The 57,671-nt window shown below is 69.0% G+C and carries 47 protein-coding genes and 1 tRNA gene (1 of these 48 cut by a window edge); 10 read left to right on the plus strand and 38 right to left on the minus strand.

The genetic code is table 11. The annotated features are described in order from the left end of the window. The 5 genes from ML342_RS09390 to pilG all read right to left on the minus strand — a co-directional run. On the minus strand, positions 1-2,621 hold a 2,621-nt coding region (locus ML342_RS09390; RefSeq protein WP_275672441.1), incomplete at its 3' end, for an Hpt domain-containing protein. A gap of 80 nt (positions 2,622-2,701) precedes the next feature. Continuing rightward, positions 2,702-4,717 (minus strand): methyl-accepting chemotaxis protein, encoded by a 2,016-nt coding sequence (locus ML342_RS09395; protein ID WP_240126790.1) that lies wholly within the window; start codon positions 4,715-4,717, stop codon positions 2,702-2,704. Positions 4,718-4,750: 33 nt separating this feature from the next. Then, a complete protein-coding gene (locus tag ML342_RS09400) occupies positions 4,751-5,281 on the minus strand; it encodes a chemotaxis protein CheW (protein WP_240126902.1) in 531 nt (176 codons plus the stop codon). Positions 5,282-5,601: 320 nt separating this feature from the next. Next, positions 5,602-5,967: a response regulator transcription factor gene (locus ML342_RS09405; protein WP_240126791.1), complete on the minus strand. Its 366-nt coding sequence runs from the start codon at positions 5,965-5,967 to the stop codon at positions 5,602-5,604. 18 nt (positions 5,968-5,985) lie between these two features. Then, a complete protein-coding gene (pilG, locus tag ML342_RS09410) occupies positions 5,986-6,387 on the minus strand; it encodes a twitching motility response regulator PilG (RefSeq protein WP_240126792.1) in 402 nt (133 codons plus the stop codon). A 166-nt stretch (positions 6,388-6,553) separates the two neighbouring features. On the opposite strand from pilG, the gene gshB reads away from it, so the two are divergent. Together gshB and ML342_RS09420 are read left to right on the plus strand one after the other, a co-directional pair. Next, positions 6,554-7,519 (plus strand): glutathione synthase, encoded by a 966-nt coding sequence (gshB, locus tag ML342_RS09415; RefSeq protein WP_240126793.1) that lies wholly within the window; start codon positions 6,554-6,556, stop codon positions 7,517-7,519. After that, a complete protein-coding gene (locus tag ML342_RS09420) occupies positions 7,516-8,409 on the plus strand; it encodes a TonB family protein (RefSeq protein ID WP_240126794.1) in 894 nt (297 codons plus the stop codon). Before gshB ends, ML342_RS09420 begins: the two co-directional genes overlap by 4 nt. Positions 8,410-8,445: 36 nt before the next feature. Here ML342_RS09420 and ML342_RS09425 read toward each other — a convergent pair whose 3' ends face one another. The 4 genes from ML342_RS09425 to mrcB all read right to left on the minus strand — a co-directional run bounded on the left by ML342_RS09425 (position 8,446) and on the right by mrcB (position 14,098). Beyond that, a complete protein-coding gene (locus ML342_RS09425) occupies positions 8,446-8,928 on the minus strand; it encodes a hypothetical protein (protein WP_240126795.1) in 483 nt (160 codons plus the stop codon). A 69-nt stretch (positions 8,929-8,997) separates the two neighbouring features. Further along, positions 8,998-9,684, minus strand: coding sequence for a tRNA (adenosine(37)-N6)-threonylcarbamoyltransferase complex dimerization subunit type 1 TsaB (tsaB, locus tag ML342_RS09430; protein WP_240126796.1), 687 nt, complete (start codon positions 9,682-9,684; stop codon positions 8,998-9,000). Next, positions 9,681-11,642: a DNA repair helicase YoaA gene (gene yoaA, locus ML342_RS09435; protein ID WP_240126797.1), complete on the minus strand. Its 1,962-nt coding sequence runs from the start codon at positions 11,640-11,642 to the stop codon at positions 9,681-9,683. The genes tsaB and yoaA overlap by 4 nt, the downstream gene beginning before the upstream one ends. Further along, a complete protein-coding gene (gene mrcB / locus ML342_RS09440) occupies positions 11,639-14,098 on the minus strand; it encodes a penicillin-binding protein 1B (protein WP_240126798.1) in 2,460 nt (819 codons plus the stop codon). Before mrcB ends, yoaA begins: the two co-directional genes overlap by 4 nt. 103 nt (positions 14,099-14,201) lie before the next feature. Between mrcB and ML342_RS09445 the strand changes: the two genes are divergently transcribed. Next, on the plus strand, positions 14,202-16,292 hold the full coding sequence (locus tag ML342_RS09445) for a glycosyltransferase (RefSeq protein WP_240126799.1): 2,091 nt from the start codon (positions 14,202-14,204) through the stop codon (positions 16,290-16,292). Positions 16,293-16,570: 278 nt separating this feature from the next. Here ML342_RS09445 and ML342_RS09450 read toward each other — a convergent pair whose 3' ends face one another. Further along, positions 16,571-18,067 (minus strand): hypothetical protein, encoded by a 1,497-nt coding sequence (locus ML342_RS09450; protein WP_240126800.1) that lies wholly within the window; start codon positions 18,065-18,067, stop codon positions 16,571-16,573. After that, the gene (locus tag ML342_RS09455) at positions 18,064-20,214 is read right to left on the minus strand and encodes a RelA/SpoT family protein (RefSeq protein ID WP_439655192.1); all 2,151 of its coding nucleotides are present in this window, start codon (positions 20,212-20,214) and stop codon (positions 18,064-18,066) included. Before ML342_RS09455 ends, ML342_RS09450 begins: the two co-directional genes overlap by 4 nt. Positions 20,215-20,394: 180 nt before the next feature. Between ML342_RS09455 and ML342_RS09460 the strand changes: the two genes are divergently transcribed. Next, complete coding sequence (locus tag ML342_RS09460) at positions 20,395-20,553, plus strand: hypothetical protein (RefSeq protein ID WP_439655189.1); 159 nt, start codon at positions 20,395-20,397, stop codon at positions 20,551-20,553. A 15-nt stretch (positions 20,554-20,568) separates the two neighbouring features. On the opposite strand, the gene hrpA is transcribed toward ML342_RS09460, so the two are convergent. Beyond that, positions 20,569-24,645, minus strand: a complete 4,077-nt coding sequence (gene hrpA / locus ML342_RS09465; protein WP_240126802.1) for an ATP-dependent RNA helicase HrpA — start codon at positions 24,643-24,645, stop codon at positions 20,569-20,571. 107 nt (positions 24,646-24,752) lie between these two features. Here hrpA and ML342_RS09470 point away from each other — a divergent pair, with 107 nt between their 5' ends. Beyond that, a complete protein-coding gene (locus tag ML342_RS09470) occupies positions 24,753-25,289 on the plus strand; it encodes a Dps family protein (RefSeq protein WP_240126803.1) in 537 nt (178 codons plus the stop codon). 504 nt (positions 25,290-25,793) lie between these two features. Here ML342_RS09470 and ML342_RS09475 read toward each other — a convergent pair. From ML342_RS09475 to ML342_RS09565, 19 genes are all read right to left on the minus strand, one after another. Next, a tRNA-Lys gene (locus tag ML342_RS09475) sits at positions 25,794-25,869 on the minus strand. A gap of 39 nt (positions 25,870-25,908) precedes the next feature. Continuing rightward, on the minus strand, positions 25,909-26,613 hold the full coding sequence (gene queC / locus ML342_RS09480; protein ID WP_240126903.1) for a 7-cyano-7-deazaguanine synthase QueC: 705 nt from the start codon (positions 26,611-26,613) through the stop codon (positions 25,909-25,911). Between the two features lie 27 nt (positions 26,614-26,640). Continuing rightward, on the minus strand, positions 26,641-27,327 hold the full coding sequence (gene queE, locus ML342_RS09485) for a 7-carboxy-7-deazaguanine synthase QueE (protein ID WP_240126804.1): 687 nt from the start codon (positions 27,325-27,327) through the stop codon (positions 26,641-26,643). 9 nt (positions 27,328-27,336) lie between these two features. Continuing rightward, positions 27,337-28,128 carry a tol-pal system protein YbgF gene (gene ybgF, locus ML342_RS09490; protein WP_240126805.1) on the minus strand — a complete coding sequence of 264 codons (792 nt, stop codon included), beginning with the start codon at positions 28,126-28,128 and terminating at the stop codon, positions 27,337-27,339. Further along, positions 28,128-28,652 carry a peptidoglycan-associated lipoprotein Pal gene (gene pal, locus ML342_RS09495; protein ID WP_240126904.1) on the minus strand — a complete coding sequence of 175 codons (525 nt, stop codon included), beginning with the start codon at positions 28,650-28,652 and terminating at the stop codon, positions 28,128-28,130. The genes ybgF and pal overlap by 1 nt, the downstream gene beginning before the upstream one ends. 84 nt (positions 28,653-28,736) lie before the next feature. After that, the gene (gene tolB / locus ML342_RS09500) at positions 28,737-30,056 is read right to left on the minus strand and encodes a Tol-Pal system beta propeller repeat protein TolB (RefSeq protein ID WP_240126806.1); all 1,320 of its coding nucleotides are present in this window, start codon (positions 30,054-30,056) and stop codon (positions 28,737-28,739) included. Positions 30,057-30,181: 125 nt separating this feature from the next. Next, a complete protein-coding gene (locus ML342_RS09505) occupies positions 30,182-31,066 on the minus strand; it encodes a cell envelope integrity TolA family protein (RefSeq protein ID WP_240126807.1) in 885 nt (294 codons plus the stop codon). Positions 31,067-31,076: 10 nt separating this feature from the next. After that, entirely contained in the window at positions 31,077-31,517 is a 441-nt protein-coding gene (gene tolR / locus ML342_RS09510) for a protein TolR (protein WP_240126808.1), read from the minus strand. A gap of 4 nt (positions 31,518-31,521) precedes the next feature. Then, the gene (gene tolQ, locus ML342_RS09515) at positions 31,522-32,307 is read right to left on the minus strand and encodes a protein TolQ (protein WP_240126809.1); all 786 of its coding nucleotides are present in this window, start codon (positions 32,305-32,307) and stop codon (positions 31,522-31,524) included. Then, the gene (gene ybgC, locus ML342_RS09520) at positions 32,307-32,723 is read right to left on the minus strand and encodes a tol-pal system-associated acyl-CoA thioesterase (RefSeq protein ID WP_240126810.1); all 417 of its coding nucleotides are present in this window, start codon (positions 32,721-32,723) and stop codon (positions 32,307-32,309) included. The genes tolQ and ybgC overlap by 1 nt, the downstream gene beginning before the upstream one ends. Further along, entirely contained in the window at positions 32,716-33,750 is a 1,035-nt protein-coding gene (ruvB, locus tag ML342_RS09525; RefSeq protein WP_240126811.1) for a Holliday junction branch migration DNA helicase RuvB, read from the minus strand. Before ruvB ends, ybgC begins: the two co-directional genes overlap by 8 nt. A 44-nt stretch (positions 33,751-33,794) precedes the next feature. Next, positions 33,795-35,723 carry a potassium transporter Kup gene (locus ML342_RS09530; RefSeq protein WP_240126812.1) on the minus strand — a complete coding sequence of 643 codons (1,929 nt, stop codon included), beginning with the start codon at positions 35,721-35,723 and terminating at the stop codon, positions 33,795-33,797. A 36-nt stretch (positions 35,724-35,759) separates the two neighbouring features. Then, the gene (gene ruvA, locus ML342_RS09535) at positions 35,760-36,347 is read right to left on the minus strand and encodes a Holliday junction branch migration protein RuvA (protein WP_240126813.1); all 588 of its coding nucleotides are present in this window, start codon (positions 36,345-36,347) and stop codon (positions 35,760-35,762) included. After that, complete coding sequence (gene ruvC, locus ML342_RS09540) at positions 36,344-36,922, minus strand: crossover junction endodeoxyribonuclease RuvC (protein ID WP_240126814.1); 579 nt, start codon at positions 36,920-36,922, stop codon at positions 36,344-36,346. The genes ruvA and ruvC overlap by 4 nt, the downstream gene beginning before the upstream one ends. A gap of 30 nt (positions 36,923-36,952) precedes the next feature. Beyond that, positions 36,953-37,672, minus strand: coding sequence for a YebC/PmpR family DNA-binding transcriptional regulator (locus ML342_RS09545; RefSeq protein ID WP_240126815.1), 720 nt, complete (start codon positions 37,670-37,672; stop codon positions 36,953-36,955). Between the two features lie 33 nt (positions 37,673-37,705). Then, complete coding sequence (locus tag ML342_RS09550; protein WP_240126816.1) at positions 37,706-38,236, minus strand: GNAT family N-acetyltransferase; 531 nt, start codon at positions 38,234-38,236, stop codon at positions 37,706-37,708. Next, on the minus strand, positions 38,233-39,993 hold the full coding sequence (gene aspS, locus ML342_RS09555) for an aspartate--tRNA ligase (protein ID WP_240126817.1): 1,761 nt from the start codon (positions 39,991-39,993) through the stop codon (positions 38,233-38,235). The genes ML342_RS09550 and aspS overlap by 4 nt, the downstream gene beginning before the upstream one ends. Before the next feature lie 128 nt (positions 39,994-40,121). Beyond that, on the minus strand, positions 40,122-40,424 hold the full coding sequence (locus tag ML342_RS09560) for an FmdB family zinc ribbon protein (RefSeq protein WP_240126818.1): 303 nt from the start codon (positions 40,422-40,424) through the stop codon (positions 40,122-40,124). Between the two features lie 456 nt (positions 40,425-40,880). Continuing rightward, positions 40,881-42,740: an ABC-F family ATP-binding cassette domain-containing protein gene (locus ML342_RS09565; protein WP_240126819.1), complete on the minus strand. Its 1,860-nt coding sequence runs from the start codon at positions 42,738-42,740 to the stop codon at positions 40,881-40,883. Positions 42,741-42,902: 162 nt separating this feature from the next. On the opposite strand from ML342_RS09565, the gene ML342_RS09570 reads away from it, so the two are divergent. After that, entirely contained in the window at positions 42,903-45,299 is a 2,397-nt protein-coding gene (locus tag ML342_RS09570; protein ID WP_240126820.1) for a TonB-dependent receptor plug domain-containing protein, read from the plus strand. A 143-nt stretch (positions 45,300-45,442) separates the two neighbouring features. Continuing rightward, positions 45,443-47,122, plus strand: coding sequence for a monovalent cation:proton antiporter-2 (CPA2) family protein (locus ML342_RS09575; protein ID WP_240126821.1), 1,680 nt, complete (start codon positions 45,443-45,445; stop codon positions 47,120-47,122). A 129-nt stretch (positions 47,123-47,251) separates the two neighbouring features. Here the strand turns inward: ML342_RS09575 and clpB are convergent, their stop codons facing one another. Continuing rightward, a complete protein-coding gene (gene clpB, locus ML342_RS09580) occupies positions 47,252-49,834 on the minus strand; it encodes an ATP-dependent chaperone ClpB (RefSeq protein WP_240126822.1) in 2,583 nt (860 codons plus the stop codon). A gap of 126 nt (positions 49,835-49,960) precedes the next feature. Between clpB and ML342_RS09585 the strand changes: the two genes are divergently transcribed. Further along, positions 49,961-50,218: a GIY-YIG nuclease family protein gene (locus ML342_RS09585; RefSeq protein WP_240126823.1), complete on the plus strand. Its 258-nt coding sequence runs from the start codon at positions 49,961-49,963 to the stop codon at positions 50,216-50,218. Here the strand turns inward: ML342_RS09585 and pgeF are convergent. Both pgeF and rluD read right to left on the minus strand, forming a co-directional pair. Next, on the minus strand, positions 50,210-50,956 hold the full coding sequence (gene pgeF, locus ML342_RS09590) for a peptidoglycan editing factor PgeF (protein WP_240126824.1): 747 nt from the start codon (positions 50,954-50,956) through the stop codon (positions 50,210-50,212). The two genes, ML342_RS09585 and pgeF, sit on opposite strands and share 9 nt — an antisense overlap. Further along, complete coding sequence (gene rluD / locus ML342_RS09595; protein WP_240126825.1) at positions 50,953-51,933, minus strand: 23S rRNA pseudouridine(1911/1915/1917) synthase RluD; 981 nt, start codon at positions 51,931-51,933, stop codon at positions 50,953-50,955. The genes pgeF and rluD overlap by 4 nt, the downstream gene beginning before the upstream one ends. A gap of 79 nt (positions 51,934-52,012) precedes the next feature. Between rluD and ML342_RS09600 the strand changes: the two genes are divergently transcribed. Next, complete coding sequence (locus ML342_RS09600) at positions 52,013-52,855, plus strand: outer membrane protein assembly factor BamD (protein ID WP_240126826.1); 843 nt, start codon at positions 52,013-52,015, stop codon at positions 52,853-52,855. Positions 52,856-52,923: 68 nt separating this feature from the next. Here ML342_RS09600 and ML342_RS09605 read toward each other — a convergent pair whose 3' ends face one another. Next, positions 52,924-54,558: an NAD+ synthase gene (locus tag ML342_RS09605; protein WP_240126827.1), complete on the minus strand. Its 1,635-nt coding sequence runs from the start codon at positions 54,556-54,558 to the stop codon at positions 52,924-52,926. A 163-nt stretch (positions 54,559-54,721) separates the two neighbouring features. On the opposite strand from ML342_RS09605, the gene ppa reads away from it, so the two are divergent. Further along, entirely contained in the window at positions 54,722-55,270 is a 549-nt protein-coding gene (gene ppa / locus ML342_RS09610) for an inorganic diphosphatase (RefSeq protein ID WP_240126828.1), read from the plus strand. Between the two features lie 45 nt (positions 55,271-55,315). Here the strand turns inward: ppa and ML342_RS09615 are convergent, their stop codons facing one another. The 3 genes from ML342_RS09615 to atpD form a co-directional block, all read right to left on the minus strand. Next, complete coding sequence (locus ML342_RS09615; protein ID WP_240126829.1) at positions 55,316-55,897, minus strand: DUF4136 domain-containing protein; 582 nt, start codon at positions 55,895-55,897, stop codon at positions 55,316-55,318. Positions 55,898-56,042: 145 nt separating this feature from the next. Then, positions 56,043-56,468: a F0F1 ATP synthase subunit epsilon gene (locus ML342_RS09620; RefSeq protein WP_240126830.1), complete on the minus strand. Its 426-nt coding sequence runs from the start codon at positions 56,466-56,468 to the stop codon at positions 56,043-56,045. Positions 56,469-56,498: 30 nt separating this feature from the next. Then, a protein-coding gene (gene atpD / locus ML342_RS09625; RefSeq protein WP_240126831.1) for a F0F1 ATP synthase subunit beta crosses the window boundary here: on the minus strand, positions 56,499-57,671 show its 3' portion. It continues 237 nt past the right edge of the window; 1,173 of the gene's 1,410 nt are visible here — the last part of the coding sequence; its start codon lies off the right edge, out of view; its stop codon occupies positions 56,499-56,501.

Below are 57,671 nucleotides of genomic sequence, written 5' to 3' on the forward strand. Positions count from 1 at the left end.
GCTTCCAGACGTTCGGCTTCCAGACGTTCGGCTTCCAGACGTTCGGCTTCCAGACGTTCGGCTTCCAGACGTTCGGCTTCCAGACGTTCGGCTTCCAGACGTTCGGCTTCCAGACGTTCGGCTTCCAGACGTTCGGCCTCGAGACGTTCGGCCTCGAGACGTTCGGCTTCGAGACGTTCGGCCTCGAGACGTTCGGCCTCGAGACGTTCGGCCTCGAGACGTTCGGCTTCCAATCGCGCCGCCTCTTCCGCCGCCACTTGAGCGTGATCGACAAACGGCAGAGCCGCGTCCGGAAGACTGTCACGCAACGCGGTCATCCGCGCGACCAACGCGGCATACACCGGCACCCGGTCTGGCGCTTCCTGCAGCGCGGTGGTCACCGCCTGCACGGCATCGGCCACTTCCGCGAGCGCGTCGATGCCATCGGCATCCGCAGGCTGCTGCGCCGCCAGCAGGCGCTTCACATACCCTTCGGCCGGCGCCGTGAATGCGGTCACGCTCGGCACTTCGGTCATGGCAAACGCGCCGTTGAGGGTATGGATCGCGCGCAGCAATGCATTGTCGGCATGCGCCTGACCCGCACGCGCACGCTCCAGCCAGGCGCGCACGGTCTCCAGATGGCCCCCAACTTCTGCCCCCAGGATTTCCAGCAGCACGGGATCCACCTGCACCGCCGTCGTTTCTGGCGCGGCAGGCGCAGGCGCCTCGTCCACCGACGGCTGCGCGGGTGCGGCCCCCTCCACCGGCTCGGCCGCCGCAGGAAGCGTCTCCAGCAGGACGTCCTCCCCGGCAGCCAGGCGATCGGCGACCGCCTCCAGCGCCGGGATGTTGGCCGCGACGGCCGCACCATCGCGCAGCGCGGCGTGCAGGGCGGGCAACAGCCCATGCGCCTGGGTGACGAACGCGACCACTGCCGGGCTGGCCGGCCGCGAGCCGTCCAGCACGCGGTTGAGCATGTTCTCCACGTGCCAGGCGAACTCGCCGAGGACCTTGGCGCCGACCAGCCGACCGCTGCCCTTGAGGGTGTGGAAGACGCGCCGAATCGGGCGCAGGGCTTCGATATCCTCCGGCGCGATGCGCCAGGCCGGCAGCAGGGCATCGAGGTTGGCGATCTCCTCCTGAAACTCTTCCAGGAAGATCTCGCGGATCTCGTCGTCGATCTCGTCGCCCGCGGACTCGAACCCGGCCGCTACCGGAGCCGCGGCCGGGCTGACCGCCACCGCCACGGCGGCCGCTGCTGGCGCTTGCTCACCCTCCGGCTCTGCGGCAGGGGCATCCGGCTCGCTCGCGGCCGGGATGCTCTCAGGCGCGCTGTGAACCGCCACATCCGCCGCCACATCCGCCGCTGCAGGCGCTGGCGCAGCAGGCTCGCTGGCCGGAAGCGGCCAGTAGCCCAGCGCTTCCAGGCTGACGCGGGTCTTGTCCAGCAAATCCAGGCGCTGGCCGAGCGGATCGTGCAGCGACTCGAGGTAATACTCCATTCCCGCCAGGGCATCGGCCAGGGTATCCAGCGTCTGCCCGCCCGGCACTTGCCGACGTTCGATCAACTCGCGCTGAGTGAACTGGCGCAGGGCCTCCAGGAAGCTGGCAGGTTCCGGCTTCTCCAGGATACGCAGGGCGCCCGCGACTTCATTGAGCAGGCGCGGGATTGGCTCCAGCGCGGCGTGATCCCAGTTGGTTTCGACGAATGCGACGAAGGCGTGCCGCACCTCCGCGAAATTGCCGATGGCCGCGCGGGTGAGCGCGCCCATGACCTTGCGCGATTCCTGCGCCAGCAGGTCGCTGGTCTCCGCTTCCGGGCTGCCATCGCCGAGATGCGCCACCTGGTCATCGAGCGAATGGTCGATGGAAATCAACGCGCCAGCCACATCCAACAGCTCGCCTTCGTCGAACGGGCGCTCGCCGGTGGCGATCGCATGCACGATGTCGCGCTGCGCCTGGATCACGCGGCGTGCGCGATCCAGCCCCAGCATTTCCAGGGTGTGGCCGATCTGATCCAGCGCCTGCACCTGCACCTGCAGTTCCTGGACCTTGCCCTGGCCGGCGCGCAGGAACAGATCCAGCGCGTCCTTGACCCTGAGCAAGTCCTCCTTGATCGCTGTCGTGACGGTATCCAGCAGGGCGCGATTGCGACCCATCAGACTGCTGCGGGCATGCGCGAGTTCGGCCTCGGATGGCGCTTCCAGCAACGCCGGCAGCGCATCCTCGCCCAGCTCAGGCGCGCCGCGCGCCGCGCGCAGGGCGTTGATCAGCGGCAGCAGCACGATCGGGATGTCGCGATGGCCGCCCTGCAAGCGCTCCAGATAGTCGGGCAGCTGGACCATGCCGCGCATCAGCTCGGTCAGCGCATCCTCGCGCGACGGGACGCTGCCAGCCTGCAGCGCGATCGCCAGCTGCTCCATCTCCTCTGCCACCATCGCCGGCGTCTGCAGCTCGAGCATGCGCAACGTGCCCTGCACCTGATGCAGATGCTCGATGCAGGTCTGCATCGGCGCCGCATCGCCCGGCGCCTCGGCGAACGCCTCGAGCTCGATCCGCGCCTGCCGCAGCGCCTCGTCGATCTCCGGCTTCACCCAGCCGAGCGCGGTATGGTCGATCGCGTCCCGCAGCGAGGTGCTCATGACGCCACTCCGGCAGTGGCCGGCGCTGGAATGCTGGCGTGGAGGGTGCTGTTCATCCGGGTCCCCGTCTCAGCCCTACCTCAGGCAGGCAGCTTGAAGTCTGCAACCGAACGCCGCAGGTCGGCCGCGAGCTGAGCCAGATTACCAATCGACTTCGCGGTCTGGCTGGCGCCCTGCGCGGTTTGTGCGGTGATCGCCTGAATGGTGTTCATGGTGGCGGTGATGCTGGTGGCCGCCACGGACTGCTCCTGGGCCGCGGCCGAAATGCCTTCGATGAGGGCCGCCAGATCGGTCGACACCTTTTCGATCTCACCCAGCGCGGTACCCGCGTCTTCGGCAAGACGGGCACCGGCGACCACTTCCGAGGTCGTCTGCTCCATCGAGGACACCGCTTCGTTGGTATCGGCCTGAATCGTCTGCACCAGCGACTCGATACGCTTGGTCGCGCTGGAGCTGCGTTCCGCGAGGCGCTGCACTTCGTCCGCCACCACCGCGAAGCCACGCCCCGCCTCACCGGCCGATGCGGCCTGGATGGCTGCGTTCAGCGCGAGAATGTTGGTCTGCTCGGAAATGTCGTTGATCAGCTCCACGATCGAACCGATTTCCTGCGAGCTCTCGCCCAGGCGCTTGATGCGCTTGGAGGTCTCCTGGATCTGGTCGCGGATGCTGTCCATGCCGGCGATCGTCTGCCGCACCACACCCGCACCGTTGGTCGCGATCTGCACCGAGCGCCGCGCCACCTCGGCCGAATCGGCGGAATCGCGCGACACCTGATTAATGCTGGCCGCGATCTCGTTGATGCGGTCGGTGGCGGAGTTGATTTCCTGCGCCTGATGCTCCGCCGCCTCGGCCAGCTGCATCGCCGTGGCCTGGGTTTCCTGCGCACTGGCCGCCACCTGCACCGAAGTCTCGTTGATGGTGGCCACCAGGGTGCGCAGCTGCTCCACCGCGAAGTTGATCGAGTCCGCGATCGCGCCGGTCATGTCCTCGGTCACGGTCGCCTTCACGGTCAGGTCGCCTTCCGCGAGCGAGCCCATTTCGTCCAGCAGGCGCATGATCGCCTCCTGGTTGCGGTCGTTCAGCTCCTTGGTGGTCTGGTAGCGGATGCGCTGGGCGCGGTTCAGGGCCCACAGCAGGCCGCCGATCGAGAACAGCGACAGCGCGCCAGAGAGGATGCTGACCCACACGCCGCCGATGATGCTGGTGTCCTTGAGCGAGCCGAACGAGGTGAACGCCGCGAACAGGCTCTCGCTGTCGGCCAGCAGCTTGTCCGAGCCACTGGCCAGGGCCGCAGCCGAGGTCTGCGCGCCGATCAGCTTGCGGGAATCACCGATGATCGCGTCGAGGTCCTTCTTCATGCCCTGCCACAGGGTATTGGCCTGGGCCAGCGGGCCGATGGCGCCGACCGCAGTGACCTTGGGGATGTCCGGACTGCCGTTGAGCAGCACGTTCATCTGCCGATCGAACACCGCCGCGTCGCGCCCGAGCGCGTCGGCCGCCACCTGCGCGCCATCGCCGCCGGCACGCAGCTCCGCGATCCGGCGCGCCATGGCGGCCGAGGTCACCACCTGATTGAGCGCGGTGAACACCTGCGCCGAGCTGGCGCCGCCCGAGGCCAAGCCGCGCACCACCTCGTTCAGCTGTGCCTGCAGCTGCGGCACCTTGGACGTGAAGCTGTCGGCGCGTCCGGACAGCGCCAGCACCGCCTGCTGCGAACCCAGCACTTCCTCCGCGCGCTTGGCCAGCGGCGCCCAGGTCGCGGTCACGGTACCGATCGGGCCAGCCACGTCGGGGGAGTCGCCGAAACGGTCATTGAGCCACTTGACGTCGGCGTCGATCTCGCTCTTGGTGGCCTTGAAGGCTTCGAACGCCTGCGCATTACCGTCGATCGCCTCACGCGCCTGGTTGGCCAGACGCTGCGAGTTCAGCTGCAGCCGCGAGGCCGCCGTGCTGGCGCCACCCAGGCGCGACGCCTTGGTGGTAGCGTACAGAGTATTGCCGGCGAACACGAGCAGCGAGACGACCAGCATCCAGATCCAGAAGTTGGTGCTGAGATTGCGGCCCTTGCCGGCGGCGGAATCCATCAGTTTGCTCATCGTGCGACCTCGGCTTGCATTGGTGTCCGCTGTTCAGGCGGCGGCTTGGCGGAACTCAGGGGTACGGGAGAGGCGGTCGAGACTGAACACGCCCCAATCCTGACCATTCAAACGGTAGACACGGTCGATGAAGTGCGCATAGCGCCCCTCCACCCATCCGCCGGCGTCGATTGCCTGCGCCTCGACGAAACTGCGCTGACCGTACAGTTCGTCGATGGTGACCGCGACATTGCCTCCCGGCTGGCGCACCACCAGCACGCGCTGGCGCTCGTGCAGCACGGTGCGCTCGCCCTCGAGGAACTGCTTGAGATCCACCACCGGCAGCAGGTTGCCGCGGATGTTGGCGATCCCGAGCAGCCAGGGCTGCGCGCCGGGCACATGGGTCAGCGCCGGCAGCGAGAGGATTTCAACCACTTCATCGAACCCGGAGGCGAGCCGGTGGCGGCCGACGCGATAGGCCACCCCGCGCCACAGGCCCGGCGCATCGAGCTGCTCGGGCAAGCCGGCGACGTGCGCCAGGCTGCGCTGCTCATAGTCGGCCAGAATCAGAAACGGCGAGCGCAGCAGGCGCACAGAGCGCAGCGGCGCGCGCGCCGGCGCGCCCGGCCCATCTGCGACTGCAGGCGACTCGGGAGCGTCCGCTTCTTCCGACACGTCTTCCGGCACGCTTTCCGGCGCGGGGCGGCCTGTCTGCGGCACATCGTCCACATGCTGGTCCTGCTGCGCCGGGGCGCCGGCGCTCTCCATGCCGGCGTCGGCCAGAGGCGCAGGCGCGGCATCCTCACCCTGCGGCGAAGGTGGCGCGGCAGCCGCGGCAGGAGCCGCGACGAACGGCGGGCGGCTCTTGTGCTTGTGCTTGCCTCGCTTGCCCATGACGTGCTCGCTCAGTGCCCGATGAGTGCGTTGATCCGCGCCACCAGGTCGCTTTCGCGCGGCGGCTTGGTGATGTAGTCCTTGGCGCCCTGGCGCAGGCCCCAGACCCGATCGGTATCCTGACCCTTGGTGCTGACGATCAGAATCGGGATATGCGCGGTCTCGGCGTCACGGGTCAGGGTGCGGGTGGCCTGAAACCCGTTCATGCCGGGCAGGATCACATCCATCAGCACCAGATCGGGCTTTTCACGCCGGCATATCGCAATCCCATCCTCCGCGCTGGCGGACGCGATCACCTGGTGACCGTTGCGCTCCAGCAGCTGGGTCATCACCGCGGTTTCGGTCGGTGAGTCTTCGATCAGCAGAATGCGAGCCATGAAAGCCTTACCCCCCGGTCAGGCGTTGACGTAAGTGCGGATTGCCCCGAGCAGCTCTTCGCGCGTGAAAGGTTTGGTCAGATACTGCTCGGACCCTACGATACGGCCGCGCGCCTTGTCGAACAAACCATCCTTCGACGAAAGCATGATCACCGGCACATTCCTGAACTTCTGATTGTTCTTGATCAGCGCGCAGGTCTGATAGCCGTCCAGACGCGGCATCATGATATCCACGAAGATGATCTGCGGCTCATGGTCGGCGATCTTGGCCAGCGCCTCGAAGCCGTCGGTCGCAGTGACGACGTCGCACCCCTCGCGCGCCAGCAGGGTCTCCGCCGTGCGCCGGATCGTCCGCGAATCGTCGATGACCATCACCCTCAGCCCCCGGAGGTCGATGCCTGCATCATCCTGCTGCGTCATGCTCACCCCTTGCGCGCTCTCGCGCGATTGCTCACCGCCGCGTCTGCGCGCGTTGCGGACTGTCTTTATCCAAGCCTTGGGCCTGACTGTCAAGCATTTGCGCGTGGACGGCGCTGGCCGCGATGGTACTGCTACCATCCTGCGCTCCCCCGCATGCGAGGCCGCCATGCCGCATCCCGGAACGCTCGACGTGGTGGTCGTGATGGATCCGATCGCGACCATCAAGACCGCCAAGGATTCCACCTTCGCCATGCTGCTGGAGGCCCAGCGCCGCGGCCACCGCCTGCACTACGTGCGCCCCGGTGGATTGGGCGTCCGCGACGGCCGCGCGCGCGCCACGGTGGCGCCGCTCAAGGTACGCGATGCCCAGGGCGACCACTACCGGCTGGGTGAATGGGCCGAACTCGAGTTCGGCCCCGGCCAGGTGGTGCTGATGCGCAGCGACCCGCCGGTGGACGCCGATTACCTGCACGACACCCAGCTGCTCACCCTGGCCCAGCGCCAGGGCGCAATGGTGGTGAACGACCCGCAGGGCCTGCGCGACTTCAACGAAAAGCTGGCCGCGCTGCTGTTCCCGCAGTGCTGCCCGCCCACCTTGGTCAGCCGCGACGCCGGCGCGCTCAAGGCCTTCGTGGCCGAGCACGGCGAGGCGGTGCTCAAGCCGCTGGACGGCATGGGCGGCCGCTCGATCTTCCGCGCCCGCGCGGGTGAGCCCAACCTCAACGTGATCCTGGAGACGCTGACCGCCGGCGGCCGCCACCTGGCCATGGCCCAGCGCTACCTGCCGGAGATCGCCGACGGCGACAAGCGCATCCTGCTGGTGGACGGCGAGCCGGTGGACTACTGCCTGGCGCGCATCCCGCAGGGCGACGAGTTCCGCGGAAACCTCGCCGCCGGCGGCCGCGGCGAAGGCCGCCCGCTGTCCGAACGCGACCGCTGGATCGCAGCGCAAGTGGGCCCGGAAATGCAGCGCCGCGGCATGCTGTTCGTAGGGCTGGACGTGATCGGCGACTATCTCACCGAGGTCAACGTCACCAGCCCGACCTGCATCCGCGAGCTGGACGCCCAGTTCGGCCTGAACATCGCCGGCGCCCTGTTCGACCGCATCGAGGCCATGCTTCAGACACGATGACGAGATCGGCTGCGCCTGCCCCTGCCGTGCCGCCGACCCCGCGCATCGGCGAGGCCGAACGCCTGCGCGCCACCGTGGTGCTCTCCCTGCTGCTGCACGCGCTGGTGATCTTCGGCGTGGGCTTCGCGGTCGAGGATGCCGCCCCACTGGTGCCGACTCTGGACGTGATCCAGACCCGCACCCAGACCCCGCTGACCCCGGCGCAGGCCGACTTCCTCGCCCAGGCCAACAACCAGGGCGGCGGCGAATCCGAGCGCAGCCACCGCCCCGGCGCCCCCCAGGCCGGCCCGCTGGCGCAGGCGCAGGACGGCCTGGCCCCGCGCCCGCTGCACGCGCAGTCGCCCGCGCCCAGCCCGCCGCAGGATGACCGGATCGCCGCCTCCACCCGCGGTCAGCAGGCCCTGCCACAGCCGCGCCCGCAGCCGCAATCGCGCCCCGACGAACGCCCACCCGGGCGCGAGAAGATCGACCACGACATCGAGATGGCGCGACTGGCGGCCGAGATCCAGCTGCGCTCGGCCGAATACGCCAAGCGCCCGAAGCGCAAGTTCGTCTCCGCCAGCACCCGCGAATACGCCTGGGCGCAGTACCTGCGGGCGTGGGTGGACCGGGTCGAGCGGGTCGGCAACCTCAACTACCCGGACGAGGCCCGCCGCCGCCATATCGGCGGCGTGGTGGTGATCAGCGTGGGCGTGCGCCGTGACGGCAGCGTGGAAAGCATCCGGATCGTACGCTCCAGCCACATCCCGATGCTGGATGCCGCCGCCGAGCGCATCGTCAAGCTGGCCGAACCCTTCCCGCCGCTGCCGAAAACGGCCGAGGACCCGGACATTCTGCACGTCACCCGCACCTGGCAGTTCCTGCCCGGCGGCGAGCTGATAGACCGCTGACCCCGGCGCCGTCCCGGCATCGCGCCGCCCGCGGCATCAGCGGTACATGCAGTCGATCAACGCATCCTCGTGCTTGATCAGCGCGTCGAGCGCCTTCTCCCACAGCCCGGCCGACTGCCCCAGCGCCACGAACCCACTGCCGTCGGTCTGCGCCAGTTCCGGATTGGATTCGGTGATCTGGAAATACCCCTCGCCCACCTCCATCGCCAGCTGCGTGCGCAGCGTCTGGTTGGCGAAGCTGGCGCGGAAGCCGGTCAGCATGGTGGCCGCAAGCTGCCCCTGCGCGGCATCGACATTGCTCACGCTCACGCCCTCCTGCGCGGCCAGGCAAGCCTGCGCCTTGGCCACCAGCTGCTCGCGGCTGCCCGGCACCACGTAGCGCGAGCCTTTCACCTTCAGGATCGGCCTGGCCTCCTGCCCGCTATCGACTTCCAGCGTCCTGCCTTTGAACGGAACCTCTTCGGCGGACGCCGCCGCCGCCACCAGCGCCGCAGCCAGCATCAGGATCCGGATTTTCACGTCGCATTCCCCCCGTGACACACGAACCTATCGGGAGAATAGCCAAAAGTCGCGCAACGGGAAGCCGGATCAGCCGCGCCTTGCCTGTTGCTGGGCCAGGGTGAGGGCGACGTCGTTGCGCAGGTAGGCCGGCTCCACGCGCTCCGGCGGCAGGCCTTCGCCGCGGGCGAAGGCGGCGGCGGCCAGGCGCGCCACGTCGGCCGCATGCGGCAGGGCGGCGGCATCGGCGGCGCGCAGGCGCGTGCCCATGCGTGCGCCCAGCATGCCGCCTGCGACCGCAAAGCCGGTGCCGGCACCGTGCCAGCCCGCGCCCTCGGGCAGCGCCACCGCGTCCGGCGCGGCCACCTGCTCCGGCGCCAGCGGCTGCAGCGCCTGGCCATCCCATGCGAACGCACCCAGGTAAACCTCGCCCATGCGCGCATCGATCGCGGCCAGTCGGTGCGGGCCCTCGGCCTGCATCGCCAGCGCGGCCAGGGTGGACACCGGCAGCAGCGGGCGGTCGAGGCCGAGCGCGATGCCCTGCGCGATCGCCACCGCCAGGCGCACCCCGGTGAAGGCGCCCGGGCCGCGCCCGAGCGCGATCGCATCCAGCTGGCCGCGCCGAAGGCCGGCCTCGGCCAGCAGCGCCTCGGCCCAGGGCAGCGCCAGCTCGGCGTGGCGGCGCGGGGCCACGGCGAAGCGCTCGCGCACTTCGCCATCGATGTAAAGCGCCACCGAACAGGCTTCGGTGGCGGTTTCGAGCGCCAGCAGGTTCATGGGGCGGGATTATCCGCGAAGAATGCCTGCACGTCGGCCAGCGCGCGGGTGCGCGGCAGCGGCGGCAGCGAGTCGAGGAAGATCCGGCCGTAGGATTTACCCAGCAGGCGCGGGTCGCACAGCACCAGCACGCCGCGGTCGGTTTCGCTGCGGATCAGGCGGCCGGCACCCTGCTTGAGCGCGATCACCGCCTGCGGCACCTGCTCGTCGTGAAACGGATTGCCGCCGGCGCGGCGAATGGCGTCCAGCCGCGCCTCGAACACCGGATCGTCCGGCGCGGCGAACGGCAGCTTGTCGATCACCACCACGCTCAGCGCCTCGCCGGCCACGTCCACGCCCTCGCGGAAACTGGCGGTGCCCAGCAGCACGCCGCTGCCGGATTCGCGGAACTGCCGCAGCAGCACGTGGCGCGGCGCGCTGCCCTGCACGAACAGCGGCCACGGGCCGTCCTCCAGCGCCGCCGCCGCCTCGCGCAGGGCGCGGTGCGAGGCGAACAGCAGGAATGCGCGCCCGCCCGAGGCCTCCAGCACCGGCCGCACCGCCGCCAGCACGGCCTGGCCGTAGTCGCGCGCGGCCGGCTCCGGCAGGCCCGGCGGCAGGTAGCACAGCGCCTGCCGCGGCCAGTCGAACGGGCTGGGCACGATCAGGGTTCGCGGGGAGTCGATCCCCAGCTTCTGCGCCAGATGGTCGAAGCGGCCATCCACCGCCAGCGTCGCGGAGGTGAACACCCAGGCGGCTGCGCTGCGCTCACGGTGCGCGCGCAGAGGATCCGCCACGTCCAGCGGAGTGCGCTGCAGGCGGAACCCGCGCGGCGAAAGCTCATACCAACGCACTGCCGGCGAAGCGCCGTGCGCTTCCTCCGATGCCGATACTTCCAGCCAGCGCTGCAGGCGACCCAGCTGCTCCTGCGTCCGCGCATGGCAGGCCTCCAGCGCGGGCGCGCTCTCGCGCAGCGGGGCCAGCGCCGACTCTAGCCCCTCCAGCGCGGCCTGCAGCGCCTCCAGCGCTGGCGCTACGTCCGCCACCTCGCGCGCGCGTGCGGCGGTGCCACGCAGCGGCAGCGGATCCATCGCGGCGCGCAGGGCGCGCGTGGCCTGCTCCAGCGCCTGCGCCGGGGCCTGCAGCGCGGCCAACGCGCCGGGCACGGCCTTGGCTTCGGCCAGCGCATCCCGCGCCAGCTCCACCAGTGGACGAGCGCCCAAGCCCTCGCCGAAGAACTGCGCGGCCAGCTCCGGCAGCTGGTGCGCCTCGTCCACCACGAACGCCTGCGCGCCCGGCAGGATTTCGCCGAAGCCTTCCTGCTTCAGCGCAAGATCCGCCAGCAGCAGGTGGTGGTTGACCACCACCAGGTCGGCCGCCTGCGCGCGCTGGCGCGCCTGCACCACGAAGCATTCGTTCCAGAACGGGCACTGGCTCCCCAGGCAGTTGTCGGCGGTGGAGGTCACCAGCGGCAGCAGCGGCGAATCCTCGGGCAGCGATTCCAGCTCGGCCATGTCGCCGCTGCGGGTGCGCCCGCTCCAGGCCACGATGCGCTGGAACTGGCCGACCTGCTCGCGCGCGGTGAAGCGCGGCTCGCCCTTGGCCTGCTCCAGCCGGTAGCGGCACAGGTAGTTGGCGCGGCCTTTCAGCAGCGCGGTCTTCAGGCCCACGCCCAGGGCCTGGCGCACGCGCGGCAGGTCGCGCTGGTAGAGCTGGTCCTGCAGCGCGCGGGTGCCGGTGGAGACGATGGTCTTGAGCCCCGACAGCAGCGCCGGCACCAGGTAGGCGAAGGTCTTGCCGGTGCCGGTACCGGCCTCGGCCAGCAGCACCGCGCGCTGCTCGAACGCCTCCGCCACCGCCATCGTCAACCGCTGCTGCGCGTGCCGCGCGCGAAACCCGGGCACGGCCGCCGCCAGCGCGCCGGCGTCCCCCAGCGCTGCCGCGGCGGCGCGCGCCAGCCGTGACGAGGCCGTGGTCACGGCGTCGTCTGCGCCGGGTCCGGCGCGGAGGGTGGGCGCTTGGCCGGATCGCCGCCGCCGAAGAAATGCCGGAGCGCCTCCCCAGCCCGCTGCAACAGATTGCCCTCGGGCTGCTCCGCGGGCGGGGCGATCGGGTTGCCGAACTCGTCCAGCTCCATCGGCGGCGCGTACTGGCAGGGCTGGTAGGCCGGCGCATACCCGACCACGAACGGGAACCGGCGGGCGCCGGGGCACCCCTCGTCGGTGCTCTGCCCGTCCAGCACCCAGCGCCATTCGATGCCGTCGGAGGACAGCCGCAGCGGCGCGCTGGGCAGGCGCCGGAACACTTCCGCCCACACCCGCATGCCGCCGGTCGCGCCGTACAGCCCGGTGGGCTGGTTCTGATCGTTGCCCACCCACACCACCAGCAGATGGTCGCCGGTGTAGCCGGCGAACCAGCTGTCGCGGCTGTCGTTGCTGGTGCCGGTTTTGCCGGCCGGCGCCAGATAACCCAACCCCTGTCCCAGCAGCGCGCGCGCGGTGCCCGCGGTCACCACGTACTGCAGGGCATGGCCGACCAGGCGCGCAGCCACCGCGTCGCCTTTCTGCGCCGGCGGGGCGTCCTTGTCGTAGCGCTTGAGCGCGCGCCCCTGCGCATCCAGCACCCCGCGCACCGCGTGCAGCGACTGGATCTCGCCGCCGGATGCCAGAAACTGGTAGAGCTGCGCCATCGCATAGGGGCTTTGATCCAGCGCGCCCAGGATCAGCGAGGGCTGCGGCTCGGCCTCGATCCCCGCCAGGGTGCGCAGCAACGCAGCCAGGCGCGGCAGGCCCACTGCCATCCCCAGCCGCACCGTGGCCTGGTTGTAGCTCTGCGCCAGCGCGTCCATCAGGGTCACATCGCCGTGGCTGCGGCCATCCGAGTTGCCCGGGCTCCACCGCCGCCCGCCACCCAGGCCCACCGTCACCGGGGCATCGCTGATGGTGCTGGCCAGCGACCACTGCGCCGGCTGCGCCAGCGCCAGCAGGTACACGAACGGCTTGAGCAGCGAGCCCACCGGCCGCCGCGCGTCCACCGCGCGGTTGAAGCCGGGCTCGGTGTACTGCCGGCTGCCGACCACCGCCAGCACGTCGCCGTCGTGCACGTCGGTCATCACCAGCCCGGCCTGCAGCGGCGGGCGGCCACGCGTCTGCAGCGCCTCCAGCGTGCCGGCCACCGCCTGCTCGGCGGCGCGCTGTGCGGACGGCGCCATCCCGGTCATCACGCTCAGCCCGGCGCCGGAAATGGAATCGGCCGGGTAGTCGCGCGCCAGCTGCTTGCGCACCAGATCGACATACGCCGGATAGCGGTTGGCGGCCAGATTGCCGGCGTCGCGGGTGACCCCCAGCGGCGCCTGCAGCGCGCGCCGGTATTCGGCCTCGCTGATCAGACCGGTTTCGCGCATCTGCGCGAGCACGACGTTGCGCCGCTGCAGCGCGCGTTCCGGGTTGCGCCGCGGGTTGTACCAGGACGGCCCCTTGACCATGCCGATCAACAGCGCGATCTGCTCGGTGGAGAGGTCTTTCAGATCACGCCCGAACCAGAACTCGGAGGCCGCCGCGACCCCGCGGATCGACTGCGCCCCGCGCTGACCGAGGTCCACCTGGTTCAGGTAGGTCTCCAGGATGGTGCGCTTGTCGTAATGCGCCTCCAGCAGCAGCGCGAACAGGATTTCCTTGAACTTGCGGCTGAAGGTCTGCTCGCGCCCGATGCCCAGCAGCCCGCTGCGCGCCAGCTGCTGGGTCAGGGTGCTGCCGCCCTGACGGGTGTCGCCACCGGAGGTCAGGTTGACGAAGGCGGCGCGCAGCATGCCGCTGAAGTCGATCCCGATGTGGTGGTTGAAATCGCGGTCCTCGACTGCCTGCAGCCCGGTGATGAGCAGCTCCGGCACTTCCTCCAGCCGCACCAGCCGGCGCTCTTCCTGGTTCTGGCCGTACAGGGTGGCGATCCGGGCCGGATCCAGGCGCGCGCTGCGCAGGGCCAGATGGCGGCGCAGGTCGCGGATCGCCACCACCCGATCACCGGAGAGCACCACGTCCAGCACCGCAGGCGCCACCCGCCCGTCTACGTCGGCATAGCCGCGGCTGGAAATCCGCCAGCGCCCGCCGTCACGCGCATAGGTCCCCGGACGCAGGCCATCGCCCGGATGATAGGCCGCCGCCTCCAGCTCATACTGCAGGGTCGGCGCATCCAGCGTCAGCCCCTGACGCAGCACCAGCGGGCGCGCGTACACCCGGGTCGGCAGCTGCCAGCGCAGCTGACCGAAGCGCTCGACCACCTGCTGATTGAGGTAGAGCAGATACGGGATCAGAAAGCCGAGCAGCAGCGCCAGCGCGGCCAGCGCGACGCGGAGCAGCCAGCCGCGCCAGCCCAGGCGATCCGGCCCCGCCTCGGGCGTGGGCAGTTCATCAGCGTCTTCGTCCGGAACTCGGGGCATGGGCGGGCGTGGTCGGTGCGACAATCGGATCCTGTCGAGTCTAACCCAGCCCCGGACACCGGCCGTCGCTGGCCGCGCTCACGTGATGCAGGAGTTCAGCCGCATGCAATGGCCCGCCGATGCGCAGTTTCTATGGCAGCGCGCGCTCGGCTGGCTGCAGCGCGGCCTGGCCAGCCTGCGCGTACGCGGCCTGGCCGGCAGCTGGCGGCATCTGCGCCAGCGCCGCCGACCGGCGTATGCCCCGATCCCACTGTGGCAGCCACCCGAAGCCGCGTTCGCGCCGTTCGCACTGGCCTCCTCCGACACCCCGCGCGCGAGCCTGGTGATTCCGGTCCACGGCGGCTTCGCGCATACCCTGCGCTGCCTGCGCGCGCTGGCGGCGCATCCGCCGGCGACGCCGTTCGAGGTGATCGTGGTGGACGACGCCTCGCCGGACGACACCCTCGACAAGCTGCGCCGGATCGGCGGCCTGCGCGTGCACGCGCGCGCCGCGAACGGCGGCTTCATCGCGGCCTGCAACGACGGCGCGCGGCTTGCGCGCGGCGAGTTCCTGGTGCTGCTGAACAACGACACCGTGCCGCAGCCGGGCTGGCTGGACGCGCTGCTGGGCACCTTCGCGGCGTACCCGGATGCGGGGCTGGTCGGCGCGCGCCTGGTGTATCCGGATGGCCGCCTGCAGGAAGCCGGCGGCGTGGTGTTCGCGGACGGCTCGGCCTGGAACTACGGGCGCGGCGAAGACCCGCAGGACTGCCGCTTCACCTATCTGCGCGAGGCCGACTACGTCAGCGGCGCGGCGATCGCCCTGCCCACCGCGCTGCTGCGTCAGCTCGGCGGGCTGGATGCGCGCTATGCGCCGGCCTACTACGAGGACACCGATCTCGCCTTCGCGGTGCGCGCGGCCGGGCGACGGGTGCTGTACCAGCCGGCTTCGACCGTGGTGCACGTGGAGGGCGCCACCGCCGGCACCGATCCTGCGAGCGGCGCGAAAGCCGCGCAGGCGCGCAATCGCGGCGTGTTCGCGGCGAAATGGGCGCACGCGCTCACCGCGCAGCCCGCGCCGGGGCAGGTGCCGACCCCGGCCCTGCTGCATGCGCGCCAGCCACAGGTGCTGGTGATCGACGCCAATACCCCACGCCCGGACCACGACTCCGGCTCGCTGCGGATGGTCGAGTTGATGCGCCTGCTGCGCGAGGAAGGCGCACACGTGGTGTTCTGGCCGGCCAACCGGCAGGCCGACGGCGACTACACCCGCGCCTTGCAGCAGCTGGGCGTGGAGTGCTGGCATGCGCCGTGGGCGCCGCCGCTGCCGGTCTGGCTGCGCCGCCACGGCGCGCGCTTTGCGAGCGTGCTGGCCAGCCGCCACTACGTCGCCGCCGAATGCCTGCCGTTGCTGCGCCGGCATGCGCCGCAGGCGCGGCTGCTGTTCGATACCGTGGACCTGCACTTCCTGCGCGAGGAGCGCCAGGCCCGGCTGGCCGGCGATGCCGCCGGTCTACGCGCGGCGGAGCGCACGCGCCGGCAGGAGCTGGCGCTGGCGGCCGCATACGACTGCACCCTGGTGGTGAGCCCGGCCGAGCGCGCGCTGCTCGAGGCCGCAGTGCCCGGCGCGCGGATCGAGGTGCTGTCCAACCTGCATCGCGTAGCGCCGCCCGGGCCGGGATTCGGGCAGCGGCGCGACCTGCTGTTCGTCGGTGGATTCCGGCATCCGCCCAACGTGGATGCGGTGTGCTGGTTCGTGCGGGAGGTGTGGCCGCTACTGCACGCGGCCGATCCCGCCCTGCGCTTCCACTGCATCGGCGCCGAGGCGCCGCCGGCGGTGCAGGCCCTGGCCGACGTGCCCGGCGTGCAGGTCCACGGCCATGTGCCCGATCTCGCGCCGTGGCTGGCGCGCTGCCGGATCGCAGTGGCGCCGCTGCGGGTCGGTGCGGGAGTGAAGGGCAAGATCACCCAGGCCCTGATGCATGGGCTGCCGGTGGTGGCCACGCCGCTGGCGGCCGAAGGCATGGCGCTGCGTGACGGTGAGCATGTGCTGCTGGCACAAGATGCGCCCGCCTTCGCGCAGGCGGTACTGCGCCTGCTGCACGACGCCGCGCTGTGGGAGCGGCTCGCAGCGCACGGTCGCGCGCTGGCACATCGGCAGTATTCGGTGGAGGCGGCGCGCGCTCCGCTGCGCCGCCTGCTGCTGGGCAGCTAGGGAAGGTCTGAACAACGCCATCCAGGCGTTGTCAGCCCACGCCCTCCCTGGCCGGCAGGAACCTCTGATTTGATCAGAGGTTCCCTAGGGAAGGTCTGAACAACGCCATCCGGGCGTTGTCAGCCCACGCCGAGTCCGGTACAGGCCCGGACTCGGCTCACACGCATCAATCACTTGTGCGATTGATGCGTGGCCGGCCCTCCATGGCCGGCAGGAACCTCTGATTTGATCAGAGGTTCCCTAGCGGCCATCGGCCGCCGCCCGCCTTACCCAGGCCTTTAGCGCAGGTCCGACCGCACCCGCTGCAGGCGCTGCGCCAGCGCGGCGATGCCGGGCACGCTGGCATCCACCTGCCGCGCATGCTCCAGCGCCTGGCGCGCGCCGGCCACGTCGCCGCCGCGCAGGCGTTCATCGCCCACTGCCAGCCAGCGCTCCGCCAGCCGGCGCTGGGCCGGCAGCAAGCCGGGATCGTTCGGATCCAGCAGCCGCCAGACGTCCAGGCAGGTATGCGCGCGCGCCAGGGCGTTGTCGCGCAGCGCCCGCGCCTGACACTCGCGCGCGGCATCGCGCATGGCCGCGGCCGCGGCGCGCACGTCCGGATCGTTCGGGGCCAACGCGCGCGCGGCCCGCAGGCGGTCCCAGGCGCTTTCGCCCGGCGGGGTGAGCCAGTGTCCGTGCTCCTGGGCGTGCGCGGCCTGCTGCAGCAGACGTTGCAGGTGCGCGTGCGCATGCGCGGTCAACGGCGCGCTGGAAGGCGGCGGCGCGGCGGAGGCCGGATGCAGGCGCTGACGCAAGGCCTGCAAGCGATCCTCGGGCACGCCGGCGGCGGCGGCCAGGTCGAGCAGGTGCCGCGCCTGCGCGATACGCCCGGCCTTGTGCTGGCGGCTGGCCGCGTGCAGTAGTGCGTCGCCGAGGGTTTGAGCACACGGCTCCGGCAGCGGCGCCGGCAGCACCGGCCGCAGGCCGTCGCAGACACGCGCCGCCGCCTGCGGGCGATGCCGCTGCAGCTGCTGACGCGCCTGCAGCAGGCGCTGCTCGACCGCACGCGCGAGCCCGGCGTGCAGGGCGGGCAGCGCGTCGAATCCGGGATCGAATCGCTCGGCGCGCCGGATCAGCTCGGCCACTTGCGCCAGATCGCCGCGGGCCAGCGCCGCCGGCGCCGGACGCAGCAGCGCCTGCAGGGCGTCCTCGCGCCCTTCCAATGCACGCAAGCTGCGCGGCGCCTGCCGCAATGCCTGCTGATACAGCGGCAGCGCCGCCTGCGGGCCGTCGTCCAGATGCCCGTCGGCCTGCGCGCGATGCGCGCGCGCCAGCAGCTCGCCGAGGTCGTCCTCGGCCTGGCGCGCGTCCAACCGGGCCTGTAGCGCGTCCACCTGGGGTTTCGGGGCCTGCAGTTCGCGCGCCAGCTGCAGCGCCGTTTGCGCGCCGGCCAGATCGCCCGCATCCAGGCGCGCCGCCGCGCGCGCCAGCGCCGCCTGCGCGACCCGATCGAGACCCTCGCGCGCCTCCAGCTGATCCGGCTGCAGCGCCAATGCCGCCTCGAACAACTCGCGCGCGCCGCTGCCGTCACTGGCACTCAGGCGCCCCGCGCGCAGGGCGCGCTCGGCGCGCTGACGCAGCACGTCGTAGCGCGGATCCGGCCATAGCCAGCGGCCCAGCGGGTCGCGCAGCGCGGTCAGCGCCGCTGCCACCAGCGCGACGCCGGCAACCGTCAGCAGCAGCGTCCGCGCGGTTCGCGGCAGCGCCTGCCAGCGCGCGCGCCAGACGGCGCTCATGCGCGCCGCGCGGATTCCACGCCCGGCAGCGACTCCAGTCGCGCCAACAGCGTTCCGAGCTGTTCGAAATCCATCACCCGCGCCTGCAGCCGGATCTGCACCCGCGCGCCGCCGCGCCGCGCCGTCTCGGTATGCAGCCCCTGCAAATGCACGCCCAACTGGGCCAGCAACGTGGTGATGTCTTTGATCAGCCACTTACGATCGACCGCCTCGATCCGCAAGGTGACCGCCTGCGCGGTCTGCGTCCGGCCCCAGTCCACCGGTAGCACCCGTGCCGGCTCCTTGCCGGCCAGGCGCAGGAACGCCGCGCAATCCGGCCGATGCACGCTCACCCCGCGCGTGCGCGTGAGATAGCCGATGATCGGCTCGCCCGGCAGGGGCTGGCAGCAGCGGGCCATCTGTACCAGCAGGTTGTCCACGCCCTGCACGGTGACCACACCGGTGCCCGGCGTGGTGGACACCGCCGCGCGCGGGGGCGCGGCAGGCGGGGTCGGCTCGGGCGGCGATGCGGGCTTGTCGGCTTCCTGCAGCGCGCGCGCCACCTGGGTCGAGGTGAGATCGCCCAGGGCCACCGCCACCAGCAAATCCTCCTCGCTGGACACGTTGAGCCTGGCCAGCGCCGGGGCGAGATCGGCATGCGCCAGACCCAGCCGGCGCAGGTCGCGCTCCAGCAGGGCGCGGCCCTCCTCGATGTTGTGAGCGCGGTCGAGCTTGTTGAACCAGGACCGCACCTTCTCGCGCGAGCGGCTGCTGGCGAGAAAGCCAGCGCTCGGTTGCAGCCAGTCGCGACGCGGCTCGGGGGTTTTCCCAGTGAGGATCTCCACCCGCTCGCCGGTGCGCAGCACATGGGTCAGCGGCACGATCCGGCCGTCCACCTTGGCGCCGCGGCAACGGTGCCCGACCATGGTATGGATGGCGTAGGCGAAGTCGAGCACGGTGGCGCCCTGCGGCAGGTCCACCACCTCGCCTTTCGGGGTCAGCGCGTACACCCGGTCTTCGACCAGCTCGCTGTCGATCCCCTGCAGCGGGCTGGGGTCGCCCTCGCCCGCCGCTTCGGCCGCCTGTTCCAGCAGCTTGCGCATCCAGGCGATGCGCCGATCCATCGCCGCGTCACCGCCGCCTCCTTCCTTGTAGCGCCAGTGCGCGGCCACGCCGAGCTCCGACTGCGCGTGCATCTCGCGGGTGCGGATCTGCACCTCCAGGGTCTTGCCCTCGGGGCCGATCACCGCGGTATGCAGCGAGCGGTAACCGTTCGGCTTGGGCCGCGCGATGTAGTCGTCGAACTCGCTGGGAATCGGCACCCACAGCGCATGCACCAGCCCCAGCACCGCATAGCAGGCGGGGATGTCCTCCACCAGCACGCGCACCGCACGCAGGTCGTACAGCTCCTCGATCGGCAGCCCCTTGCGCTGCATCTTCTTCCAGATGCTGTAGATGTGCTTCGGACGCCCGGCCACGTCGGCCTGCACGCCCTGCGCGGCCAGCGCCTCGCGCAGTTGCGCCAGCACCGCGGCGATGTAGCGCTCGCGCCCGGCGCGGCTGTCGTCCAGCGACTGCGCGATGCGCTGGTAGTCGGCCGGCTGCAGGATGCGGAACGCGAGATCCTCCAGCTCCCACTTCAGCTGCCAGATGCCGAGCCGGTTGGCCAGCGGCGCGTGGATGTCGCGCGTCATGCGCGCCAGCGCCAGCCGCTCGGTGTCGGAGAGGCGCGCCGCCGCACGCATGCGTGAGAGCTGGCGCGCCAGCACGATCAGCACCACCCGCAGATCGCGCACCAGCGCCAGCAGCAGGCGGCGCATGCCCTCCGGATTGCGCCCGCCGCCGTGGTCGCGGTGCAGTGCCCACACCCGGCTGGCGGCGCGCTGGCCTTCCAGCAGGGTACGCAGGCGCTCGGGCAGAGTGATCCCCGCCTCCGCAGCCAGCGCCTCCACGTCCACCAGCGCATCCAGCAGCGCCGCTGCCAGGACTTCGGGGTCGGCATTCAGCGAGGTCAGGATCGCCAACGTATCGACGAGCACCTCGGGGCGGTCGCGCATCGGTGCGCCCGCCTGCGCGCGCGCCAGCCACAGCTGCGCCAGCGGCGCGGGCAGCGCGCCAGCGGGTAGCCGCGCCAGCGCATCGGAAAATCCGGCAGAAGCATGGGCGATCGTGGGCATATGCCTACAGTAGCGGGCACACGCGCGAGCGGCCAGCCTGCGCTCAGCATCACCAGGTCACGCTGGCCTAGACTGTGCGCGATCCATTCGTAGCCTTGCCTTCGCCGCGCCCATGTCGATCCAGACCGAACTGCCATTCGCGCACCGGCGCATGCCGACGCGCTGGCCGCGATGCGCCAGTTCGACGCGACCCAGAGTGATGAGCTGGCGGTGGTGGACGGCGACGGCCGGGTGCTGGGGGTACTTTCCGAAAGCTTCGTGCGCAAGCGCTATGCCGAGGAGCTGGAGCGCCGCCAGCGCGAGCTGCTGGGCGAGCGGGTGGACGACTGACACCCGTGCCGCCGCTCACCCGCGCGATCGCAGCTGCTGGAGCCGGGCGGCCAGGCGCTTCGCGGAGACCCCGCCCTTGGCGCCCAGCTCCTGGGCGAACAGCTGCACGCGCAGTTCCTCCAGCTCCCAGCGCAGCGCGCGCGCCTGCGGGTCGTCCGGATCGGCCGCCGTCAGCGCCTGCTGGAACGGCGCCAGCTCCAGCATCCGCGCCTGGTCCTTGCCGGGGTCGCGCTGGGCGCGCTCGGCGCGCAGTGCCAGCGCCTTCAGGTAGCGCGGGTATTCCGCCAGCACGTCGGCCGGGGTGTCGCGCAGGAAGCCCGGCGCGGCCAGCGCCTCCAGCTGCGCGCGCATGTCGTCGAGATTGGCGCGTGCCCAGCCGACCAGCTTCGATTCCAGCTTGGCGCGCACCTCCGCGACCAGGCCGAGGATGATCTCGGCCTGGCGCAGCCGCTGCATGGCCTCGCCGAACAGCGCGCGGCCAATGGCATCGCGGCGCTGCGCGAACGCCTCGGCGTCGCGGATCTCCAGCAGGCCGTCGGCACTCAGCGCCGCGAACGCGCCCTCGACCAGGTCCGCGCGCAGGCGGTCGGCGTCCTTCAGCCCGTCCGCACGCGGCGCGGCAGATTCGATGGCCGCATACAGCAGCGAGAGCTTCGGCTGCACCGGCAGCTGCTTGCGCGCCTGCTTGAGCTTGTCGGCCAGCGCGAGGGCCAAGAGCCGGCGCACGCCCTGCGGATGCCGACGCTCGGCCTCTTCCCGCTGCGCGTGCAGGGCCAGCGACACGCTATCGCCGTCATCATCCAAGGCGGGGTAGGCCGGCACGCCGCCCGGGCCCGGCACCGAAAGCGGGATCGGAGTATCGGGAAATGCGGTCAGCCCGGTCTTTTCCATGCCCTGCGCGGCATGCCGCGCGAACGCCCGCGCGGCGCGTTCGCCGAAACGGGCGCGCAGCTCGTCGAGGTCGCGCGACTCATCCAGCACCGTGCGGCCATCCAGCAACCGCAGGTTGAGGCGTAGATGCGGGGCAAGCGCGGCGAGGTCGAAGTCGGTCGCGGCAAGCTCAACCCCGGTGAGCTTGCCCAAAAAACGCGCCAGCGTGCTCTCGAAACTATCTGCCTCCGGCTGCGGATAGGCTTCCGCGAATGCGCGCGCGAAGTCCGGCGCCGGCAGGAAATTGCGCCGCAGCGCCTTCGGCAAGGACTTGATCAGGGCACTCGCCTTTTCCTCCACGAAGCCCGGCGCCAGCCACGACAGGCGCGCGGGATCCAGCGCATTGAGCAGGTGCAGCGGCACCGCCACGGTCATGCCGTCGTCAGGGGCACCCGGCTCGAAGCGATACTGCACCGCCAGCCGCGCATCGCCCAGCGCGATGTATGCCGGAAAGCGCGCGGCGTCGCTCTGGTCGGCCACCAGCAAATCCTCGCGCGACCATTCCAGCGCGGCCTTTGCGTCCTTCGGCAGGCTGGCATACCAGGCATCCAGCGCCTGCACGTTGTGTACATGCGGCGGCAGCCGGTCCAGATACCAGCGCGCCTGCCAGTCCTCGTCCACCACCAACCCCACCCGCCGCTGCTTGGCCTCTTCCTGCCGGGCCAGTTCGAGCGTACGCAGATTGCGGGCGAGGAAAGCGCTGCGGGTATTGATTTCGCCGGTCAGCAGCGCTTCGCGCACGAAGATCTGCCGCGCCTCCTCGGGATACAGCGCGCCATAGTGGATCGGTTTCTTCGGCGCCAGCACCAGCCCGAACAGGCTGATCTGCTCGCTACCGACGACCCGCCCCTGCGCGCGCGACCAGTGCGGGTCGTGGTGGCGACGCGCCAGCAGATGCGGCAGCTCGGCGATCGCCCACTCCGGCTCGATCGCAGCGTTGGTGATCGCCCACACTTTCTCGGTATCCAGCAGAGTGGCGCTGAGCACCCACGGCGGTGGCTTGCTCGCCAGCTTCGAACCCGGGAACAGCTGGAACTTGCGCCCCCGCGGCCCTTGGTAGAGGCCCTTGTCGGCACGATGTCCCAGCTGCGTCGGCAAGCCGGCGATCAGCGCGCGATGCAGCGCGGCGTAAGGCGCACCGGCCATGCCTTTGGCACGCGCCTCCGGCGCATCCGGCACGGCGCCGGTCGCGCTTGGGTCGATGCCGGCAGCCGCCGACGCGGGGTCTGCCTCCGTTTCCCACCCCATCTCCTCGCATTGCAGTTTCAGCTGGCGATGCAGCTCCCACCACTCGCGCAGGCGCAGGAAGCTGAGGAAATGCCGGTCGGCCCATTTGCGCAGCTGCGATTGGGTCAGCGCTTCGTGGGCGGCGCGGTAGCCCTGCCACAGGTTGAGGATGCCGACGAACTCGGACTTTGCATCCGCAAACTGCGCATGCGCGGCATCGGCGGTCGCGCGCGCGTCGGCCGGACGCTCGCGCGGATCCTGGATCGCCAGGAAGCTGGCGATCACCAGCATCTCGCGCAGCACTCCATGCGCATGCGCGGCGACCAGCATGCGCGCCAGCTTCACGTCCACCGGCAGCTTCGCCATCACCTTTCCGATCGCGGTGAGCTTGCGCTGCGCATCCACTGCGCCCAACTCGCCCAGTTGCTGCCAGCCATCGGCGATCGCGCGCGCATCCGGCGGCTCCAGGAACGGGAATCCGTCGATCTTTCCCAACCCCAGCGCCAGCATGCGCAGGATCACACCCGCCAGCGCCGCGCGGCGGATCTCCGGATCAGTGAATGCAGGACGCGAGGCGAAATCGGCTTCCGAATACAGGCGGAAGCAGATACCGGGCGCGATGCGGCCGCAGCGGCCGGCACGCTGGTTGGCGCTGGCCTGCGAGATCGGCTCGATATGCAGCCGGTCCAGCTTCTGCCGCGGGCTGTAGCGTTTGACCCGGGCCAGGCCCGGATCGACCACGTAATGAATGCGCGGCACCGTCAGCGAGGTTTCCGCGACGTTGGTCGCCAGCACGATGCGCCGCAACGGGCCCGGATGGAACACGCGGTCCTGATCCTTCGCCGACAGCCGCGCATACAGCGGCAGGATCTCGGTGTGGCGATACTTGCGCTGCTCCAGTGCGCGGTGGACATCGCGGATCTCGCGCTCACCCGGCAAGAACACCAGCACGTCGCCACCGCGCTGCTCGCGCATGATCTCATCGCAGGCAGCGACGATCCCATCCAACAGTGAGCGCTCGCCGGTTTCCGCGTTCGATTCCGCCGCCATCCAGGGCAAGGCCTTGGCTCCATCCGACCGTCCGGCCCGGCCGTCCGCGACCGACGATTGCCCGGGGCGCACCGGCCCTTCCAGCGGGCGGTAGCGGATTTCCACCGGATAGCCGCGGCCTTCCACGCTCACTACCGGCGCGCCGCCGAAATGTTCGGAAAAACGCGCGGTGTCGATGGTGGCCGACGTCACCACCAGCTTCAGATCTGGCCGCCTCGGCAGCAGCTGCTTGAGATAGCCGAGCAGGAAATCGATGTTGAGGCTGCGCTCGTGCGCCTCGTCGATGATCAGGGTGTCATACTTCGACAGCCAGCGGTCGGCCTGGATCTCCGCCAGCAGGATGCCGTCGGTCATGAACTTCACCGCGGTCTGCTCGCCGACCGCCTCGTTGAAGCGCACCTGGTAGCCCACTGCGCCGCCCAGCGGCACCTGCAGCTCCTCCGCCACGCGCCGCGCCACCGCGCGCGCGGCGAGCCGCCGCGGCTGGGTGCAACCGATCATCCCGGCCGCGCCGCGCCCGGCCTGCAGGCACAGCTTCGGCAGCTGGGTGGTTTTTCCGCTGCCGGTTTCCCCGGCCACGACCACGACTTGATGCGCGCGGATCAGGCCGACGATGTCCGCGGCATGTGCGGCAATCGGCAGCGCCGGATCCACCGTGCCCGCCTCCGGCAGCGCGGCGACGCGGCGCTCCCGCGCGGCCAGCGATGCTTGCAGGCACGCAAGGAATGCCGCGCGCGGCGCGTCCGCACCGGGCTGGGCCTGCCACTTCGCCAGCAGGCCGAGCAGGCGGCCACGATCGCGCGACAGCGCATCGTCGATAGCGTGCCGGGCCTGGCGTGGGTTGGCGGGAAGCGCCGGGTTGAAATTGGGCTCGATAGGCTTCATGAATGAGGAAACGCGGACATTCCGATTTCAGGCCGCAACAAAACCGGTGTATTGTCGCCGCAAGCCCATCCCGCGCCCATCCGGGTGCATGCTTGTAAGGAGCTGTCATGGCCAAGAAGAAATCCAGCCACAAATCCAGCAAATCCCCCGTCCATGCCGACGGCAGCCGCGCGATCGACATCGGCATCGCCGACGACGACCGCCGCAAGATCGCCGAAGGCCTGGCCCATGTGCTGGCCGATGCCTTCACCCTGTACCTGAAGACCCACAACTTCCACTGGAACATCAGCGGCCCGATGTTCAACAGCCTGCACCTGATGTTCGAAACCCAGTACACCGAGCAGTGGAACGCGCTGGACGACATCGCCGAGCGCATGCGCGCACTGGGCTACAACGCGCCCGGCTCGTACCACGAGTTCATCCGCCTCAGTTCGATCCGCGAGGAGCCCGGCCAGGCCACCGTGCCGGCCTGGCACGACATGGTGCAGCAGCTGGTGGACGGCAACGAGGCGGTCTGCCGCACCGCGCGCAAGGTGCTCAAGACCGCCGATGCCGCCGGCGACGACCCCACCGTGGACCTGCTCACCCAGCGTCTGCAGACCCACGAAAAATACGCCTGGATGCTGCGCTCGCTGCTGGAGTGAGTGCTTCTACCAGCGCAGGCCCCTGGCACGGACAGCTGGCCCTGATCGCGCATGACCAGGGAAGCGCCGCCCGAGCCGGATTCGCGGCGGCGCCTATGGCATTCGCCGGTGAAGACCGACTGCGAGGAAAGATTTGGGGTCGCGCCGGAATCGAACCCTCGACCAGCGGGTTGAGTCCGATTCCGAGACCGACTGCACGGAAGGATTGGTGGGCCGTGTTGGAATCGAACCCTCGACCAGCGGGTTGAGTCCGATTCCGAGACCGACTGCGCGAGACGAGTTGGCGGGCCGTGTTGGAATCGAACCAACGACCAGCGGATTGAGTCCGATTCCGAGACCGACTGCGCGAGACGAGTTGGCGGGCCGTGTTGGAATCGAACCAACGACCAGCGGATTGAGTCCGATTCCGAGACCGACTGCACGGAAGGATTGGTGGGCCGTGTTGGAATCGAACCAACGACCAGCGGATTGAGTCCGATTCCGAGACCGACTGCACGGAAGGATTGGTGGGCCGTGTTGGAATCGAACCAACGACCAGCGGATTAAAAGTCCGATGCTCTACCGACTGAGCTAACGGCCCACGAAACGATCGCCGCGGCATTGCGCCGGGGCGCGCATTCTAACCGATGTCTGCGTAGCGCGTCGGGTCGGGCACGCCGGCATCGGCAAAGCCCTGCGCGCGCAGGCGGCAGGCGTCGCAATGGCCGCAGGCCCGGCCGGCGGCGTCGGCCTGATAGCAGCTCACGGTCTGCGCGAAGTCCACGCCCAGGCGCAGGCCCTCGCGCACGATGTCGGCCTTCGACATGCGCATCAGCGGCGCATGCACGCGGAAGCGGCGGCCTTCCACGCCGGCCTTGGTGGCCAGGTTGGCCAGGGCCTCGAAACCGGCGATGAACTCGGGACGACAGTCGGGATAGCCGGAATAATCCACCGCGTTGACACCGCAGAACAGATCGGTCGCGCCAAGCACTTCGGCCCAGCCCAGTGCCACCGCCAGCATGATGGTGTTGCGCGCCGGCACATAGGTGGACGGGATGCCCTGGCCGATCACGTGGCCGTCGGCATCGGTGGGCACCGCGATCGCCTCGTCGGTCAACGCCGATCCGCCCAGCGCACGCAGGTCCACGTGCACGGTCTTGTGCGCCACCGCGCCCAACGCCTGGGCGACGCGTGCGGCGGCGTCCAGTTCGGAGGTATGGCGCTGGCCGTAGCGCACGCTCAAGGCGTACGGCGCAAAGCCGGCCGCGCGCGCGATGGCGAGCACGACGGCGGAATCCATGCCGCCGGAGACCAGGACGACGGCGGGCTTGGCGGTTGCATTCATGTCGATGTCCATCGCTTCGTTCGCTCCTCAGCGCCCAGGCTCGTCGTTCCACAACAGCTTGTGCAGCTGCACCTGGAAGCGCACCGGCAGGCGGTCCGCCACGATCCAGTCAGCCAGCTCGCGCGGCGCCAGCTGCCCGGCACTGGGCGAGAACAGCACGTCGCAGCGCTCATGCAGGCGATGTTCGGCCAGCACGCCCTTGGCCCAGTCGTAATCGGCGCGCGAGCAGATCACGAACTTGACCTGGTCGCGCGCGGTCAGCCGCGCGAGATTCGACCACAGGTTGCGGTGTGCCTCGCCCGAATCGGGCGTCTTCACGTCCACCACCCGTGAGACGCGCGGATCGACGCCGGCAATATCGAGCGCGCCGGAGGTTTCCAGCGAGACCAGATAGCCTTCATCGCACAGTCTCTCCAGCAGCGCCAGGACACGCTTTTGCGCCAACGGTTCGCCGCCGGTGACACACACATGGCGCACGCCGTAGCGGGCCACCTCCTGCAGGATGGCGTCGATCTCCCACCACTGCCCGCCGTGAAAGGCGTAGGTGGTGTCGCAGTACTGGCAACGCAGCGGGCAGCCGGTCAGGCGCACGAACACCGTGGGCCAGCCCGCATCGCGGGCCTCGCCCTGCAGCGAGAGAAAGATTTCGGTGAGCTTGAGGCGCTCGGGCTGGGCGGCCGCCGATGCGGCAGCCGCATCGGCGACGGCATTCATGCGCACATTCTAGCGGCTGCCGGCCAGCGCCATCGCACGCAGGCGATCCTCGGCAGTACGGGCCAGATCGGTGCCGGGATAGCGTTGCATCACCTGGCGCAAGGTTGCCTCGGCCTGCCCGTACTGTTTGAGCCCGTACTGCGTCAGCCCCAGCTTGAGCAGCGCGCCAGGAGCCTTGTCATGGCTGGGATAGCGGTCCAGCAGTGCCTGGAACTGCTGCGCGGCGAGCGCGTAGTTCTGGGTGACGTAATAGCTTTCGCCCAGCCAGTACAGCGCGTTCGGAGTCAATCCGGCATCTGGATAGGCCACCAGGAACTCACGCAGGCGGCGCGCCGACTCCACATAGTCGCCGGCCTTGAGCGCCTGCAACGCATCGGCATAAGCGCTTTGCTCGTCGCGCCCTGCAGCTGGTGCCGCCGGTCGTGATGCTGGCGCTGTTGCCGATGCCGGTGCGGCGCCCGGCGCCGGTGCAGCGGATGCCCCCGTCATGGGGGCTGAGGCCGGCATCGGCGCAGCAGTCTCCAGCCGGTCCAGCCTCCCGCTCAGATCCAGATACTGCGCGCGCTGGCTCTGCCGGGCCTGCTCGAGCTGGTGCTGCAGTTCTTCCAGCTGGCCGCGCAGATTCTGCACCTCACTGCGCAGCTGGCCGATCTGGTTCACCAGTTCCACCGCATTCTGCTCGCTGGCAGCGCGCTGCTCGAGCGCTGCCACGCGATCGGCCAGGCTGGGAGCGCGCTGGGCGAATGCCGCAGGCGGTGCAAGCAGCACCGCCGCGGCCAGCAAGGCGACGCGCGAACGCATCACTTGTCGGTGTAGATCAGCTCGACGCGGCGGTTCTTCGCCCAGCACTCTTCATTGTGCTCGGCGCAGACCGGACGCTCTTCGCCATAGCTGACGACGGCCAGCTGGGTCGCGCTGCCGCCGCTTGCCTGCAGCGCCGAGGACACCGCATTGCCACGGCGCTCGCCCAGGCCCATGTTGTACTCGCGGCTGCCGCGCTCGTCAGCATTGCCTTCCAGGCGCAGGCGGGCGGACGGCCGATCGCGCAGATACTTGGCATGGCAGGCGATCAGGGACTGGAACTCCGGCTTGAGCGCATCCTGATCGAAATCGAAATAGACCACGCGCTGGCGCAGGCAGGCGTCGGTATCGAGATCGGCCGGGGTGTACACGCCAGAGCGCGGCGCCTCCGGCGCCGGGGCGGGGGTGGCGCTGGGGGTGACCGACGTCTGCACCGGCGGGGTTTCCTTGACCTTCTTGGTGCAGCCCACCGCCACGGCGGAGGCCAGGGCGGCGACGGTCAGGACGCGGGCGACATGCGAAATCGAAACAGCCATGGTGATGTCCTCGTAGGGTGGAATCGAACCAAAAATGCCGAAAGTGCCAGAAACACGGACGGGCGACCAGGATCAACGCTTGCGCAGCGGGGACCAAGCCGGTTCACGCACATCATCCCCTGGAAGGTCCAGGCGCTGGCGCACCCGACCATCGACGGAGACCGTATAGAGTACCCCGCGACTGCCTTCGCGCGCGGCGTACACCAGCATCGCGCCGTTCGGGGCAAAGCTGGGGGATTCATCCAGCGCACCGGGCGAGAGCATGCTCCAGCGCGGACTGCCGGTACTGCGATCCATCAGCGCGATCCGGTACACGTTGCCGGCACCCTGCGCGGTGGCCAGCTTCTTGCCATCCGGCGATAGCGTCGGGCTGGCGTTATAGCTGCCCTCGAAGGTGACCCGGCTGGCACTGCCACCGGTGGCCGGCATCTGGTAGATCTGCGGACGGCCGCCGCGATCGGAGGTGAAGTAGAGGGTGCTGCCGTCCGGGCTCCACACCGGCTCGGTATCGATGCCGTATTCGTGGGTGAGCTGGATCAGCTGGCGGCTGCCGAGATCCATCACGTAGATGTCGGGATTGCCGCCCTTGGACAGACTCATGGCCAGCCGGGTGCCATCCGGAGAGAACCGCGGGGCGCCGTTGATGCCGCGAAAGCGGGTGATCCGCTCACGGCTGCCGGTGGCCACGTCCTGGATCCAAATCCCGGAATTGCCGCCCTCGAAGCTGACGTAGGCCAGCTTACGGCCATCCGGACTCCATGCCGGCGACAGCAGCGGCTCGCTGGAGGTGACCACCGCGCGCGGGTTGTAGCCGTCGGCATCGGCCACCATCAGCGCGTAGCGAGTGTTGCGGCCAAGCCCACTGGCGGTGACGTAGGCGATGCGGGTCCAGAACGCGCCCGGCACGCCGAGGATCTTCTCGTACACCGCATCGCTGATCTGGTGCGAGACGTCGCGCATGGCGCTGGCCGGAGCGATCAGGGCCAGACCCAGCAGGCGCTGCTGCTTGGCCACGTCGAACAGTTCGAACTCGGTGCGGTAGCCGTCGCCATTGGGGATGCAGCGTCCGACCAGCAGGAAATCCTGCTTGGCCATGCGCCAGGTCGGATAGGCCACCTCACTGCCTTGGGTGGGGCGCTCCGGCAGGCTGGCCGGGTCCGGGCTGCGGAACTGACCGGAGCGGGCCAGATCGGCGCGCACCACCCCGGCGACATCGGTCTGCCCGCAGTCGCCGCCGAACGGCACCACCGCGATCGGCAGCGCAGCCGCATTGCCGCCGACGATGTCGATCTCCAACCCCTTGGACTGGCCGAAAGCCACCAGCGGCGACAGCGCCAGCGCACACAGCAGCAGGGCAAGGCGGACGGGTGAACGGCGTCGGGATGCAGGCATGGGCAAGGCGAGGAGTCCGCGAAGATGAACAGAGTGTCGGATAACGATAGCAGCAGGATGAACGCAGGCAGACCGTGAAGGCGGCGTCACGGAGGGCAGGCGAGCGCGGCGTGCGCCTCGCCCGATCAGCGATCCTCTGCCACGAAGTTGAGCTCCAGGATGCGGCTGAACACACTCTCGAAGCCGGCATACGGCAGCGGCGAGGCCTTCAGCACCGCCGCCTCCACCGAGCGTCGGCCGAGCGCGTCATAGGGGCAGCCGGGGGAGATGTCCACGCTGGTGACCTCCCCGCCCGGAATCTGGTGGATGGTCAGGCGGCAGCGCTGCCCTAGTGGCACCGATTCCGGCCGGGTCCACTGGCGCGCGATCGCCTGCTGCAGCGCGGCGGCATAGCGCGCCTGCAGGCCGGGATCGGCGCCGCGGTTCCCCGGCGGGGGTGGCGCCGGACTGGCCGCGGCGGCGCGCGCATCCGCCAGCTGCCGGGCGCGCATCTCGGCCTGGGCGCGCTCACGCGCGACCTGCTCGCGCAGCCGCCGCAGTTCCTCGATCTGGCGCAGCTTCTGGCGCTCTGCCTCCGCCTGCTTCTTCGATTCCAGCTCGGCCTGGTCGGGCTGGCGGCGCTTTTCCTCCTGCTCGCGTGGGACCTTGGCCACCTCCGGCGAGGGTGCGTCGCGCTGGACCTTTTCCTGCTCCACCGGCGACGGCTCCGGCACCGGCGGCGGCAGCGCCTTCTGCGTCGGTGGCGGGACCGCGGGGGTGTCTTCGGGCAGCGGTTTCGGCAGCGGCGCGGGCGGCGGTGCCTCAGTCGGCGCACGGCGCAGGGCGCGCTGCAGCGGCGCGCTGAGGTCGGAGACTGCGACCAGGTCGGCCTCGATCGGATCCCCCTGCGCGGCCAGCGCGAGGTTGCGCTGCGACCAACGCAGGCCAGCCAGCAGCAGCGCCAGCAACAGCGCGTGCAACAGCACGGCCTGCACGATCGCGATCGCAGTATCGGCGCGGGTCTGCTTCACGCGCGGCCCGTCATTTCCTGGGGTCGCCCATCAGGCCAGCACGCGGCACCCCAGCCTGCTGCTGCAGCAGCGAGAGCACTTCGTACACCCGCTGATAGCTGACCTCGCGATCGCCGGCCACGTACACCGGCACCTGCGGATCTGCGATCACGAACGCACGCACCTTGGCGACCAGCTGCGCGGCATCCACCGCCTGCGGCCGGTCCAGCCCCTCGTAGGTCAGCGCCAGCTGGCCGTCCTTGCGCACCTGCACCACCACCGGCTGCCTGCGCTTCTGCTCCAGCGTCTTGGCATTGGCCTGCGGCAGGTTCACGTCCACGCCTACGTTCAGCAGCGGCGCGGTGACCATGAAGATGATCAGCAGCACCAGCATCACGTCGATATAGGGGACGACGTTGATCTCGGCCTTCAGGCGGCGCTTGCGGCTGCGGCGGGCATGGAGCGACGCCATGGGCTCAGCCCTCCTGGGTCTGGCGCTGCAGGACCGAGGCGAACTCTTCGCCGAAAGTGTCGTAGCGCACCGCCATGCGCTCCACGCGGGTGGCGAAGCGGTTGTACGCCCACACCGCCGGAATCGCCGCGAACAGGCCCATCGCGGTGGCCACCAGCGCCTCCGAGATGCCCGGCGCGACGGTGGCGATGGTCGCCTCCTTCATCGACGCCAGCCCCTGGAACGAGATCATGATCCCCCACACCGTGCCGAACAGGCCCACGTAGGGGCTGATCGAGCCGACGTTGGCAAGGAACTCGAGGTTGCGCTCCAGCCCGTCCAACTCGCGCGAGGTGGCCGCGCGCATGCCGCGCTGGGCGCTCTCCAGCGGCGCTCGCGGGTCGCCGCCGCGGCGCTGGCGGGCGCGGTTGAACTCACGCATACCGGCTTCGAAGATCGCCTCCATGCCCTCGACCGCACGATGGCGATCACTGGCCGCGGCGTACAGCTTGGCCAGCTCGACCCCGGACCAGAAGGTCTCCTCGAACTGATCGGCCTCGCGCTCGGCGCGGTCCAGCACCCGCTTCTTGCGCAGGATGATGACCCACGAGGCCAGCGAGGCCAGCAGCAGAAGCGCCATCACCAGCTGCACCGGCAGGCTGGCGTGCAGCACCAGCTGCAGAACGTTCAGGCCGTGATCCGCCGGCGCGGCGGCGGCTGTGGGCACGCCACTGGCCGCCAGATCGACCGGGGTGGCGGGGGCGGTATCGGGCAGGGCTTGCGGCAGGGATTGCAGCAGGGCAGCAGGCATCAAGGCGTCTCCGAGAACGGCAGCAGGTGCGACAGCAGCGAGGTGGGGATGCGGCGAGGCCGGAAATCCGCAGCGCGCAGGGCGGCGATCTTCACCTCCGCCGTGACCAGCAGCGTGTCCGCGCGCTCGATCCGCTGCGCCAGCACGAAGCTGGCGCCGCGGCATTCCAGCAGGGCCACGCTGACCGAAAGCTGATCGTCCAGGCGCGCCGGGGCGCGGAAATCGACCGCCATCGCGCGCACCACGAACAGCAGATCGTGCGCGCGACGCAGCGTGTCCTGATCCAATCCGGCGCGCCGCATCCATTCGCTGCGGGCACGCTCCATGAAGGCCAGGTACTGGGCGTGATAGACCACACCACCGGCGTCGGTGTCTTCCCAGTAAACCCGCACCGGCCAGACGAACGGCTCAGCCATCGTCACGCCCGAACAGCTCCGGCGTGCCCGCCTTCGGCTGAAAGCCGAAGTGGCGGTAAGCCTTGGGCGTGGCCATGCGACCGCGCGCGGTGCGCACCAGAAAGCCCTGCTGGATCAGGTAGGGCTCGACCACGTCCTCCAGCGTGCCGCGCTCCTCGCTCAGCGCCGCCGCCAGCGATTCCACGCCGACCGGGCCGCCGTCGAACGCGTCGATGATCGTACCCAGCAGGCGGCGATCGAGCTCGTCGAAGCCTTCCGGATCCACTTTCAGCATATCCATCGCCGCGCGCGCCATGGCGGCATCGATCACGCCGTCACCCCTGACCTGGGCGAAATCGCGCACCCGCCGCAGCAGGCGATTGGCGATGCGCGGGGTGCCGCGCGAGCGGCGCGCGATCTCGGCCGCGCCTGCCGCGTCGCAGGCAATGCCCAGGATCTGCGCGGCGCGGCGCACGATCTGCGCCAGTTCGTCCGGCGCGTAGAACTCCAGCCGGTGCACGATCCCGAAGCGATCGCGCAGCGGCGCGGTCAGCAGGCCAGCGCGGGTGGTCGCACCGATCAGGGTGAACGGCGGCAGGTCGAGCTTGATCGAGCGCGCCGCCGGACCTTCGCCGATCATGATGTCGATCTGGCAGTCCTCCATCGCCGGATAGAGGATCTCCTCGACCACCGGCGACAGGCGGTGGATCTCATCCACGAACAGCACATCGAACGGCTGCAGGTTGGTCAGCAGCGCCGCCAGGTCGCCGGCCTTCTCGATCACCGGCCCGGAGGTGACCCGCAGGTTCACGCCCAGCTCGTTGGCGATGACGTGCGACAGCGTGGTCTTGCCCAGGCCCGGCGGGCCGAAGATCAGCACATGGTCGAGCGCCTCGCCGCGCCGCTTGGCCGCCTCGATGTAGATCTGCAGCTGCTCGCGCACCGGCGCCTGGCCGAGATATTCGTGCAGGCGCTTCGGACGGATGCTGGCGTCCTGCGCGTCTTCTTCACGGCGGGCGACGGGGGCGACGAGGCGATCCTGGCTCATGCGCCTATGGTATAGGAGCCGCCACCTTTACCACCCGGCCTCTTTCAGATTTCGACCTGCGCGCCCAGCTCCACCAGCCGGTTGCCGGGGATGCGGAAGAAGTTGCTGGCCGGCGCGGCATTGCGGTGCATGAACGCAAACAGCTTGTCGCGCCAGATCGGCATGCCGCGGTGGCGGGTCGGCACGATGCTTTCGCGGCTGACGAAATAGGTGGTGTCCATCGGATTGAACACCAGATCGCACTGGTCGCAGGACTGCATCAGCGCCAGCGGCACATCCGGGGTTTCCATGAAGCCATAGCGCACGATCACCCGGTAGAAATCTTCGCCGCCGATCGACTCGATCTTCAACCGCTTGTCCCTCGGCACATACGGCACGTTGAGCGTTTCCACCGTCAGCAGCACGTTGCGCTGGTGCAACACCTTGTTGTGCTTGAGGTTGTGCAGCAACGCGTGCGGCACCATGTCCGGGCTGGCGGTCAGGAACACCGCGGTGCCGGGCACCCGCACCGGCGGCGCCAGCATCAGCCCGGGCAGGAAGGTATCGAGCTGGATGCCCTCTTTGCGGACTTCGGCGCTGAGCAGCTCGCGCCCGCGGCGCCACGTCCGCAGCATCGTGAACAGAATGATTCCGAGCGCCAGCGGGAACCAGCCGCCGTCCGGGATCTTGGCGCCGTTGGCGATCACGAACGCGCATTCCACCGCCGCGAACACCAGGCATAGCGGGAGCACAAAGCGCCGCCAGCGTGGCCACAGGGCGTAAGCCACGAGCGCCAGCAGCAGGGTGTCGATCAACATGGTCAGGGACACCGAGATGCCGTAGGCGGTAGCGAGCGCGGTGGAGGTGCGGAACGCCAACACCAACGCCACTACCAGCACCATGAGCGTCCAGTTGATCCCGGGCACATAGATCTGGCCGATGGTATCGCTGGAAGTGTGCTTGATGCGCATGCGCGGGATGTAGCCCAGCTGCATGGCCTGGCGCGCCACCGAGAACGCGCCGGTGATCACCGCCTGCGAGGCAATCACGGTGGCGGCGGTGGCCAGCATGATCATCGGCCAGCGCGCCCAGTCCGGCACGCCGACGTAAAACGGATTCCGGATCGCGCTCGCATCCTGCAGCACCAGCGCGCCCTGGCCGAGGTAGTTCAGCATCAGCGCCGGCAGCACGAAGTAATACCAAGCCAGACGGATCGGCCGCGCGCCGAAGTGGCCCATGTCGGCATACAGCGCCTCGCCGCCGGTTACCGCCAGCACCACCGCGCCGAGGATGAAGATCCCGTGGAAGTGGTGCTCCATGAAGAACCTGACCGCCCACCAGGGGTTGAACGCCTTCAGCACCTCGGGCGCATGGAACAGGTTGAGCACGCCGATGGCTGCCAGCGCGGTGAACCAGACCAGCATGATCGGCCCGAACACCTTGCCGACCTTGGCAGTGCCATAGCGCTGAGTGGCAAATAGCGCAACCAGGACCAATACGGTCAACGGTACGATCCACTGGTGCAAGTTGGGCGCGACCACCTCCAGACCCTCGATCGCCGATAGCACCGAGATCGCCGGAGTGATCACGCCATCGCCGAAGAACAGCGAGGCGCCGAAGATGCCGAGGATGCCCACGTAATAGGCCGCGCGCGACCCCTTGCTGAGCGTCCGCTGCGCCAGCGCCATCAGCGCCATGATGCCGCCCTCGCCGTCGTTGTCGGCGCGCATGATGATGGTCACGTACTTGGCGGTGACGGTGACCATCAGCGCCCAGAACACCATCGACAGGATGCCGAGCACGGTGTCGTGGTTGGCGGTCAGCCCGAAGTGCGGCGAGAACGCCTCTTTCAGCGTGTACAGCGGACTGGTGCCGATGTCACCGAACACCACCCCGATGGCGCCGACCACCAGCCCGAACAGGCTGGCCTTGCTGCTGTCGCCATGCCCGCCGGTGGCGGGTTGCGCGGTGGAGGAAGCTGGATGAGTGGCCATGGAATCCCCTGTCCGGGCGCGTGCGGCGCCCCCGGTTCAACGCAGCGCGGACTGTAGCGCTTTCCGGATGATGGTTTCGGCCGTATCGCCCTCGCCGGCGGCCTTCTTCGCCATGCGCTCGGCCTCGGCCGGCTTGTAGCCCAGCGCCTGCAGCGCGGTGATGGCTTCGCCCAGCGGATCGCCGGGCATCGCGGCGCTGGCGGCGACCGCCCCCCCGGCCAGGTCGGCCGCGCGATCGCGCAGCTCCACCACCATGCGCTCGGCGGTTTTCTTGCCGATACCGGGAATGCGCGTGAGCGCGGCGATGTCACCGGCCTGCACCAGCCGCGCGAACTGATCGACGCTCGTACCAGACAGCACCGCCAGCGCGATTTTCGCGCCCACCCCGGAGACTTTCTGCAGATCACGGAACAGGCGCCGCTCGGCTTCGCGCAGGAAGCCATAGAGCGCCACGCCGTCATCTTTCTGCGCGTAGTGGGTGAACAGGAACACCTCGCGCCCGACCTCGGGCAGGTCGTAGAAGGTACTCATCGGCGCCTCCAGCTCGTAGCCGACGCCGTGCACGTCGAGGACGAGCCAGGGAGGGGCCTTATGGATCAAGATGCCCTTGAGCCGTCCGATCATCGCCGTCCCCTGCCCTTGCGTCCCCACGCCAAGCGCTCCGCCACACCGAGCCGGTTGGCGCTGGCGCGTACATGGGCGTGGGTGATCGCGACCGCCAGCGCGTCGGCGGCATCGGCCTGCAGCCTGCCGGACAGGCCCAGCATCACGCCCACCATGTGCTGCACCTGCCGCTTGTCCGCGCTTCCACTGCCAACCAGCGCCAGCTTGATTTCCTTGGCCGCATATTCGCTCACCGGCAGATCGCGCGCCACGCAGGCAGCCACCGCGGCGCCACGCGCCTGCCCCAGCTTGAGCGCGCTCATGGCGTTGTTGGACAAGAACACCTGCTCCACCGCCACTTCATCGGGCGCATACTGCTCGATCAGCGCCCACAGCCCCTCCAGCAGCTTGCGCAGGCGCAGCGGAAACGACTCGGCATCCAGCAGCACCAGCGGCTGGTGGTGGACATGCATCACCCTGCCGTCCGAGGTCACGTCCACGATGCCAACGCCGGTGCGCTGGGAGCCGGGATCGACCCCGAGAATCCGCACCGGGGATACCGGGTGCGGCGCGCAAACGGGCGAAGATAGCGCCATGGCGATCGACACCGGCGGCCGGCGCCCGACTCAGCCCAGCCCGGCCGCGTTGGTGTACACGTTCTGCACGTCGTCCATGTCCTGCAGCCAGCGCAGCAGCTTTTGCACCTGCTCGGCGGTCTCACCCTCGACATGGGTGTCGTTGTCCGCGCGCATGGTGACCTCGGCAAAGCCTGGAGGCAGTCCTGCGGCCTCCATCGCCGCCTTGACCTGCGCGAATGTCTCCGGCGAAGTCAGCACGTCGATCGCACCATCCTCGGGATACACCACCACATCGTCCGCGCCAGCCTCGATCGCGGCCTCGGTGATCCGCTCCTCGTCTGCGCCGGGGGCATAGCTGAGCACGCCCAGTTTCTTGAACATGAAGGCCACCGAGCCTTCGGTGCCAAGATTGCCGCCGAACTTGCTGAAGGCGTGCCGGACATCGGCAACCGTACGCACGCGGTTGTCGGTCAGGCAATCCACGATCACCGCCACGCCGCCCGCGCCATAGCCTTCGTAGCGAACTTCTTCGTAGGTGACCCCTTCGAGCTCGCCGGTGGCTTTCTTGATCGCGCGCTCGATCACCTCCTTGGACATGTTGACGTCCAGGCCCTTGTCGATCGCCGCACGCAGACGCGGGTTGCCAGACGGATCACCTCCCCCCATGCGTGCCGCGACCGAAATCTCGCGGATGATCTTGGTGAAGATCTTGCCGCGCATGGCGTCCTGCGCGTTCTTACGGGCTTCGATGGAAGGTCCACGTCCCATGGCGACATCCGGAAGGTTGAGCGAGGCGGCGGATTATACGGCTGCCGGCGCGGCGGGGCGGCGGTAGATGAACTCGCGGTCGCGCTGGCGCCCGACGATGAAAGCGTACTCTCCGGCGAAGGAAAAGCCGTAGCGGGCATAGAAGCGCTGCGCGCCGTAGTTCTCCGACCACACGCTCACCCACAATGTGCGCGGGCCATCGCGCAGCAGCCAGGCCATCGCCGCGTCCATCAGCGCGCGCCCGATGCCGGCATTCTGGGCACCGGCGCGGACATACAGCCGCTTCAGCTCGCCGTCCTCCGGACGCACGTCGGCATGGGGCAGGCCGCATGGGCCGGCCTGGGCGTAGCCGATGGCGCGGCCGTCGGCCTCGGCCAGCCATAGCGCGTAGCGTGAATCGGCCAGCGCCTTGGCATAGGCGTCCACGCTGTGGCTCTCCTGCAGAAACGCCTGCAGATCCTCGGGCACATAAAGATGCCCGAACGCCTCGGTGAAGGTGGCCGCGCCGAGCTCGGCGAGGCGGGCGGCATCGTCAGGGGTGGCGCGGCGGACGATGAGGCTCACGTGTGCTTGAGCACCTGCACATGGACTTCGGCGAGCTGCGCCTCCGGGATCGGCGACGGGGCGCCGGTCATCAGGCACTGCGCGCTGGTGGTCTTGGGGAAGGCGATGACGTCGCGGATCGAGTCGGTGCCAGCCATCAGGGCAGCGATGCGGTCGATGCCGAAGGCGATGCCTCCATGCGGCGGCGCGCCGTATTGGAGCGCTTCCAGCAAAAAGCCGAACTTGGCACGCTGCTCCTCGGGACCGATGCCCAGTAAGTCGAATACCGCCGCCTGCATCTGCGGATGGTGGATGCGGATCGAACCTCCGCCGATCTCATTGCCGTTGAGCACCATGTCGTAGCCGCGCGATACCGCAGTCTTCGGATTGGCACGCAGCGCCTCGATGGAATCCACCGCCGGCGCGGTGAACGGGTGATGCAGCGCCACGTAGCGACCTTCTTCCTCGTCCCATTCGAACATCGGGAAATCGGTGACCCACAGCGGCCTCCAGCCGTCCTCGATCAGATCGAAATCCTTGCCCGCTTTCAGACGCAGGGCGCCCATGAAGTCGGACACTTTGGCGTAGGCGCCGGCACCGAAGAACACGATGTCGCCGTTGCCGGCGCCGACGTGCTGGAGTAGCGCGGCGAACGCATCCTCGGCGAAGAACTTGGCGACCGGCGAGGTGACGGCGCCGACTTCATCGATCTTGGCGTAGGCCAGGCCCTTGGCGCCGAACTTGGCGGCATGTGCGGCATACTCATCGATCTGCTTGCGCGACAGGCGCGCCCCTCCGGGGATGCGCAGCGCCGCCACGCGTCCGTCGGGATCATTGGCAGCGCCCGTGAACACCGCAAATCCGCAGTCCTTGACCCAATCTGCCACGTCCACCAGTTCGAGCGGAATGCGCAGATCCGGCTTGTCGGAGCCATAGCGGCGCATCGCCTCGGCGTAGGTCATGCGCGGGAACGGCGCCTGCAGCTCCACACCCGCCACTTCGCGGAACACGCTGCGGATCATGTCCTCGGTGAGATCCTGCACGTCGCGCTCGGTCACCCATGCAAACTCCATGTCGAGCTGGGTGAACTCCAACTGGCGATCGGCGCGCAGCGCCTCGTCGCGGAAGCAGCGGGCGATCTGGTAGTAGCGGTCGAAGCCCGCGATCATCAGGATCTGCTTGAACAACTGCGGGCTCTGCGGCAGCGCATAGAACTCGCCCGGGTGCATGCGCGCCGGCACCAGAAAGTCGCGCGCGCCCTCGGGCGTGGCTTTGGTCAGGATTGGCGTTTCGATGTCCTGAAAGCCACGGGCATCCAGATACCGGCGCAGCGCCGACACCAGCCTGGTGCGGATGCGCAGCTTGCGCTGCATCTCCGGATGGCGCAAATCCAGATAGCGATACTTCAGGCGAATGTCCTCGCCTGGATTCTCATGGTGATGGAAGGGCAGCGGCGCGGCTTTGTTCAGTACCTCGATGCGCTCGGCCACCACTTCCACCCGGCCGGTCTTGAGCCTGTCGTTCACTGACTGGCGGCGGCGCACGGTGCCGGTGACGCGCAGGCAGTCTTCATAGCCCACCGCGGCCGCAATCGCCAGCATCTCGGCATTGCCCTCGCGCTGGGCAGGCTCCGCCACCACCTGCACGATGCCTTCATGGTCGCGCAGGTCGATGAACACGATCTGCCCCATGTTGCGGGCGACATCCGCCCAGCCGCACAGGGTCACGCTCTGGCCGATCAACGCCTCGTCGATCAGCCCACAAAAATGGGTACGCATGCAGGCTCCGGAAACACGAAAAGGCGCGCAGGCGCGGTAGCCCGCGCGCATCCTGCCATTCTAGCGGATGCCGCCGGGCGTACGCCGCATCCCGCGCGCAGGCGGCGCTGCACGCGAGGCGCCGCCGGTCACGTCGCAGCCGCCGCCGCCGGCTGCGACGCCGGCTTGTTGGATTCGGCCTTGGACTCCGCCGGCTTGTCTGCCGGCTTGCCGGCATCCCCCGCCAGATTGCGCTTCTTGTCGCCTTCTTTTTTGAAATCGGTCTCGTACCAGCCGCTGCCAGCCAGCCGGAACTGCGGGGCCGTCACCTGGCGGTGGACGCGCCCCTCCACCCCGCAGTCCGGGCAGGCGCTGGGATCGGCATCGGAGAGTTTCTGCAGACGGTCGAACGCGTGCCCGCAGGCATCGCAGATGAACGCATAGATCGGCATGGCGCTGAGTTGAGACTTCTGACGCTACGAACCGGATGGCATAGTGTGGCCGCCGGCCATGATTTCAAGTCACCCCTTCTTACCGAGCCAGGTGCCTGGGGTTCCAGCGTCCACATCGACGGCCTCGGCACCGCCCACCCGGGCAGGACTGGCATCGAAAACCGTGATGCTCGCCGGTCCGCAGAAACATCCGGGGCGCCGAGATCGTGGATTCTCTGACCGAGCAGGGCAGGCCGCCACGGCGGCGCAAACCCCAATCGATGCTATCACTGCGACCCCAGGGAACCCCTGATCGACTCAGAGGCTCCCGCCGGCCATGCAGGGCCGGCCACGCATCGATCACGCGCGCGATGGATGCATGTGAGCCGGGTCCGGGGCCGGTACCGGACTCGGCGTGGTCTGACAATGCCAGGATGGCATTGTTCAGGCCTTCCCGAGATGTGGCTTCGCCTCCGCTCAGGCTCCCTCGTACAGGGCCAACAGCTCGGTTTCCGCCGCGTCCAGCTCCGCGCGCAGCTGCAGTTGGGTGCGCCCCAGCTCGGCCAGCCGACCAGGATCGGCATACACGGCCGGATCGGCCAGCTGCGCTTCGCACTCGGCCAGCGCGCGCTCCAACCTGGCAACCCGATCCTCGGCCTTCTGCAGTTTGAACGTGTTGATCTTCGGCTTGGCCTGCGCAGGCAGCGCAGGCGCGACATCCCCCCGCGCGCTTCTTGCTGGCGTCGCCTCGGGGGCTCCGCCCTCGGGCCGCGCGCGCAGCCAGGCGGCATAATCATCGAGATCGCCATCGAACGGCCCCAGCTTGCCGCCTGCCACGCGCCAGAAACTGTCGCATACCAGACCAATCAGATGGCGGTCGTGACTCACCATCACGATCGCGCCCTCGAACTCCGCCAGCGCCTCGGCCAGCGCCTCACGCATGTCGAGGTCGAGATGGTTGGTGGGTTCGTCCAGCAGCAACACGTTGGGACGGCGCCAGGCGATCAGCGCGAGCGCAAGCCGCGCCCTCTCGCCTCCGCTGAAGGTTTCGATGTCCTCGAACGCGCGCTCGCCGGGAAAGTTCCACTTGCCGAGGAAATCGCGCAGCTCCTGGTTGGATGCGTCCGGCGCGAGCGCGCGCAGATGGTCCAGCGGCGACGTTCCGGCCCGCAGCGACTCCACCGTGTGCTGGGCGAAGTAGCCGACGCGCAGATCCGGATGCGCTCTGCGCTCACCCTGCAACGGCGCCAGCTCGCCGACCAGGGTCTTGACCAGGGTGGACTTGCCGGCGCCGTTGGGGCCGAGCAGGCCGATGCGATCCCCGGCCTGGAGCGCGAACGTGACCCGCGACAGGACCCTGGCCTGGGGTCCGTAGCCGCAGTCCGCCTCGCGCAGCGACAGCAGCGCGTCCGGTCGTTTCGCGGGCGCCGGGAACTCGATTCGCAGCGCGCGCTCGCTCCGTACCGCTTCCGTCGCGGCCAACTTGGCCAGCCGCTTGATCCGCGACTGCGCCTGCCGCGCCTTGCTGGCCTTGGCCTTGAAACGATCGATGAAGCGCTGCAGATGGGCGCGCTCGGCCTGCTCTTTCTCATGCGCGATCTGCTGCTGGCGCAGGTGCTCGGCGCGCTGGCGCTCGAAATCGGTGTAGTTGCCGGTGTACAGCTTCGCAGTGCCGTCGTGCAGGTGCAGGATGTGGGTGGCGACGTTGTCGAGGAACTCGCGGTCGTGGCTGATCACCAGCAGCGTGCCATCAAAGCGCTTCAGCCATTCTTCCAGCCAGACCACGGCATCGAGGTCGAGGTGGTTGGTAGGCTCGTCGAGCAGTAGCAGGTCGCTCGGCGTCATCAGCGCGTGCGCCAGGTTCAGGCGCACCCGCCAGCCGCCCGAGAACTCCGCAACCGGCTTCTCGTGAGTTTCGGCGGGGAAGCCCAGGCCATGCAGCAGGCGGCCTGCGCGCGCGCGGCCGTCGTAGCCATGCATTTCTTCCAGGCGTCGGTGCGCCTCGGCCACCGCTTCCCAATCCTCTGCTGCCAAGGCAGCGGCTTCCATCGCGAGGGCGGCATGCACGGCGGCATCGCCGGACAGCACGAAATCGAGCGCCGAATCTGGCAACGCCGGGGTCTCTTGCGCCACGCTGGCGATGCGCAGCTTGCCGGGCAGGTCGAGATCGCCCGCGTCGGGCTCGACGTCGCCCATCAGCGCAGCAAACAGTGAGGATTTGCCGGCACCGTTGCGGCCGACCACGCCCACGCGCCAGCCGGCATGCAGAGCCAGATCGACGTTGGACAGCAGCAGGCGTTCGCCGCGGCGCAGGGCGAAATTGCGAAAGGCGATCATGGGGCGGTGGGTCCAGCGCGCCGGCGGCAGGTATGGGCATCACCTGCCGTGGCCCGCAAAGCTGCTCACGATACCGCATAACGGCATGCCGCGCGCGCGTTTGCGAGCGCGGTGAACGGGTGTTAAACAACGGCAATCCCACTCATCAATCCGGAGGTCGCCATGCCCCGCCTCACCCCGCTTGCCCTGGCCCTGTCATCCCTGCTGGCCGCCGCCCCGGCGCTGGCGCAACAGGCCGAACAGTCCTCCGGCCAGAAGAAAGACGCGCGTACCCTGGACACCCTGATCGTCACCGGCACCCGCGTCACCGACCGCACGGTGGCGGAATCGCAGTCGCCGATCGACATCATCACGCCGGAAGTCCTGCAGTCCACCGGCACCACCGAGCTGGCCACCGCGCTCTCGCGCGCGCTGCCCTCGCTGAACTTCCCGCGCGCGGCGATCAACGACGGCACCGATGCGATGCGCCCAGCCCAGCTGCGCGGGCTGGCCCCGGACCACGTGCTGGTGCTGGTGAACGGCAAGCGCTACCACCTCGGCGCGCTGGTGAACGTCAACGGCAGCCAGGGCCGCAGCTCCTCGCCCGCCGACCTCAACAGCATCCCGATCGCCGCGATCGAGCGGGTGGAGGTGCTGCGCGACGGCGCCTCGGCCCAGTACGGCTCGGACGCGATCGCCGGCGTGGTCAACATCGTGCTCAAGGGTTCCGCCAGCGGCGGCAGCGCCACGGCCACTTATGGCGAATACAAAGAAGGCGACGGCGGCAAGTACCAGGTCATGACGGATGCCGGCTTCGGCCTGGGCACTGCCGGCAAGATCCATCTGGCCGCGCAGTTCGGACATCAGAATCAAACCAATCGCGCCACTCCCTATGCCGGCCCGCAGACGCCGACCTCACCACCGGTCGGCCAGACCGTGCAGCGCCTGGGTGATCCCGAAGTGGACAACCGCTCGCTGACCTACAACTGGGAGATGCCGGCGGCGGATTACTTGAAGCTCTATTCCTACGGCATTTACACCCACCGCGAGACGCTCTCCAACGGGTTTTTCCGGCCAGCCGGCGATTCCCGCAACATCCCGTCGATCTATCCCAACGGCTTCCTGCCCAAGATCTTCAACACCAGCAACGACTATCAGTTCGTGATGGGCATGCGCTCCTCGATCGGGGAAACCAATTTCGATGCCAGCTATACCTACGGTTACAACGATTTGCGCTTCGACGTGAAGAACTCGCTCAACCGCAGCCTGGGCCCGACCTCGCCCACCGAGTTCTACGCCGGCACGCTGAAATACACCCAGCATGTGCTGAACCTGGATCTCAGCCGCCCGGTCAACCTCGGGCTGGCCTATCCGGCCACCCTGTCGTACGGGCTCGAGTGGCGCGGCGAGCAGTTCGAGATCGCGCCCGGCGAGCCGAACTCCTACATCAACGGCGGCGTGCTGTTGGGCGGCCAGCCGACCCCGTCCGGCGCCCAGGTATTCCCCGGCTTCCGTCCCAGCGACAGCGGCACCTTCGACCGCCACAGCTCCTCGTTCTACGTGGGCCTGGAAGGCGACCTGACGGACAAGCTCTCGGCCGGCCTGGCCGCCCGCCACGAGCGCTACAGCGACTTCGGCAACACCACCACCGGCAAGCTGAGCATGCGCTACGTGTTCAGCGATGCCGTCTCGCTGCGCGCCACCGCCAGCACCGGCTTCCATGCGCCGTCACTGCAGCAGCAGTACTACCAGACCACCTCCACCAACTTCATCGGCGGCATCCCCTACGACCTGGTGACGTTCCGGGTGACCAACCCGGCCGGCATCGCGCTCGGCGCCGAACCGCTGAAGCCCGAGAAGTCGCGCAACCTCAGCCTGGGCCTGGTGCTGACGCCCGCCAACGGGCTGTATCTGACCATGGATGCCTACCGGATCAAGGTCACCGACCGCATCAGCCTGTCGGAGAACCTGACCAGCACCGCGGTGCGCAACTACCTCAATACCCACGGCTTCCCGGCGGTGGCCGGCGGCCGCTACTTCACCAACGCGCTGGACACCACCACCACCGGCATCGACCTGGTCGGCACCTACACCTGGAAGCTGGCCGCCAGCAGCGTGGACTGGACGCTGAGCTACAACTACAACAAGACCACGGTGGACCGGGTGGCACCGAACCCGCCCGCGCTGACCGCGATCGATCCCACCGCGCTGCGCTTCGGGCGGGTCGAGCTGGCCCGGTTCGAAGTCGGCGCGCCGCGCGACAAGTTCGTGCTCGGCGCGCAGTGGAACCTCGGCGCGTGGAAGCTCGGCGCCAACCTCAGCCGCTACGGCAAGTTCACCATCCGCAACAGCGATCCGACGCGCGACCAGACCTTCGGCGCGAAGTGGCTGACCGACCTCAGCGCCAGCTACCGCAGCGGCGGCTGGGAGTTCACCCTGGGTGCGGACAACGTGTTCGACACCTATCCGGACAAAGTCATTCCGCCCAACACCAACTCCGGCCAGCTGATCTGGCCGACCCAAAGCCCGTTCGGCTTCAACGGCGCCTATTACTACGGCCGCGTGTCCTACAAATGGTGAGCTGAAAGAACCCGTTGACCCGTTGATGCGCAGGACGCCGGTCGCAGGCCGGCCACGCGACGCCCCGCCCGCCGGGGCGTCGCTGTTTTTCGCGGCCACTGCGCGCATGCGATGATCTGCACGGACATCGCCACGGACGCTGCATGCCGCACACGACATCCCTGCTCACCCTGCTTTGCTCAGGCTTCGTGCTCGCCCTCGCGCTGGGCCTGCTGGCGCGGCGGCTGCGGCTGTCGCCGCTGGTCGGCTACCTGCTGGCCGGGGTGCTGGTGGGGCCGTTCACGCCCGGCTTCGTGGCCGACCAGACGCTGGCACCGCAGCTGGCCGAAATCGGCGTGATCCTGCTGATGTTCGGGGTAGGCCTGCATTTCTCGCCGCGCGATTTGCTCAGCGTGCGCGGCGTCGCCATCCCAGGCGCACTGGTTCAGATCTGCGTGGCCGGCCTGCTCGGCACTCTGCTGGGGTATGCCATCGGCTGGCCGCTGCCCGGCGCCGTCGTATTCGGGTTGGCGCTGGCGGTATCGAGCACCGTCGTCGTACTGCGCAGCCTCGAGGAACGCCGCCTGCTGGACACCCCGCGCGGCCAGATCGCGGTTGGCTGGCTGGTGATGCAGGATCTTGCGATGGTGCTGGCGCTGGTGCTGCTGCCTGCACTGGCCGGGCAAGACACCGCATCCTCCCCGCCCCATTTGTTCACGGCGATCGCAACGACCCTGGCGAAGGTCGCCGCTTTCATCGGATTCATGCTGGTCGTGGGACGTCGGGTGCTGCCGTCCTTGCTGGCGCACGTGGCCGGGCTGGGCTCGCGCGAGCTGTTCACGCTGGCGGTCCTGGCCATCGCGCTCGGCGTGGCCTATGCGGCCTCCACCCTATTCGGTGTGAGTTTCGCGCTGGGCGCATTCTTCGCCGGGATCCTGCTCAACGAGTCCGAGCTCAGCCACAAGGCAGCCGCCGACTCCCTCCCGATGCGCGATGCGTTCGCGGTGCTGTTTTTCGTCTCGGTCGGCATGCTGTTCGATCCCAGCGTGCTGCTCGCACAGCCGCTACTGGTGCTGGCCACCCTGATCGCCATCGTGCTTGGGAACGGGCTTGTCAGCGCCGCGATGGTGCACCTGCGCGGGTTGCCGAACGCGACCGCGCTCACCATCGGGGTGAGCCTGGCACAGATCGGCGAGTTCTCGTTCATTCTCGCCGGGCTCGGCCGCGGGCTCGGCATCCTGCCGGCGCTGGCGCACGACCTGATCCTGGCGGGGGCGCTGCTCTCGATCTTGATCAACCCGCTGCTGGTGACACTGCTGGAGGCCTGGCAGCGGCGCCTGCCTGCGGCGCAGGCGACGTCCTCGCTGCATGCGCCCAATGTCGCCATCCCCGATGATCTTGCCGGACATGTGATCGTGGTCGGCTATGGCCGGGTGGGCCGCGAGCTGGTCCACCAGCTGCAGCGCCGCGGCATTCCGCTGGTGCTGATCGAGGCCGACGGCGAGCGGGTCGCGCAGGCGCGCGCGCTAGGCATCCCCACCGTTCGCGGCAATGCGGCCGACCCGGCGGTATTACAGGAAGCGCGCGGCCATGCCGCGCATCTGGCCATCCTGGCAGTGCCGCAGGCGCTGGAAGCCGGCGAGGTCATCACCCGCCTGAAGGCCGCCAACCCGCAGGTGAGCGTGCTGGCGCGCGCGCACGGACAGGCCGAAGTGCGCTATCTGCTGGAGCGCGGCGCGGATGCCGCCGTGCTGGCCGAGCGCGAGCTGGCCCATTCGCTGATCGAGATGATCATGGCCACGCCGCCGTATCGCGCGCCGCGCGCCGCGCCACCCGCCGCCTGACAGCCCTGCACGCGGCGTGCTCCGCGCCGGTGCTGCGGCGCCTTGCAGCCGAATTCCCGACGCATCGAGTCTGGGGTGCGCGATGACGCCTGCGCCCAGCCGCCAATGGCCAGGCGCAGGCGGATTTGCTTACTTCACGAACACCAGCTTGCCGGCTTCGGCATCGACCTTCACCACGTCGCCGCTGGTGAAGCGGCCGGACAGGATTTCCTGCGCCAGCGGGTTCTCGATCTGCTGCTGGATCGCGCGCTTGAGCGGGCGCGCGCCGTACACCGGGTCGAAGCCGACGTTGGCCAGCAGCTCCAGCGCCCGATCGCTGAGCTCGATGCGGATGCCGCGTTCGGCCAGCCGCTTCTCCAGACCGGCCAGCTGGATGCGGGCGATCTGCTTGATCTGCGCCTTCTCCAGCGGATGGAACACGACGATGTCGTCCAGCCGGTTGATGAACTCGGGACGGAAATGCGCCTGTACCACGCCCATCACCGCGGCCTTCATCTTGGTGTAAGCCTCGGGGGAGTCGTCGCCGGCCATCTCCTGGATCATCTGGCTGCCGAGATTGGAGGTCATCACGATCACCGTGTTGCGAAAATCCACGGTGCGCCCTTGGCCGTCGGTCAGGCGGCCGTCGTCCAACACCTGCAGCAGGATGTTGAACACGTCCGGGTGCGCCTTCTCCACCTCGTCCAGCAGGATCACGCTGTACGGGCGGCGGCGCACCGCCTCGGTCAGATAGCCGCCTTCCTCATAGCCGACATAGCCCGGAGGCGCGCCGATCAGCCGGCTGACCGCGTGCTTCTCCATGAACTCGCTCATGTCGATGCGCACCATCGCGTCGCTGCTGTCGAACAGGAACTCCGCCAGCGCCTTGCACAGCTCGGTCTTGCCCACGCCGGTCGGGCCGAGGAACAGGAACGAGCCGCTCGGGCGGTTGGGGTCGGACAGCCCGGCACGCGAGCGCCGCACCGCATCGGACACCACCTTGATCGCCTCGTCCTGGCCGACCACGCGGCTGTGCAGATGCTCTTCCATCTTCAGCAGCTTCTCGCGCTCGCCTTCCAGCATCTTGCTGACCGGGATGCCGGTCCAGCGCGACACCACCTCCGCGATTTCCTCCGCGGTCACCTTGTCCTGCAGCAGGCGGAAGCCCTTCTGCTCGGCTTCCTGCGCCGCCTTGAGCTGACGCTCCAGTTCCGGAATGCGGCCGTACTGGATTTCGCTCATCTTGGCGAAATCCTGTCGCCGCTGCGCGGCCTCCAGCTCCAGCTTGGCCTGCTCGATCTGTTCCTTGATCTTGGTCGCGCCCTGCAGGGTCGCCTTCTCGGCCTTCCAGATTTCCTCGAGATCGGCGTATTCGCGCTCGAGCGCGTCGATCTCCTTCTCCAGGTCGGCCAGGCGCTGCTTCGACTCGGCGTCCTTCTCCTTCTTCAGCGCCTCGCGCTGGATCTTGAGCTGGATCAGCCGGCGCTCCTTGCGGTCGAGCTCCTCCGGCTTGGAATCGATCTCCATGCGGATGCGGCTGGCGGCCTCGTCCATCAGGTCGATCGCCTTGTCCGGCAGCTGGCGGTCGGGGATGTAGCGATGGGACAAGGTCGCCGCAGCGACGATCGCCGGATCCGTGATCTCCACGCCGTGATGCACGGCGTAGCGCTCCTTCAGCCCGCGCAGGATGGCGATGGTGTCCTCCACCGTCGGCTCGCCCACGAACACCTTCTGGAAACGACGCTCCAGCGCGGCGTCCTTCTCGATGTACTTGCGGTACTCATCGAGCGTGGTAGCGCCGATGCAGTGCAGCTCGCCGCGCGCCAGCGCCGGCTTGAGCATGTTGCCGGCATCCATCGCACCATCGGCCTTGCCGGCCCCGACCATGGTATGCAGCTCGTCGATGAAGAGGATGATCTGGCCCTCGTTCTTGGCCAGATCCTTGAGAACCGCCTTCAGGCGCTCCTCGAACTCGCCACGGAACTTGGCGCCGGCGATCAATGCGCCCATGTCCAGCGCGAGCAGACGCTTGCCGCGCAGCCCTTCGGGCACCTCGCCGTTGACGATGCGCTGGGCCAGCCCTTCCACGATCGCGGTCTTGCCGACGCCAGGCTCGCCGATCAGCACCGGATTGTTCTTGGTGCGCCGCTGCAGCACCTGGATGGTGCGGCGGATCTCCTCGTCGCGCCCGATCACCGGATCCAGCTTGCCCGCCTCGGCGCGCGCGGTGAGATCGATGGTGTATTTCTCCAGCGCCTGACGCGCATCTTCGGCATTTTCGTCGGCCACTTTCTCGCCTCCCCGCAGTTTTTCGATGGCGACCTCGAGTTTCGCCTTGTTTGCCCCGGCGGCTTTCAGGGCCTTGCCCGCATCGCCGCCATCATCGACCGCCGCCAGCAGGAACAGCTCGCTGGCGATGTAGGCATCGCCGCGCTGCTGCGCCAGCTTGTCGGTGACGTTGAGCAGGCGGATCAGATCATTGCTGGCCTGCACGTTGCCGGCCTGCCCCGTCACTTTGGGAAGCCGATCCAACGCTTCGCCCAGGCGCTCGCGCAGCACGGGCACGTTGACGCCGGCTTGCGCCAGCAAGGGGCGGGTGCCGCCGCCCTGCTGATCGAGCAGGGCCAGCAGCAAATGTACGGGTTCGATGAAGTTGTGGTCGCGCCCCACCGCGAGCGACTGCGCATCGCTCAAAGCCTGCTGAAAGCGCGAAGTGAGTTTGTCCATTCGCATGGGTCAGTGTCCTGTCAAAGGGCCGCGGTGCGGCCAATGTCCACTACATGCGGCTTCAGCGGCATGATTCAAGTCAAAATCAGCGCGGAATCGCAGCGGATATTGAGACGTGGTCATGCTGCCGGCATGCCCGTCTGGCACCTCTACCTGCTGCGCTGCCGCGACGACAGCCTGTATGCCGGCATCGCCACCGACGTGGGGCGCCGGTTCCGGGAACACGCGGCCGGCACCGGCACGAAATACACCCGCGCGCATCCGCCCGACTGCGTGCTGGCCAGCCGACCCTATCCCGACCGCGCCAGCGCACTGCGCCCGGAGTACCACCTCAAGCGCCGCCCGCGGGCGGAGAAACTGGCCTGGCTGCTGGCGCAGGATTCAGGCTGAAGGCGCGATCCAGGCCAGGGTGGCCATACGCCCGCTGCGACCGTCGCGCCGGTGCGAATAAAAGCGCCCCGGATCGGAGATGGTGCACAGCCCGCCGCCGTGGATCGCCCGCAAATCCAGCCCGGCCGCGGCCAGTCGCCGCCGGGCCAGCGCGTACAGATCCACCCGCCAATGCCCGGGCCGGGTCGCCGCGAACGCCGCGGCGGCGCCGGGATCACGCTCGACGAACGCCGCGCGCACTTCCTCGCCGATTTCATAGGCCTGCGGGCCGGCCGCCGGGCCCAGCCAGGCCAGGAGCCGGTCTGGCGGGGTGCGCATCGCCGCCACCGTCGCTTCCAGCACACCGGCGGCCAGGCCACGCCAGCCGGCGTGGGCGGCGGCGATCTCGCCTCCGTCGCGGGCCGCCAGCACCACCGGCAGGCAGTCGGCGGTGAGGATGGCCAGCACCCGGCCCGGGGTCGCGCTGACCGCGGCATCGGCCTCGGGCTCGTCCTCCGCAGGCTCGACCGCCACGGCCACGCCATGCACCTGACGCAGCCAGCGCGGGGCCGCCGGCAGGGCCAGGGCGGCCGCCAGCTGGCGCCGGTTTTCCGCGACCGTCTCCGGCGCATCGCCGCAGCGCGTGCCGAGGTTGAAATGATCGAAGGGCGGCGCCGACACCCCCAGGCCGTGGCGCAGCGTGGTCAGCGCATGCACGCCGGGCGGCGCCGGCCAGTCGGCGCGCAGGAAAGCGCTCATCGCCGCGCCCGCTCCGCCTCCGCATGTGCGGCGGCATCTTCCCTCAGCAGACGCATCAGCTGCTGCATGTCGGCAGGCACCGGGGCCTGACAGCGAATGGGCTCGCCGCTGATCGGGTGCGCAAACTCCAGCACTTCCGCATGCAGGGCCTGACGCTTGAAACCACGCAGGGCGGCGATCAAGGCATCGGAAGCGCCCTTGGGCAGCTTCAGCGATCCGCCGTACAGCGGATCGCCCACGATGGGGTGCTTCAGATGCGCCATGTGCACGCGGATCTGGTGGGTGCGGCCGGTTTCCAGCCGGCACTCCAGCGCGGTGTGGGCGCGGAAGCGTTCGCGCAGGCGGTAATGGGTGACGGCGTCCTTGCCATCCTCGCGCACGGCCATGCGCAGGCGGTCGCGCGGGTGGCGGTCGATCGCAGCAGACACGGTGCCGCCGGACACCAGCGCCCCGACCACGATCGCCAGGTACTGCCGGTGCACCTCGCGCGCGGACAGCTGCGCCACCAGCGCGGTATGCGCCGGCAGGGTGCGCGCCACCACCATCACGCCGCTGGTGTCCTTGTCCAAGCGGTGCACGATGCCGGCGCGCGGCAGCTTGTCGAGCCCAGGATCGCGGTGCAGCAGCGCGTTCACCAGGGTGCCGGCCGGGTTGCCTGCGCCCGGATGCACCACCAGCCCGGCCGGCTTGTCCAGCACGAACAGATGCGCGTCCTCGTACAGCACGGCGAGCGGGATGTCCTCGGCCACGGCATGGGTCTGCACGTCCTCGACCACGGTCAGCGCCACCGCCTCGCCACCGCGCACGGGGTCGCGCGGGCGCGCGGGCGCACCATCCACCAGCACGTCGCCGGACTTGATCCAGGCCGACAGGCGCGAGCGCGAATATTCGGGGAACAGCTCGGCCAGCACCGCATCCAGGCGGCGGCCGGCGGCATCGTCGGGAATGCGGGCAATACGGGAAGAGGCGTCGTTCATGGGCGGCGCGTTCGGGCCTGATTAAAGCGCGGGACTGCTATTATCCAGCCTCCATGCCCCCGGCGCCCGTTCGATGCCCATGACCGCCCGTTCCAGCCTGCTGCGCACCGCCACCGTGCTCGTGCTCGTTCTCGTCATCGCTGGCTGCTCCGGCGGCAAGGGCCTGTTCAAGGGCAAGAAGAACCGCAACGAGGGCGTTCCGGTCGCCGAGCTGTACGATCGTGCGCATGGCCAGATGGAGCATGGCAACTGGTCCTCGGCCAGCGAGACCTTCGGCCGCCTGATCGCGCAGTATCCGTACGGCCCCTATGCGGAGCAGGCGCTGATGGAGCAGGCCTACGCCCAGTACAAGGCGGGCAAGCACGAGGATGCGATCTCCACCATCGACCGCTTCATCCGCACCTACCCGACCCACAAGAACATTGCCTACCTGTACTACCTGCGCGGCCTGACCAACATGGCGCGCAACGCGGTGTTCATGGCGCGCACCTTCAACCTGGACACCAGCAACCGCGATCTCGAAGCGCCGATGCAGGCGTACAACGACTTCAATACGCTGATCGCCCGCTATCCGAACAGCCGCTATGTGGCCGATGCGCGCCAGCGCATGGTGTTCCTGCGCAACCAGTTCGCCCGCTTCGAGCTGACCACCGGCCTGTACTACCTGCGCCGCGGCGCCTGGGTGTCGGCCGCCCAACGCGCCACCTATCTGCTGGAAACCTACCCACAAAGCGAATATCAGAACGATGCGGTGGCATTGCTGGGCGAGGCCTATACCCGCATGGGCGAGACCACGCTGGCCGCCGACGCCCGCCGCGTGCTGGAGCAGAACGACCCGCAGCACCCCTGGCTGAGCGGGCGCTGGCCGAAGTTCCCCAGCCTCATCAAGCGCCTGAACCCGCTCTCGCCGGACGTGCGCTGACCTGTCTCGGCGGCGGATCGCTGCCGCGCAGGCCGACCACACTGCCCGCCTGCGGCGCTTCGCAGTCCTCACTCCCGCCAGCGGTTAGTCACCGGATAGCGGCGCTCGCGCCCGAACGCGCGCCGGCTGACCTTCGGCCCCGGCGCCGCCTGATGCCGCTTCCACTCACTGATGCGCACCAGCTGCAGGACGCGATCGACGGTGGCGGCGTCGAACCCGGCCGCCACGATCTCCGCGCGCGACTGCTCCTGATCGACATGGCGCAACAAAATCGCATCCAGCACGTCATAGGGCGGAAGCGAATCCTGATCGCGCTGGTTCGCGCGCAGCTCGGCCGAGGGCGGGCGGTCGATCACCGCCTGCGGGATCACCGGATCCCCCACCGTGTTGCGCCAGCGCGCCAGCTCGAACACTTCGGTCTTGTACAGATCCTTGAGCGGCGCATAGCCACCGCACATGTCGCCATAGATGGTGGCGTAGCCGACCGCGTACTCGCTCTTGTTGCCGGTGGTCAGCAGCAGCCCGCCGAACTTGTTGGCCAGCGCCATCAGCAGCGCACCGCGAATGCGTGACTGCAGATTCTCCTCGGTGGTGTCCACTGGCCGCCCGGCGAATACCGGAGCCAAGGTATCCAGATACGCCTGGAATGGAGCCTCGATCGGCAATGTCTGCAGCGACACGCCCAGCGCATCGCACTGCGTCTGCGCAAGATCGTTGGACAGCCCCGTGGTATAGCGCGACGGCAGCCGCACCGCGGTGACGTTCTCCGGCCCCAGCGCGTCGACGGCGATCGCCAGCACCAGCGCCGAATCGATACCGCCGGACAGCCCCAGCCACACGCGGTCGAAGCCATTCTTGTGGCAGTAGTCGCGGGTGCCGCGCACCACGGCGCGCCAGGCCAGCGCCTCGCGGCTCTCATCGCCATCCACCGTCCACTGCAGGGGCGCGAAGCGGCGGCTGGCAGGGTCGAACTCGACCACCAGCCATTGCTCCTCGAATGCTACCGCCGCCGGATGCACGCTGCCGTCACCATCGGCCACTACCGAGGCGCCGTCGAACACCAGCGCATCCTGGCCGCCCACCAGATTGAGATAGACGATGCCGGCGCCGGTCTCGCGCGCGCGCTGCCCCAGCAGCGCATCGCGCTCGGCGTGCTTGGCGTGCTCGAACGGCGAGGCGTTGGGCACCAGCACCAGCTGCGCGCCCTTGCCCACGGTGGAGGCGATCGGCTCAGGGAACCACAGGTCCTCGCAAATCAGCAGTCCTACCGGCACGCCCGCGACTTCGAACACGCAGTCCTCGCGGTCGGGATCGACGTCGAAATAGCGCCGTTCGTCGAACACCGCGTAGTTCGGCAGCTCGCGCTTGCGGTAGGTGTGGGCGATGCCGCCATCGCGCAGCACGCTAGCCGCGTTGTACACCACGCTGCCGGCCGGCTGCGGCCAGCCCACTACCGCCGTGATCCCGCGCGCGGCCGCGGCCACATGCGCCATCGCCTCCTCGCAGGCGCGCAGGAAGGCCGGACGGTACAGCAGGTCCTCCGGCGGATAGCCGCTCAGCGCCAGTTCCGGGAACAGCACGATGTCAGCCGCGTATTCGTCACGCGCAAACGCGATCATCTCTGCGATCCGCGCCGCATTGCCGGCCACGTCGCCTACCGGAAAATCGAACTGCGCCATGGCAATGCGGAGGGGCTGGGTCATGGGCTGTACTCGCAACGAAAGCGCCCGCACGATCCGCGGGCCGGAGGACGCGGCAAGGATACAGGCTGCGCGGCGCGGCATCCGGTCATCGGGGGTAAAATACGCGTTTTCCTCCCCGCTTCCCGCGCCCGCACGGGCGCATCCCTACATTTGGAGATCCCCCATGGGCCTGGACCTCGTCACCACCGGCAAGAACCCGCCGGAGGAAATCAACGTCATCATCGAAATCCCCAAGGACGCCGAGCCGGTCAAGTACGAAGTGGACAAGGCTTCGGGCGCGATCTTCGTGGATCGCATCCTGTCCACCCCGATGCGCTATCCCTGCAACTACGGCTATGTGCCGCACACCCTCTGCGACGACGGCGACCCGGTGGACGTGCTGGTGATCCTACCGCTACCGCTGGTTCCCGGCTCGGTGATCCGCTGCCGCCCGGTCGGCCTGCTCAAGATGACCGATGAGGCCGGTGGGGACGAAAAGATCCTGGCGGTACCGGTGGACAAAGTGTTTTCCGGCTACAGCCACATCGACGACATCCAGAAGGTCAGCCCGCACTGGCTGCAGCGCATCGGCCATTTCTTCGAGCACTACAAGGACCTGGAACCCGGCAAGTGGGTGAAGATCGCCGGCTGGGAAGGCGCCGCGCAGGCGCGGCAGCTGATCGTCGATTCGATTCAGCGCTACGACGCCAGCAGCAACAAACCGAACTTCTGACGCCACGCCGCCTTCCGCGGCACGGCGCGGCGGCGCGCGGGGGCCTCAGCCCCCCGCGCGTCCCGGATATTTGGCAAAGATGGCGCTCACCGTGCGGTCGATGTCGGCCATCTTTTGCTCGGGCGTCCGCTTGGAGACTTCCGCCGCGCTGGCCGAACCGGTCCAGACCAGGCGATTGCGCTTTCCATCGACCAGATCCACAGTTAGCACGCCCTCGCGATAGCGGCTGACCTGGGTGTCGTCATACCAGATCGGCACCGACACATAAGCGTGATAGCGATAGCTGTACGCCCAGCCGAAATCCACGCGCGGCACGGTCCAGACCTGGCTGCGCTCACGCTCGTGGGTCTGGAAATTCACCAGCAGATCGCCGCCTTCCGGCACGAACCGATAGCCGCGCGCCTCCATCTCGCGGCGGATATCCTCGCGGATGCGGTCGGACACCCACGAGGTGTACCCGGCCTGCTCCATCGAGATCGGCTTGTAGAAGCTCCAGGTGCGGTAATGACTGAAGTCAGCGGTCGGGTCGCGGTCGGTGCGCACCGTGGGGCCGGTCGCGCACGCCGTCAGTGATAACGCAGTGGCGGCCAGCAGTGCGCCGGCCAGCAGCTTGAACGATCTGGACATGGCAAGTCTCCGGCTGCGGGAATGCCTAGATCATCGCACCGCCCGCCATATCCGGCCTGAACGGAGGAGCACCGATTCCCCAAAACGCGAAAGGCCCCGCACACGGGCGGGGCCTGTCGGCTGCCATCGGGCAGCGCGTCGCAGGTCAGTGCTTGAGGTTCTTGCGCAGGCGCTCCAGCGCCTGCAGCTGCGCGGTGACCTCAGCCAGGCGCTTTTGCGCCTCGGCGATTTCCATCGGCTCGGCGCGACGGGCAAGGATACGCTCGGCCTCTTCCTTGGCTGCACGCACCGCTGCCTCATCGATATCCTCGGCGCGCACCGCGGTGTCGGCCAGCACCGTCACCACCGTCGGCTGCACCTCGAGGATGCCGCCGGAAATGGCGAAGTCCAGCTTGTCGCCCCCCGGCAGGGTGACGACGACCTTGCCTGGCTTGAGCCGGGTGATCAGCGGGGCATGCCGGGGCGCGATCCCCAGCTCGCCCATCTCACCGGTGGCGACCACCAGGGTGGCCTCGCCGTGGAAGATCTCGGCCTCGGCGCTGACGATGTCGCAACGGATGGTGGATGCCATCGGGAACTCCTCGCATTCAAAGGGCGTGGATCAAGCGGCCAGCAGCTTCTTGCCCTTCTCGATCGCCTCGTCGATGGTGCCGACCATGTAGAACGCCTGCTCCGGCAGGTGATCGTACTCGCCCTCGACGATGCCCTTGAAGCCACGGATCGTCTCCTTCAGCGGCACGTACTTGCCCGGGCTGCCGGTGAACACCTCGGCCACGTGGAACGGCTGGCTGAAGAAACGCTCGATCTTGCGCGCGCGCGCCACCACCAGCTTGTCCTCCTCGGACAGCTCGTCCATGCCGAGGATCGCGATGATGTCCTTGAGATCCTTGTACTTCTGCAGGGTGGCCTGCACCTTGCGCGCGGTCTCGTAGTGCTCGTTGCCGATCACATTCGGGTCCAGCTGGCGGCTGGTCGAATCCAGCGGATCGACCGCCGGATAGATACCCAGCGCGGCGATCTGACGCGACAGCACCACGGTCGCATCCAGGTGGGCGAAGGTGGTCGCCGGCGACGGGTCGGTGAGGTCGTCCGCCGGCACGTACACCGCCTGGATCGAAGTGATCGACCCTTTCTTGGTCGAGGTGATGCGCTCCTGCAACACGCCCATTTCCTCGGCCAGGGTCGGCTGGTAGCCCACCGCCGACGGCATGCGGCCGAGCAGCGCGGACACCTCGGTACCGGCCAGGGTGTAACGGTAGATATTGTCGATGAACAGCAGCACGTCGCGGCCTTCGTCGCGGAAGTACTCCGCCATGGTCAGGCCGGTCAACGCCACGCGCAGACGGTTACCCGGCGGCTCGTTCATCTGCCCATACACCATCGCGACCTTGGACTTCTCGGGCTCCTGCACGTTGACCACGCCCGATTCCTGCATCTCGTGGTAGAAGTCGTTGCCCTCACGGGTACGCTCGCCCACGCCCGCGAACACCGACAGGCCGCTGTGCTCGGTGGCGATGTTGTTGATCAGCTCCATCATGTTGACGGTCTTGCCGACGCCGGCGCCGCCGAACAGGCCGACCTTGCCGCCCTTCGCGAACGGACACATCAGGTCGATCACCTTGATGCCGGTTTCCAGCAGTTCGGTGGTCGCCGCCTGATCCTCATAGGACGGCGCCGGACGATGGATTTCCCAGGTGGCGTCGGTCTTGACCGGGCCCGCCTCGTCGATCGGGTTGCCCAGCACGTCCATGATGCGGCCGAGGGTGCCCCTGCC

The organism is Thermomonas alba (assembly GCF_022419205.1).
In the GTDB taxonomy this organism is placed as follows: domain Bacteria; phylum Pseudomonadota; class Gammaproteobacteria; order Xanthomonadales; family Xanthomonadaceae; genus Thermomonas; species Thermomonas alba.

Bases quoted from the DNA above. Each gene is read 5' to 3' on its own strand.
- aspS (WP_240126817.1), bottom strand. From the start codon at position 39,993: ATGCGTACCCATTTTTGTGGGCTGATCGACGAGGCGTTGATCGGCCAG.
- ML342_RS09445 (WP_240126799.1), top strand. From the start codon at position 14,202: ATGCAATGGCCCGCCGATGCGCAGTTTCTATGGCAGCGCGCGCTCGGC.
- mrcB (WP_240126798.1), bottom strand. From the start codon at position 14,098: ATGCCCCGAGTTCCGGACGAAGACGCTGATGAACTGCCCACGCCCGAG.
- ML342_RS09585 (WP_240126823.1), top strand. From the start codon at position 49,961: ATGCCCGTCTGGCACCTCTACCTGCTGCGCTGCCGCGACGACAGCCTG.
- ruvA (WP_240126813.1), bottom strand. From the start codon at position 36,347: ATGATCGGACGGCTCAAGGGCATCTTGATCCATAAGGCCCCTCCCTGG.
- ML342_RS09420 (WP_240126794.1), top strand. From the start codon at position 7,516: ATGACGAGATCGGCTGCGCCTGCCCCTGCCGTGCCGCCGACCCCGCGC.
- ML342_RS09620 (WP_240126830.1), bottom strand. From the start codon at position 56,468: ATGGCATCCACCATCCGTTGCGACATCGTCAGCGCCGAGGCCGAGATC.
- ML342_RS09395 (WP_240126790.1), bottom strand. From the start codon at position 4,717: ATGAGCAAACTGATGGATTCCGCCGCCGGCAAGGGCCGCAATCTCAGC.
- tolR (WP_240126808.1), bottom strand. From the start codon at position 31,517: ATGGCGTCGCTCCATGCCCGCCGCAGCCGCAAGCGCCGCCTGAAGGCC.
- tsaB (WP_240126796.1), bottom strand. From the start codon at position 9,684: ATGAACCTGCTGGCGCTCGAAACCGCCACCGAAGCCTGTTCGGTGGCG.
- ML342_RS09570 (WP_240126820.1), top strand. From the start codon at position 42,903: ATGCCCCGCCTCACCCCGCTTGCCCTGGCCCTGTCATCCCTGCTGGCC.
- tolQ (WP_240126809.1), bottom strand. From the start codon at position 32,307: ATGCCTGCTGCCCTGCTGCAATCCCTGCCGCAAGCCCTGCCCGATACC.
- ML342_RS09600 (WP_240126826.1), top strand. From the start codon at position 52,013: ATGACCGCCCGTTCCAGCCTGCTGCGCACCGCCACCGTGCTCGTGCTC.
- tolB (WP_240126806.1), bottom strand. From the start codon at position 30,056: ATGCCTGCATCCCGACGCCGTTCACCCGTCCGCCTTGCCCTGCTGCTG.
- ML342_RS09605 (WP_240126827.1), bottom strand. From the start codon at position 54,558: ATGACCCAGCCCCTCCGCATTGCCATGGCGCAGTTCGATTTTCCGGTA.
- rluD (WP_240126825.1), bottom strand. From the start codon at position 51,933: ATGAACGACGCCTCTTCCCGTATTGCCCGCATTCCCGACGATGCCGCC.
- ML342_RS09470 (WP_240126803.1), top strand. From the start codon at position 24,753: ATGGCCAAGAAGAAATCCAGCCACAAATCCAGCAAATCCCCCGTCCAT.
- ruvB (WP_240126811.1), bottom strand. From the start codon at position 33,750: ATGAGCCAGGATCGCCTCGTCGCCCCCGTCGCCCGCCGTGAAGAAGAC.
- ML342_RS09565 (WP_240126819.1), bottom strand. From the start codon at position 42,740: ATGATCGCCTTTCGCAATTTCGCCCTGCGCCGCGGCGAACGCCTGCTG.
- ppa (WP_240126828.1), top strand. From the start codon at position 54,722: ATGGGCCTGGACCTCGTCACCACCGGCAAGAACCCGCCGGAGGAAATC.
- pilG (WP_240126792.1), bottom strand. From the start codon at position 6,387: ATGACGCAGCAGGATGATGCAGGCATCGACCTCCGGGGGCTGAGGGTG.
- ybgF (WP_240126805.1), bottom strand. From the start codon at position 28,128: ATGCGTTCGCGCGTCGCCTTGCTGGCCGCGGCGGTGCTGCTTGCACCG.
- ML342_RS09530 (WP_240126812.1), bottom strand. From the start codon at position 35,723: ATGGCCACTCATCCAGCTTCCTCCACCGCGCAACCCGCCACCGGCGGG.
- pgeF (WP_240126824.1), bottom strand. From the start codon at position 50,956: ATGAGCGCTTTCCTGCGCGCCGACTGGCCGGCGCCGCCCGGCGTGCAT.
- clpB (WP_240126822.1), bottom strand. From the start codon at position 49,834: ATGCGAATGGACAAACTCACTTCGCGCTTTCAGCAGGCTTTGAGCGAT.
- ybgC (WP_240126810.1), bottom strand. From the start codon at position 32,723: ATGGCTGAGCCGTTCGTCTGGCCGGTGCGGGTTTACTGGGAAGACACC.
- queE (WP_240126804.1), bottom strand. From the start codon at position 27,327: ATGAATGCCGTCGCCGATGCGGCTGCCGCATCGGCGGCCGCCCAGCCC.
- ruvC (WP_240126814.1), bottom strand. From the start codon at position 36,922: ATGGCGCTATCTTCGCCCGTTTGCGCGCCGCACCCGGTATCCCCGGTG.
- ML342_RS09460 (WP_439655189.1), top strand. From the start codon at position 20,395: ATGCGCCAGTTCGACGCGACCCAGAGTGATGAGCTGGCGGTGGTGGAC.
- ML342_RS09560 (WP_240126818.1), bottom strand. From the start codon at position 40,424: ATGCCGATCTATGCGTTCATCTGCGATGCCTGCGGGCACGCGTTCGAC.
- ML342_RS09405 (WP_240126791.1), bottom strand. From the start codon at position 5,967: ATGGCTCGCATTCTGCTGATCGAAGACTCACCGACCGAAACCGCGGTG.
- ML342_RS09545 (WP_240126815.1), bottom strand. From the start codon at position 37,672: ATGGGACGTGGACCTTCCATCGAAGCCCGTAAGAACGCGCAGGACGCC.
- ML342_RS09615 (WP_240126829.1), bottom strand. From the start codon at position 55,897: ATGTCCAGATCGTTCAAGCTGCTGGCCGGCGCACTGCTGGCCGCCACT.
- gshB (WP_240126793.1), top strand. From the start codon at position 6,554: ATGCCGCATCCCGGAACGCTCGACGTGGTGGTCGTGATGGATCCGATC.
- ML342_RS09450 (WP_240126800.1), bottom strand. From the start codon at position 18,067: ATGAGCGCCGTCTGGCGCGCGCGCTGGCAGGCGCTGCCGCGAACCGCG.
- queC (WP_240126903.1), bottom strand. From the start codon at position 26,613: ATGAATGCAACCGCCAAGCCCGCCGTCGTCCTGGTCTCCGGCGGCATG.
- ML342_RS09575 (WP_240126821.1), top strand. From the start codon at position 45,443: ATGCCGCACACGACATCCCTGCTCACCCTGCTTTGCTCAGGCTTCGTG.
- hrpA (WP_240126802.1), bottom strand. From the start codon at position 24,645: ATGAAGCCTATCGAGCCCAATTTCAACCCGGCGCTTCCCGCCAACCCA.